Raw genomic sequence first — 57,671 nt, 5'->3', positions numbered from 1 at the left:
GAAACGACCGGCGGACGGGACGGTCAGGCCGCTGCCGGCGAGAGCGGCCGGGCGCCCCGGCTGATGCCCGTCCCATGCGGCCACGGGCTGGTTCTCCGCGTCGTACGGCGCCCTTGTCGCGGCGGCTGACGCACCGCTGAGTCGCCGACCCGAGTGAGCGGCCAGGCAGCAGGTGACCGCCTGGGGGCGGTGGCAGGTCGCCGGAGGCCGGTCGGGCAGGCCTGCCCCGGCCCGGTGAAACGTGCCGGCCGCCACCGGCACCGACGCCCGTACAGGCTCCGGTGGTCGGGCGGGCGGCGTGGTGCGGGCGCCCCTCACCACTCCCCCCGCCACGCGTGACTACTTCTGGGCGCGGGCCGCCGAGATCGCCTCGTCGATGAGCAACGTGTTCTCCTGGTTCGCGCTGTCTCCCAGCGCGAACCGGCTCCGGATGTGTGCGAACGCCAGCCCCTGGGCGGGACTCGCGAACGCCATGGCGCCGGCCGCGCCCCCATGGCCGAAGGCGTCCGGGCCCAGCACCGGGAAGCGTACGTCGAGGGCCTGGAAGCCCAGGGCGAAGCGGCTTTCGCCGCCGCCCACCAGGTCGACGCCCTCCGAGTGGACCCGGGTGAACGTCTCGACCGTGTCCGGGTCGAGCAGCGCGGGACTGCCGTCGAGGACGCCGATCACCGCCGCATAGGCGGCCGCCACTCCTCGGGCGGAGGCCACTCCACCCGCCGACCCCTGGCCGAGGGCACGTGTGCGACGGAAGTTCGGGAAGACGGAGAGGTCAGGCAGGTGGGCCGTACTGAAGGCTATGTCCACCAGCTTCCGCGGCTCCTCCTCGGGCTCCTCGGCGCCCGGTCCGGGCACCGCGGGCGTCACGGGCAGGTAGCGGGGCTCCAGCTCCTCGGGAAGCCCGAGGTAGAAGTCGACGTCGCGCGGGGCGCGGACACGCAGCTCCCACCAGTCCTGCAGACTCCGCCCGGTGGCCCTGCGGACCACCTCTCCCGTGAGGGCGGCGATGACGAGCCCGTGGTAGCCGAACCCTGTCCCGGGGGTCCAGTAAGGGGCCTGTGCGGCGAGGCGACCGGCCATGAGCGCGTCGTCGGCGAGTTCCTCGGTGGTGAAGACCTCGTCGACGCCGATCACGCCCGCCTGGTGGGCGAGCAGTTGCCGCAGCGTGATCCGCTCCTTGCCGGCCTGGCCGAACTCGGGCCAGTACGAGGACACCGTGCGGTCCAGTTCGAGCACACCGTCCTGGACGAGCAGGGCCACGACGATGTGCGCCGCGCCCTTGCTCACCGAGAACACGCCGGTCAGCGTGTCCCCGTCCACTCCGGGGCCGGCCCAGAGGTCCACGACGCGCATCCCGTCGGCGTGGACCGCCAACTGCTGCCCCGTCGGCTGGGGCTGCTCCCGCACCACGTGCGCGAAGGCCTCGCGCACCCCTTCGTATCCGGCGTGCACCTCTCCCCGCACCGTGCCCTCGCCGGTCTCGTGGTCGCTCGTCAACATGACTCTCTCCCTGCTCTGGATGACAGCGGAGGCGTGCTGACGCCCCCGCTCGCGCATCATCCGTCCCGCCGGGCGAGGACGCCAGCAAGATCCAGAACCCCTGCGCGGCTCCGGGCCGTCCCGTCCTCACCGTCTTCGGCGTCCACGGGGACGACGTCCGAGCGGCGCGGTGCCGTCGTCGCACCGTGGCACTCCGCGATCGCGCGCGGGAGGATCTCGCGCGCGGACTCGCCCGGCCGGCCGGCCGGGCACCCTGGAGGCTGACGTGGTCGGGCCGGTCCAGGAGCAGGATGGTCACTCGCGTCCGTCGGCCACGATCCCCTGGGCGTACGGGTTCTCCGGGGCGACTTCCTGGAGCACCTGGCCGGCCTCCTCCGACCTGCCCGTCCCGCACAGCAGCCGGAGGAGGACGTAGAGCGCGTCGACGTCGCCTCCTGCGGCACGGTGGCGCAGCGCCGCTTCCCTGCCCTGGTCGCGCAGGCCCCTGTTGAGCCTGCGTCGGGCGTGAACATCCGTGAGCGCGCGTTCGGTGAGTTCGGCGAAGCGTTGCGCACGCACGAGCAGGTCCATGTGCCAGAGATGGCTGTCGTGTTCCTCGGAATCGCCGTAACACCTTGCGTGGCCCGCGGTCAGGAGGACGGCCGTGTCCCAGTCCTCACGTTCCTCGGCAGCCCGTGCCTGCTCGAACCACTTCACGGGAGGAGTATCGCCGGTGGACCGCCTCGCGGGAAGCGGCCGGGAAACACACCTCGGCGCCGCGCCCAGCACCCCTCTCAGGCCCCTCGACGGGCCGTTCCGCGCCCTCCGGGCTCCCCCTGGCCCACCCCTGTCGCACCCCCGCAACCGCGTCCTGGCTCCCGGCGGGCACCTGGCCCTCAACTGCTTCGCCTCCGGCGCCATGGGCTCCGAACTGCCCGACGCGGAGCTCTACGGCACGGCCGAGCTGCACGGCGGACTCGCCTACACGCCGGAGTCCCTGCGCCAGATCTTCGCCGGGCTGGAGGAGGTGGAGCTGCACCGGATGCAGGACGAGCCGGACGAATCCCCCTGGTTCGGCAAGGACTTCCTCTGGAGCGTGCTGCTCAGGAAGCCGGAGGGTGCGGGTCCGCTCAGTCGATGACCGCGACGGCCTCCACCTCCACGAGGTGCTCGGGCACGTCGAGAGCGGCGACGCCCAGGAGTGTGCCCGGCGGGACCGGGGTGGCGCCCAGCTTCGCGGACGCCCGGGACACACCCCGCAGGAACAGAGGCATCTTGTCGGGGGTCCAGTCGACGATGTGGACCGTCAGTTTCACCACGTCGCCGAAAGAGGCACCGACCCCGGCGAGAGCGGTGGCGATGTTGAGGTAGCACTGCTCGACCTGCGCGGTCAGGTCGCCCTCGCCGACGGTGATGCCGTCGGCGTCCCAGGCGACCTGACCCGCCAGGAAGACGAGCTTCGAACCGGTCGCGACCGACACCTGGTGGTAGGCATCGATCTCCGGCAGTCCTTCTGGGTTGACCAGGGTGACGGCCATACTGCTCACCTTTCTCGTCGCGCACGTCCGGGGGCTGCGCACGCTCTCTTGTGGTTACCCGGTAACCGTAGGAGAGTGTCGCGTCGGCAGGGAAGAACGCACTTTTCGGTGACGGGGGAACCTCATGGGAACCAAGCAGGTCAGGGGCACGCCCGAGGAGCAGGCGGATCTGCGGCGGGCGGACTCACTGGCTCGGGAGATCTTCTCGGACGTCGCCGACAAGTGGGCGCTGCTGATCATCGAGGCCCTGGGAGAGGGCACACTGCGCTTCAGCGAGGTGCGGAACGAGGTCGAGGGGATCAGCCACAAGATGCTCACCCAGAACCTGCGCAAGCTGGAGCGCAACGGGCTGGTCGAGCGGACCGTGTATCCCACGGTGCCGCCGAGGGTCGAGTACACCCTGACCGAGGCGGGCCGGGAGCTACGGAAGGCGGTCGACGTGATGTGCGACTGGACCCACCGGAATCTCGGCCGCATCGAGGCCGCCCGCCGCGAATTCGACGTCTGACGGATTCAGCGGCCCGGATCAGCGAGACCGGGCAATCACTGCCGCCCGTAAGGCATTCGGGACCTGCTTACATCGGCGATTGCATATCCATGCCACCAGATCAACACTGGGTTGGGGGCCTTTATGTGCCAATTGAGGATGGTGCGCAGAGAATGCCCAGAGCTCAGAGCGCGAACGATGACGATCACACTCCGGAGACCGCGTACGAGGTCGCCGTACCGGAGGACGACAGCGGCGCCGAGGGCCCGTCGGACGTCTTTCTGGATGTTCCCACACTGCATCTCGACGAGCTGGGCCTGGAAGTGGAGGACCTTCGGGCCCGTGTCTCCTTGCAGGCCGAAGTACTGGATCTGCTCAAGCTGAACGTCGGCGCCGATGTGCGACTCGGGCACGTCGGACTCGACATCAAAGGGGTCGATGTCGAGGCGCAGCTCAAGGTGCGTCTGCACAATGTGGCGACCATCCTCGCCCGTGTCCTGGAAACGGTCGACCGTAATCCCCAGATCCTCGAACAGCTGACCCGCGGAGTGGGATCCGCCGTCGAAGATATCGGCGGCGGGACGGGAAGAGCCGTAGGCGAACTCGGTGAGGGCGCCGGCGGCGCCGTCCGGGAAGTGGGCCGGGGAGCAGGCTCGGCTGTGGAGTCCGTCGGGGAGGGTGCGGAGGCCGCCGTCGAAGACGTCGGGAGCGGTGCCGGGTCCGCGGTGGAAGACGTCGGGAGCAGTGCCGGGTCCGCGGTGGAAGACGTCGGCGAAGGCGCCGGGTCCGCCGTGGACGAGGTGGGCACCGGGGCGGGGGCTGCTGCGGAGCACGTCCCGGAGGCGCTCGGTGAGACTGCGGAAGCGGTGGGCGACGGTGCCCAATCCGCGGTCCAGGAGACCGGCGACAACGCTGCGGGCGTCACCGGCCAGGCCTTGGAGAAGAGCCGTGACCTGCCCGACGACGCCCGCGAGCACGCGGACGGCGCGGCGGATGGCGCGACCGGACGTGCGGAGACCGCACGCGGCGGCCGGAGCGGGAGAAGCGAGGCGGGCGCCGGGGACGGAGAGTCCGGCCGTGGTGCGGGGGCCCCGAAGGGGAAGGCGGACCACGGCGAGGTGTCCGGCCGGCGAGGGGCCGGCAGGAACCACGCCCGCGCGCCGGAGGTGCAAGCGGGCGGCAGGCGCCCCCACAGGGGCCGGGCACCGGTCACTCCTCGGCGTCGCCCCGTACACCGGCGGGAACGCTGAGTTCAGCCCTGGCTGCCGGCACGGCGTCCGGGCGCTACGCGGAAGGTGCCCGCGGAACCTCGGAAGCCGACTCCGCATCGAGGATCCGGACGCTTCGGACGTCGTCCACGATCCGCGGGTCCGATCCGACCGCGAAGTCGTGGACGGCGAGAATGACGGGTCGCGGGCACACAGCTCGTCGAAGTCGGCGACGCACCCAGCTCTCCGAGCCATGACCTCCAGATATGGACGGGGCATGCGGACAGCCTCCCGTGGCCGGCTGTCCGCATGGACGGGCTCCAGCTCCATACGGCTCAGGCCTCGGCGCCGCCGATCGGCACCCGCTCCCGACCGGGCCGGACAAGCTCTGCCGCAGCCGGTCGGCGAGGTGCCGATTCACTCGGATGGCGCCCTCCGGACAAGAGGCGGACAGTGGGAATCGAGGGAGCTGCGCGTCATCGAGGGCCCTCGGCATCCCGATGCCTTCGACGCCCCGTCGTGCGCGAGCGGAACACCCTCGGAAGAGGAATTCCTCATGACAGTGAATGAATCCACCGGGGTCGGCACACCGGCCACCGGAACGGGCTCGACCAAGGGAAGAACGACCATCGCCGATTCGGTCGTCGCCGTCATCGCGGGTATCGCCGCACGCGACGTGTCCGGCGTCCACGCCATGGGTGGTGGGGCATCCCGCACCATCGGTTCGGTGAAGGACCGGGTGCCCGGTGCGACCGGCCATGGGCGAGGCGTCAAGGTGGAAGTGGGTGAGAAGCAGGCGGCACTCGACCTCACCGTGGTCGTGGAGTACGGGGCAGCGATCGGGGACGTGGCGCGGAACGTCCGCTCCGGCGTCTCCGAGGCCGTGAAGACCATGACTGGTCTCGAAGTGGTGGAAGTCAACATCGCTGTCGTCGACGTGTACGTGCCGGGCGAGAGCAGCGACGACGAGGACGAACAGCAGAGTCCCTCACGCGTCCGGTAGTGCCGGACACGAGCCGGGTACCGCTCTCCGGCCACCCGCGCCAGGGCCCCGTCTGCGACAGGCTGACGACGGTTCGCCCGGCGGAGCCCGCAGACGAGTCTTCAAGGTGGTGAACCCATGGATGACAAGACGAAAGTCGCCCTGGCCTCGGCCGTGGCCGGCGGTTATGTACTGGGACGGACGAAGAAGGGCCGACTGGCCCTGAGCGTCGCGATGTTCCTCGCGGGCAAGAGCTTCGGCCTGGAACCCCGGCAGCTAGCCGTCGAAGCCGCACGGCGCTTGGGGCAGGTGCCGCAGGTCGCCGAACTGCAGGAGCAGCTACGCACGGAGGGCGTCGAGGCAGCGCGTGGCGCCATGACCGCCGTGGCCAACCGGGGTGTGGGGTCCCTGGCCGACGCGATCGGCGGGCGCACGCTCGGCCTCCTCGGCAAGGAGGACGAGGCACAGTCGTCCGACGAGGACGCGGACGAGGACGCGGACGCTGAAGAGGAGGGTGCGGAAGACGAGGGTGCGGACGCGTACGAGGAGGACGAGGAAGAAGAGGGCGAGGAGGAGCCTGAGGAAGAGGAGGAACCTGAGGACGAGGAGGAGCCTGAGGAAGAGGGCGAGCCTGAGGACGAGGACGAGCCTGAGGACGAGGACGAGGAGGAAGAGGACGAGGACGAGGACGAGGAGGAAGAGCCCGAGGAGGACGAGGAACCTGCGCCCGCACGGCGTCGGCACCGAGCGCCCCGCAAGGACGCGGCTCGGAAGTCTCCGCCGGCCAAGAAGTCTCCGCCAGCCAAGAAGTCCCCGCCAGCCAAGAAGTCCCCGGCCGCCAAGAAGTCCCCGCCTTCGAAGAAGACAGCCGCGAAGAAGACCGCACCCGCCAAGAAGGCCGCCGCCAAGAAGACGGCCCCCCCGAAGAAGACAGCCCAGAGTCCGGCGAAGAAGACCGCTGCCAAGAAGACGGCCGCGAAGAAGACAGCCGCCAAGAAGACCGCGCCCGCGAAGAAGGCGGGCAGCAGATCCAGGTCGTCGGCCGGTAAGGCTGCGAAGAGTACGGCCAGCCGCTCCCAACGACGGAGGTAGCCCGTCATGACGAGGACCGAGGACGCCCCGCAACAGGGCGAGGAGACCGCTGTCGGCAAGCTCCGCGACGAGGTGTTCAACTACATGGGGGCCCAGTTGGAGCGGGCGGCGGAGACGGTCGGCCAGAAGCTGACGGACGTCACCGGCCAGCTCACAGAGGTGGCGGACAACGGGGGCAAGTTGCCGGAGGGAGCATCGCGTCTGCTCCACGGCGATTCACCGGTGCGGTCCTTCCTCTCGGAGAAGGCCAAGTCAGCGACGAGTGGGGTGTCCGACAAGGTCAAGGAGACACTCGGCGGCGGGGGCGGCGGCCGGAGCGAGGGCAAGGCCGGCGACACGAAGGTGACGAACATCGTCGAGGTGCTCGACGTGGGCGTGCCCCTGCGTGTCGCGTACGACCAGTGGACCCAGTACGAGGACTTCAGCAGCTTCGCCAAGGGCGTCAGCAGCGTGTCCAGGGACGACGAGACGACAAGCAAGTGGAAGGCGAAGGTCGGCCCCTCCACGCGAAGCTTCGAAGCCACCATTCAGGAGCAGATCCCCGACGACCGCATCGTGTGGACCTCCGAGGGCTCCAAGGGGACCACTCAGGGCGCGGTCAGCTTCCATGAGCTGGCTCCGAACCTGACCCGCATCGTCCTGGTCGTGGAGTACTACCCCTCCGGCTTCTTCGAGAAGACCGGAAACCTGTGGCGCGCCCAAGGGCGGCGCCTGCGGCTGGACTTCAAGAACTTCCAGCGGTACGTGACGCTCACGGAGGAGGAAGCCGAGGGCTGGCGGGGGGAGATACGCGACGGAGAGGTCGTCCGCACCCACGAAGAGGCGATGGAGGAAGAGGACGAGGAGAAGACCGACGACGACGGAGACGGCGAGGACAGCCAGGAGGAGGAGGGCGAGAACGAGGGGGAAGAGGCCGAGGAGGAAGAGGCCGAGGACGACGACGAGGGCGAGAAGCCGTAGATCCGGCACCGCGTCGTCCGCCGCAGCGGGGAAGGAACGAACCCCTGTCGCGGGAGGCGCCGCAGAAAGCGGAATGGGGCCCGGCCCACAGGCCGGACCCCCCTCGCTTTCCCCCTCCGTCGGGCTTCCCGATCCCCCCGGACCCCTCCCCGGAAGTCCCGACGCTGAGTACGACCGGGGATGGTGCACAAAGGTTGTACGCCTTGACGATCTCTTTACCTTTGTGCTGCCGACCGACTCTCAGCAGGCATGTTCCAGGTACCGGGCGGCGACTTCGGCGATCACCTCGGCGCCGTCGCGGGCCCAGAGTCCCTCGTTGAAGATCTCCACCTCGATCGGCCCGTCGAAGCCGGTCGCCTCGACCTGTCGGCGCATCGTCCGGAAGTCCACCGATCCGTCGCCCAGTTGGCCTCGCCCCACGAGAACGCCCGCCGGGAGCGGGGTGATCCAGTCGGCCAGCTGGAAGGAGTGGATCCGCCCGCCCGCACCCGCCCGGGCGATCTGCGCGGGCACCTGGTCGTCCCACCAGATGTGGTAGGCGTCGACGACCACACCGACCTGCTCGGCGGGGAAGCGCTCGGCGAGGTCGAGGGCCTGGGACAGGGTGGAGACGACGCAGCGGTCCGACGCGAACATCGGGTGCAGCGGCTCGATCGCGAGGCGGACGCTCCGCTCGGCCGCGTACGGGGCCAGCTCCGCCAGCGCGTCGGCGATCCGCTCGCGGGCACCGAACAGGTCCTTGTCCCCCTCGGGGAGACCGCCGGAGACCAGGACCAGGGTGTCGGTGTTCACGCCCGCCGCCTCGTCGACCGCCGCCCGGTTGTCGTCCAGGGCGCGGGCCCGCTCCGCCGGGTCGGACGCCGTGAGGAACCCGCCGCGGCAGAGGCTGGTGACGGTCAGGCCCGCGTCCTTCATCAGCCGCCCGGCCCGCTCGACGCCGTACTCCTGCACGGGCGCCCGCCAGAGGCCGACCTGCCGGATGCCGGCTTTGGCACAGCCCTCGACGAGCTCCGGCAGGGACAGTTGGCGGACCGTCTCCTGGTTGACGGACAGGCGGGACAGATCGGCGTTCATCGGCCTCCTCCGTGGACGGTCAGCAGCGCGCGCATGCGGGACTCGGCCAACTCCGGGTCCGGGAACAGGCCCAGCCGGTCGGCCAGTTCGTACGCCTTCGCAAGGTGCGGCAGCGAGCGGGCGGACTGGAGACCGCCGACCATCGTGAAGTGCTCCTGGTGGCCCGCCAGCCAGGCGAGGAACACCACGCCCGTCTTGTAGAAGCGGGTCGGGGTCCGGAACAGATGGCGTGACAGCTCGACCGTGGGGTCGAGGAGGTCGCGGAACCCCTGGACGTCACCGGTGTCCAGGACCCGCACCGCGTGGGCGGCGAGTGGGCCGAGCGGGTCGAAGATGCCGAGCAGGGCGTGGCTGAAGCCGCGGTCGTCGCCGGCGATCAGCTCCGGGTAGTTGAAGTCGTCGCCGGTGTAGCAGCGCACTCCGCCGGGGAGGCGGCGCCGTACGTCGATCTCGCGCTCGGCGTCCAGCAGCGAGATCTTGATGCCGTCGACCTTGTCCGGGTGTTCCGAGATGACCTTGAGGAAGGTGTCCGTGGCGGCGTCGAGGTCCGCACTGCCCCAGTAGCCCTCCAGCGCCGGGTCGAACATCGGGCCGAGCCAGTGCAGGACGACCGGCTCACTGGCCTGGCGCAGGAGATGGGCGTACAGCTCCAGGTAGTCCTCGGGGCCGTTCGCCGCGGCGGCCAGCGCGCGGGAGGCCATGAGGATGGCCTGCGCACCGCTCTCCTCGACCAGGGCGAGCTGCTCCTCGTACGCCGCGCGCACCTCGGGGAGCGTCGCGGGGCCGGTGAGCTGGTCGGTGCCGACGCCGCAGGCGATCGCTCCGCCCACGGACCTCGCCTCCGCGGCCGATCGGCGGATCAGTTCCGCCGCACCGGCCCAGTCGAGGCCCATGCCGCGCTGGGCCGTGTCCATGGCCTCGGCGACCCCCAGCCCGTGCGACCAGAGGTGGCGGCGGAAGGCGAGGGTGGCGTCCCAGTCGACGGCGACGGGGTCGTCGGGGCTGATGTCGGCGTACGGGTCGGCGACGACATGGGCGGCGGAGAAGACCGTGCGGGAGGCGAGCGCCGCCCCGGACGGCGCCAGGTCGAGCGGGGTGGCGCGGGGTTCGTACGGGCCCTGCGGCAGGTGGATGGTCACAGGCTCAGCTCCGGCACGTCGAAGCGGCGGCCCTCGGCGGAGGACCTGAGGCCGAGTTCGGCGAGCTGGACACCCCGGGCGCCGGCCATCAGGTCCCAGGTGTAGGGCTCGTCGAGGACGATGTGGCGCAGGAAGAGCTCCCACTGGGCCTTGAAGCCGTTGTCGAACTCGGCGTTGTCGGGGACTTCCTGCCACTGGTCGCGGAACGGCTCGGTGACGGGGAGGTCCGGGTTCCACACCGGCTTGGGGGTGGCCGAGCGGTGCTGGACGCGGCAGTTGCGGAGGCCCGCGACGGCGGAGCCGTGCGTGCCGTCGACCTGGAACTCGACGAGCTCGTCGCGGTTGACGCGGACCGCCCAGGAGGAGTTGATCTGGGCGACGGCGCCGCCGGCCAGCTGGAAGGTGCCGTACGCGGCGTCGTCGGCGGTGGCGGAGTAGGGCTTGCCCTGCTCGTCCCAGCGCTGCGGGATGTGGGTCTGCACGTGCGCGGAGACGCTCGTGACCTGGCCGAACAGCTCGTGCAGGACGTACTCCCAGTGCGGGAACATGTCGACGACGATGCCGCCGCCGTCCTCCGCGCGGTAGTTCCACGAGGGGCGCTGTGCGTCCTGCCAGTCGCCTTCGAAGACCCAGTAGCCGAACTCGCCGCGCACGGAGAGGATCTCGCCGAAGAAGCCGCCGTCGATGAGGCGCTTCAGCTTGAGCAGGCCCGGGAGGAAGATCTTGTCCTGGACGACGCCGTGCTTGATGCCGGCGTCGCGGGCCAGACGGGCCAGTTCGAGCGCGCCCTCGACGTCCGTGGCGGTGGGCTTCTCGGTGTAGATGTGCTTGCCGGCGGCGATGGCCTTCTTGATCGCGTCGACTCGGGCCGAGGTGACCTGGGCGTCGAAGTAGATGTCGATCGACTCGTCGGCGAGCACCGCGTCCAGGTCGGTCGACCACTCGGTCAGACCGTGCTGCGCGGCGAGTGCCTCCAGGGCGTGGGCGCGGCGGCCGACGAGCACGGGTTCGGGCCACAGCACCTCGCCGTCGCCGAGGTCGAGGCCGCCCTGCTCGCGGATCGCGAGGATCGAGCGCACCAGGTGCTGCCGGTATCCCATGCGTCCCGTGACGCCGTTCATGGCGATGCGCACTGTCCTGCGTGTCACGAAAGTTCCCTCCATACAGCCGTAGCAAGCGCTTTCTATGCGGTATGACGCTAGCCTGCCGACAGCGGCCCGGACAAGGGGGGCCGCTCCACAACTCCTCGGAGGAGAGCGATGACAGTCACCCTGGCGGACGTTGCGGCCCGCGCCCGGGTGTCCCCGGCCACCGTGTCCCGTGTCCTGAACGGCAACTACCCGGTGGCCTCGTCCACCCGGGAGCGGGTCCTGCGCGCGGTGGACGACCTGGACTACGTGCTGAACGGCCCGGCCAGCTCGCTCGCCGCCGCCACGTCCGACCTGGTGGGCATCCTCGTCAACGACATCGCGGACCCGTTCTTCGGCATCATGGCCGGGGCCGCGCAGAGCGAGATCGGCGGTCCGGGCGACGGATCGGGCCGCGGGGGCGGCGAGAAGCTCGCCGTCGTCTGCAACACCGGGGGCTCCCCCGAGCGCGAGCTCACCTACCTCACCCTGCTGCAGCGCCAGCGTGCCGCGGCCGTCGTCCTCACCGGCGGCGCTCTGGAGGACCCGGCCCACCAGGCCGCGATGGCGGCGAAGCTGGCCAAGCTCGCCGACGCCGGCACCCGGATCGTCTTCTGCGGGCGCCCCCCGCTGCCGGACACCGACGCGGTGACCGCCGCGCTGGCCTTCGACAACCGGGGCGGCGCCAGGCGCCTCACCGAACACCTGATCGCTCTGGGACACCGGCGGATCGGTTACGTCGCGGGGCCCCTGGAGCGCACCACGACCCGGCACCGGCTGGAGGGCCACCGCGAGGCCATGAAGGCGGCGGGGCTCTACGGCGACGAGGAGAGCGTGACCGTGCACGGCCCGTACGACCGGAGTTCCGGCTACGACGCCACGCTCGAACTCCTGCGCCGTGAACCCGCGGTGACGGCCGTCGTCGCCGCCAACGACACCGTGGCGCTGGGCGCCTGTGCGGCGGTCCGGGACCGGGGACTCCGCATCCCCGAGGACGTCTCGGTGGCCGGCTTCGACGACCTGCCCTTCTCCGTGGACGCCGTGCCGGCACTGACGACCGTACGACTGCCGCTCTTCGAGGCGGGGGCGCGGGCCGGACGTCTGGCGATGGGCAAGGAGACGCCTCCGCCTGGTGGTGTGGCGGCCATCGCCGCGGAGCTCATGGAACGGGGATCGACGGCGCCGCCGGCCCGCTGAGACGGGACGCCCGTAAGCCCCGCCGAGACGGGTCGCCCGTACGGTCCGGACCTCCGCGGGCGGAAAGATGGGGGCGACTCCCCCATGCGCCGGACCCGGCCGCCCTCCAGGATGGGCGCGGGAGAACCGCTGGGGCCTCCCTCGACCGGGGAGGTGAACGCGGTGGTGGAGAAGGAAGCGATCGGGGCCACGGGTCTGGAGGCCGCACCGGGCGTCCCGGAAGCAACACCCCGTGTCCCGGAAGCCGCACCGGGCGTCCCGGAAGCCGCACCCCATGTCCCAAGGACCGCACCGGCCGTCCCGGAAGCCGCACCCCGTGCCCAGGAGGCCGCCGACGGCGCCGGACACGCCCCGGTGCCGGACACCTCCCCTCTCCTCGGCGCCCGGGGCCACGGTGATCCGTGGTGGGTACCCGGCACCGTCGGGCCCCGGCCGGACACGGAGCCCGGCTGGGCCGCGTTCGTCCGGGAGGCCGTCGCCCGGACACCGCGTGAAGCACAGGTCGCGGACCGGGCGTACCCGGAGCTGACCGGCTTCCTGCTGGTCGTCGCGCCGTTCGCGGCCCTGGCCGCGGAGCGGCTGGCGGACTCGGTGTCCGGGGACCGCGACGCCGCACGGCCGGGGGCGGCGTCCTGCCCCGCCGGTGTGCTGGACGGCTTCCGGCACGACGTCGCCCGGCGCCTGGCCCTGCTGGCCGCCAGGACCCTCGTCTCGGAACTGCACGAGGCACGGACGTGCGGCCGGCTGAGCGGCGAGGGACCCCGTGAACGCTTCCGTGACTTCCTGCGCCTGACCGCGGGCCGGCCCGGCCTCACCTCTCTGGTCTCCCGCTACCCGGTCCTCGCCAGAGTCCTCGGACAGGCGGCCATGAACGCTGCCGACGCGTTCGCCGAGATGCTCGGCAGGCTCGCCGCCGACCGGGAACTCCTGGGCTCATCCGACGTACTCGGGGACCGGGCCGCGGGACGGTCCGCCGACCACGGGCCGCACACCCTGACCGGGGTCGAATCCGGCACGGGCGACAGCCACCGCGGGGGCAGGTCGGTGATGCTGCTGCGGTTCGCGGACGGCGCCCGGCTGGTCTACAAGCCGCGCCCGCTCGCCGCGCACCGTCACTTCGACACCCTGGTGGAGTGGTTCAACTCCCACGAAGGGACCCCCGATCTGCGGGCGCCGCGAGTCCTCGACCGGGGCGCGTACGGATGGGCGGAGTTCGTGGGAGGCACTCCCTGTCTCTCGACCGCCGAGACCACGCTCTTCTACCGTCGGCTGGGCGCGCTGCTGGCGCTGCTGCACGTCCTGGACGGCACGGACCTGCACCACGAGAACCTCATCGCCTGCGGGCCGCATCCGGTCCTGGTCGACGTGGAGACCCTGTTCCACCCGCCGCTGACACAGGCCCCGCCCGCCGATCCGGCCGCGCGGGCCCTGCACGCCTCGGTCCACCGCGTCGGCCTGCTCCCGCAGTTGCTCGTCGGGGACAGCGACGCGCTCGACATGTCGGCCGTCGGCGGCGGCCGGGCGGCCTCCTCCCCTCTGGAGACCGCCTCCTGGGCCGCTGCGGGCACCGACACCATGCACCTGGTGCGCGCCTCGGGGCGGTTCACCGAATCGTCCAACCGCCCCACGGTCGACGGGGTCCCGGCCGATCCGTTCCGGTTCACCGACGCGCTCTGCGAGGGATTCCGCGCGGCCTACACGGCCGTCAGCGAGTCGCGTGACGAACTGCTCGGTCCGAAGGGGCTGTTGCGCCTCTTCGCCGATGACGAGATCCGCTTCGTCCCCCGGCCGACCTGGACGTACGCCACGCTGCTGCACGAGTCGACCCACCCCGACCTGATGCGGGACGCCACCGAGCGCCAGCAGGTGTTCGCGCTGCTGCGCACCGGGGCCCTGGGTGCTCCCGCGCTGCCCGGTCTGGAGGACGAGGAGATCGCGGAGTTGTGGCAGGGCGACGTACCGGTCTTCACCACGCGCCCGGACAGCACGCGGGTGCACAGCGGCACCGGTCGTGAGGTGCGGGGGCTCGCCGGGCCGGCCGGGCTCGCGCGGGTGGAGGCCAAGATCCGCGCCCTGGACACCGTGGACCGCCAGGACCAGGAGCGGATCATCCGCACGGCCATGGTGAGCACCTCCACCGAGCCCCCGCACCGGGCCGCGGGCGGTGGCAGGCCGCGGGCCGAGGCGACCGCGCCGGAGCCGGAACGCCTGCTCTCCGCCGCGCGCTCGGTCGGCGACCAGCTCGTCTCACTCGCCTACCACAGCGGCAGCCGGACCAACTGGATCGGCCTGGAGCTGCTCGGCGAGCGCTACTGGCGCCTCACACCGCTGGCCGCCGACCTCGCCGGCGGCTACACCGGGCCCGCGCTGTTCCTCGCGCAGCTGGCCTCCCTGACCGGGGCCGCCCGGTACGCCGACGCGGCCCGGGCCGCGCTGGCTCCCGTACCGGGGCTCCTGGACGCGCTGCACCGGCGTGGGGACGACCTCGGACTGCTCGGTTCGGGTGCCTTCTCCGGCCTAGGCGGCATCGCGTACGTCCTGGCCGAGGTCGGAACACTGCTGGAGGACAGCCGGGTTCTGGACTGGGCGGGCCCGGCGACGCGTCTGGCCGCCGCGGCGGGTGCGGCCGAGGAGGGACTCGGGGTCCGCGGCGGCGCGGCCGGCGGCCTGGTGTCGCTGCTCGCCGTGCACGGCGCCACCGGCCGGGCCGAGGCCTGGCGGGGCGCCGAGCTCTGCGCCGAACGGCTCGTGGCGGCGGCGCGCCCCACGTCCGGCGGCTTCGCGGACGGGGCGGCGGGCGTCGGCTGGGCCCTGCTGCGGTTCGCCGGGGCGGGAGGCGGACCGCACCACAGGAACGCCGGGCTGGACGCCCTGCGCGGCGCCGTACGGGGCACGGTCACCGGCCGGTCCTGGTGCGAGGGGACGGCGGGGGTCGCCCTGGCGGTCGCCGACAGTCCCGAGGCCCTGTGCGATCCGGAGCTCCGCGACTGGCTCGCGGCGCAGGCCGGTGACACGGCCCGTGCCGCACCGCAGGGGGACGACAGCCTCTGCCACGGCGAACCGGGCGTACTGGAACTGCTCGGCCACGCCGCCCTGCCCCGGCTGCGGCCCCACTGGCTGCGGCGGGCCGGCACCCTGCTGGCCGCCGCCGACCGGGCGCAGCCGCTCTGCGGGACGCCGGGACACATACCTCACCCCGGGCTGCTCACCGGCCTGTCGGGCATCGGACACGGGCTGCTGCGGGCGGGGTTCCCCGACCGGATCGGTCCGGCACTGCTCATGCGCCACTCCATGGGGGCCGACCGGTCCCGCGTACCCACGATGTCGTCGACCAACGACCAGAAGAAGAGGCAGAGATGACCCAGATCAGCGAGTCGGCCGGATACGTGGACGTCACCGTGGCGCTCGAGGGCGCCTTCGAGCACCCCGCGGGCCGGATATCGCTCGGGAACAACGGCGGGCTCGGTCTGCGGAGCAGACTCCTCAGCGCCTCGGACGGTGACACCAACGGCCCCGACCTTCCGTGGACCACGTTCACCGTCCCGATGTAACCCACTTCCGCCGCTGCGCACGTCATGACGGGAATGTGCCTACTGCCGCACTCTGTACGGCTCCAGTAACCTGCGGCCATGCGTGCGAATTCGCCGGTCGTCGTCGGACGTGACGAGGAGATCGGTCTGCTGAGCAGCGCCCTGGACGCCGCACGACGGCGTTCGGGGCGCGCGCTGTTCCTCCTCGGTGAAGCGGGGATCGGCAAGTCCCGGCTGGTGGGTGAGTGCGCCTACCGGGCCTACGGGCTGGGCATGCCGGTGCTCCGCGGACGGGCGGGCTCCACCGGTCTGGTCGTGCCGTTCCGTCCGCTGGTGGAGGCCCTCTCCTCCCATTTCCGCGCGGCGGGCACGCCGACGGATCCCGAACTGGCGCCGTATCACCCGGCTCTGGCCAGGCTGGTCCCGGAGTGGCGGAGCGGGGTGTCGGCCGGCTACGTGGAGACCGTGGTCGAGCTGGCGGAGGCCCTGCTGCGGCTGCTGTCGGTCCTCGGCCGGGACACCGGCTGCGTGGTGCTGCTGGAGGACCTGCACGACTGCGACACGGAGACCGTCGCGGTCGTCGAGTACGTCGTGGACAACCTGGCGGACCTCCCGGTCCTGCTGCTGGGCACCCTGCGCCCGGAACCGGGCACCGCGCTGGACCTCGTGCGTTCCGCCGAGCAGCGCCACACCGCGACGGTCGTGGAGTTACGGGGGCTCGACGACACGCACGTCCGGGCCCTGACCGGCGCCTGTCTGGAGACACCGCCCGAGCTGATCCCCGAATCGGTCCAGCGGCGTCTGGTCGAACGCGCGGCGGGCAACCCCTACCTGGTCGAGGTGCTGCTCGACGACCTGCTCGACACCGGCAGGCTCCGGCGGACCGACGGCAGCTGGGAGGCGGCGGACCAACCGGACGGTACCCTCCCCTCACGCATCCTGCGGAGCTGGTCGCACCGGCTCGACCGGATGGAGGAGCCGGTGCGGGAGCTGCTGCTGACGGCGGCCACCCTGGGTGGCCAGTTCTCCGTGACGGTCCTGCAGACCGTCACCGGACTGGAGGACCGGGCCCTCTTCACCCACCTACGGTCGGCGGTCGAGACGGGTGTGATCGCACCCGACGGGGCGGCCCCCGACCGGTACACCTTCCGGCACGCCCTCACCGCCGAGGCGCTGGTCTCCTCCCTGCCCCCGGCCGAGCGGGCCGCGCTCGCCCGGCGCGCCGCCGCGGCCGTCGAGGGGTCGGGGGAGCCGCTCGACGAGGACCGCCGGCAGCTCGTGGCCTCGCTGGAACTCGCGGCGGGCAACCGGGCCCGGGCGGCCATCCAGTTCGCCGAGGCAGGGCGGCGGATGCTCGCTTCGGGTTCGCACGGCTCGGCCGTGGTGCTGCTGGAACGTTCCCGCTCCCTGGCGGCGGACGCCGACCTCGCGGCCGTCACCGAATCCCTGGCGGTGGCCCGGGCCGAGGGCGGTGACCTGGACGGGGCCCTGGCCCTCGCCGACGGCCTGCCGCCGCTCCCCGCGCGCTCGGAGGCGGCAGCCCTGCGCGGGGACGCCCACATCAAGATCGCCTGGGTGGCGGTCATGGCGGAGCGTGCCGAGGACACGGCCCGCCAGATCGAGTCGGCGCGAGCACTGTTCGGCCCGTCTCCGTCCCCGGCCCGCCGCGCCTCGCTCGCCGTCGTCCACGGTCACCTCGCACTGCTCCCCGGCGAGGACCGGCGGGAGCCGGAGGCGGCCGAACGGGCCGCGCGCGAGGCCGCCGTGACCGCCGAGGCCGAGGGGCTGCCGGTCGTCGCCTGCCAGGCCTGGCAACTGCTGGCCCTGCTCCACCGGGAGCGGGGCTTCGACGCGGCCGACGCGTGTCTGGAGCGGATGCTCGCCCTGTCCACCGAGCACGCGCTGCCGCTTTGGCGCGTGGAGGCTCTGGTGCGTCTCGGGGTGAACGGCTTCATGCGGACCGGTGACGCGGCCCGTCTGCACTCGGCCCGGACGGCCGCGGCGGAGCTGGGTTCCCTCCTGCTGGCGCAGACGGTCGACGGGCTGCTCGCGATGAACGCGGTGATGTGCGCCCGGTGGGACGAGGCGGAGGAGATCACCACCCGGTCGGTGGAGGCCAGCGCCAGGATCGGCAACCACGGCGCGCACCGCTACCTGCTGCTGGCCGGGGCGGCGGCCGCCGCGCACCGGGGCCGCCGGAAGGAGACCGACAGGGCCCTCGCCGCGTTCCGGAGGGCGGGCGGCGAGCAGTCCGCGCTGGTGCCCCTGCGGCTGGGATTCTGCGGGGCCATCGGGGCGCTGCTGGAGGAGGACCGCCCCGGGGCCGTGGCGGCACTGGACGCGGCCCTGGCCTGGGAACGCGATCACCCCAGCTACTACTACCTGAGCGGCCGCTACGGACTGCGCCCGCTGCTGCGGGTGCTGGCGGGCGACGCGGGGCGCGGGGAGTACGAGGAGGTGGCCGGGGCGCCGGGCGCCGCCCTCGCCTGGAACCGCCAGTTCCTCGAGCTGACGGAAGCGGTGCTGCTCGGCAGGGAGGGTGACACCGCGGGTGCCGAACGGCGGATGGCGTCGTTCCGTACCCGGTCCGAGTCCTTCCCGGTGGCCCGCCACCTCGGTCTGCGGCTGGTCTCGGACGCGGCGCTCGCCGACGGGTGGGGCGAGCCGGTCGTGTGGCTGCGCACCGCCGAGGAGTTCTTCTGGGCGGCAGGGGTGCAGCCGCCGGCCGCGGCCTGCCGGGCGGCGCTGCGGCAGGCCGGGGTGAGTGTGACCCAGCACCGCGGTGGACGGGACCGGATACCCCCGCCGCTGCGGACGAACGGGGTGACCCCCCGCGAGTACGAGGTGTTCGTGCTGCTGGCGGAACGCCCGGGGAACCAGCAGATCGCCCGGCGGCTGTCCATCTCTCCCCGCACGGTGGAGAAGCACCTGGCGAGTCTGCTGAGCAAGACGGGCCGGGCGAACCGCTCGGCCCTGTGCGAGTTCGCCGCGGAGTGCGTGGTCGACCTGCCCTGAGACCACGAGGGCCCGCACGGTGCGGGGCGAGCACGGGCGCAGGTCACGGCCCCGTACGGGCACGGGCCCAGGACACGGGGGTGCCCGCCGTCCGGGGATGGGGGAACGGCCGCGCAACATGGGGGTGTCGGGCGGCGGGGGTCGGGTGCGCACCCCGGAAGATGCGGGACGCCTACCGATGTGCCCCCTTCCGCTTCCCGGCACCATCGGCGGAGTACGGCAGTCCGTCGTCCCTCCCCCGGCCAGGAGGCCCCGCTGATGCCCCTTCCCCCCGCCCGTCCCGGCTCCGCCGGCGCGGTGTACTTCTCGCTGCTCGGGCCGCTCTCGGCGGTGATCGACGGCAGGCCCCTGCCGCTCGGGCCCCGGAAGCAGCGGCTGGTCCTCGCCACCCTGCTGTCCCGTCCCAACACCCCCGTGCCGGTCGATGTGCTGACGGACGTGGTGTGGCCCGAGGGGCCGCCGCGGACCGCGCGCAAGAATCTGCAGGTCTACGTCAGCGCCGCCCGTGCGCTGTTCGGGGGCGCGGACGGCGACGACCGGGACCGGGTGGTGCACGACTGCGGCGGCTACCGGCTGCGGGTGGAGGAGGGCGAGCTCGACACCCTGCGCTTCCGGACGCTGGCCCGGGCGGGCCGGGCGGCCGGGGAGCGGGGGGACCTGCGCACCGCCGCCCGGCTGCTCCGGGAGGCGCTGGACCTGTGGGGGGAGCGTCCGCCGCTGCACGACCTGCGTGACTCCGCCGGTGTGGCGGAGGAGGCCGAGCGGCTGGAGGCCCGCTGCCTCACGGTCTACGAGGACTGGGCCGAGGCCGAGATAGAGACGGGCCGGGCGGGCTCGGCGCTGGACGGCCTGCGGGACCTCGTCGAGCGTCACCCCTACCGGGAGAGGCTCCGGGCGGCGTGGATGAACTCCCTCCACCAGACCGGACGCCAGGCTGAGGCGCTCGCGGTGTACGACGACTACCGGCAGCTGCTCGCCCGGGAGCTGGGCCTGGAACCCAGTCCGGCGATGACGGGCCTGTACCGGGCGATGCTCGGCGAGGGCAGGGCGTCCCGGCCCTCCGCTCCCCGGAGCGCGGCGGCCGGCGTGTCGCTTCCCGCGGACAGCAGGCACTTCACCGGCCGGGAGGACGAACTGGCCCGGCTGCTCGACGTGTCGGGCGGCCCGGACGGTGCCGTGCTGGTCGTCTCCGGCCCGGCCGGGGTGGGGAAGTCGGCTCTGGCCGTCCGGGCGGCCCACCTGCTCGCGGACCGGTTCCCCGACGGCCGGGTCCACGTCCGGGCGCGGCGGGAGGACGGTGCCGCGCGCGGCCGGAACGACATGCTGGACGAGCTGGGGCGGCTGTGCGGGGCCGGCGGTCCGGCCCGGCCGGACCCCGCGCAGGCCGAGAACGCCTGGCAGGACTGGCTGTCGCGGCACCGGGCACTGATCGTGCTGGACGACGTGGCGGACGAGGCGTCGGTGCGGGGGCTGCTGCCCCGGTCCGGGCGGTGTTCGGTGCTGCTCACCGCCCGCGGTCAGCTCGCCGGTCTCGAAGCCGCGCACCGGACGGCTCTGACCGCGCCCGGGGAGGACGAGGCGCTGGAGCTGCTGGGGACGCTGATCGGCGAGGACCGGCTGCGGACGGACCGGGCCGCCGCGCTGCGCGTCGTACGGGCCTGCGGAGGGCTGCCGTTGGCGGTGGCGGTGAGCGGGATGCGGCTCGCGGTGCTGCGGCACCTTCCGCTGGCGGAGTACGCGGACCGGCTGGAGGACTCGGCGGGGGTCCTGGACGAACTGGTGGCCGGGGACGTGTCCGTACGCTCCCGGCTCGCCGCTGGCTGGCGGGACCTGGGTGCCTCCGACCGGGGGGCGCTGGTCCGCCTCGCGGGGCCGGCGTGGGACGGCGGCTTCACGCTGGAGCGGGCGATGACGGCGCTGGACCGCGACGAGCGGGGGACCATACGCGCGGTCGAGTCACTCATCGACAGCGGTGCGGTGACCTCCCCGGCGGGTGAGGTCACCGCACACGCCGCGCTGTACGAAGTGCCGCGGCTCCTCTGTCTGTTCGCCCGTGAGGAGGCGGGCCGGGAGGGGGCCGGCGCACGGGAGCCGGCTCCCCTGCCCGGGAGCGGTGCTTCCCGCCTCCTCAGCCGAGGGTGAGCAGGTCCAGCAGGCCGGGGCGGCTCGCCCCGGCCTGCTGCACGGGCACGTCCCCCTCGCCGGAGTCCTGGCCTGCGGACAGGAAGCGCAGGGCGAGCAGCAGCCCGGCCGCGCCTGTGCCCAGGTCTGCGGAGAAGCGCCGCAGTGTCGCCCCCGGGACGAGCAGCCGGTCCTCGTCGGCGACGAGGTGCCAGGCGAGGTTGCGTACGGAGGCCAGGACCCCGGGCCCGGTCCGGGTCACGGGGTCGAGCTGGCCCGCCGCGGCTGCGAGGCCCGCACGGCCGGTGAACAGCCCGGGTTCGCGGACGAACTCCATCGCGCAGCCCTTGGCCACACCCGGGATCAGAGCGCTCAGTGCCTCGTCCTCGTACCGGGCGGTGTAGGCCTGCGCGACCAGTGCGACCCCCGAACTGCCCTGGCCGAGATAGAGCAGATGGCGCCGGCCGTCCTTCACCTGGAGCGAGCCGTCGTCCATGGTGACCAGGTGTCCGGCCTCCCGTTCCAGGGCGGTTCGGGCGGCCCGGCGCAGCCAGTCCTCGCCGGTCAGGGTGTGCAGTTCGAGGAGGAGGAGAGCGGCTCCGCTCAGCCCGCGCAGCAGCCCGGCCGACTCCGGCGGCTTCAGGCCGTCCACGTGTTCGCCCCGCACCAGCCGGTCCAGGTCCCGCGCGGTGCGCAGGGCGCCGTCGACGAGCCGGGGGTCGGGGGCTGCTGTGCCGCTCAGGCGGGCCATGCGGAGTGCGGCGAGTGCGGTGCCCGCGCGTCCGGTGAGCAGATCCGCCGACGCCGTCGACGGCCCGGCGGACGTCGCGCGCTCCCACACCTCCCGTCCCTGCTCGGTGCGGCCCAGGAGGCAGAGGACCAGCGCCGCGCCGGGCAGCCCGTCGTAGAGTCCGCCGGCCCCGGCGGGGTCCCTGCGCAGCGCCGCCGCCGCGAGCCAGTCGGCCCACTCCCCGGGGACGGGGGCGCCCGTCCGGTGGAGGGCGTACAGGACGCCCGCCGCGCCGTTCACCAGGTCGGTCCCTCCGGTCGCGAAGAGATCGGGGCCGCCCGGGAAGAGACGGTCCGCCCGGCCGGGAGTGGCTCCGGCGTGGATGCCGGCGAGGAGCCCCGTGCGTATCCCCGTCCAGTCGACCTCCGGCCCGTCGAACAGGGCGGCCACCTCGGCCTCCCGCCGCCGTGAGGCGTCCAGGCCGCCGAGCAGTCCGGGCCTGCGTGGCCCCGCCCCGGGCGCAAGCGCGTAGCGCCGGCGGGCCCAGCGCTCCAGGGTGAGGGCCTTCGCCCGCTCGAGTCCGGCCATCTCCATGACCGGCATCAGCATGGAGAGCCAGGTCGCCCAGAGCGCGTAGGCGTCGGCTTCCGCCCCGGGGGTGCCCTGGGGAGCCTGGAGGCCCTGGCCACCGGCCAGCGGGATGTCCTGGTCGTCGAGGGCGGTGGCGTACTCGAAGTCGACGAGGGCGATCCGGCCGTCGGGCCGGACGATGATGTTGGAGGGGTGCAGGTCGCCGAAGCGCAGGCCGCGCGCGTGGATCGCCTCCAGCGCCCGGGAGAGTTCAGCGGTCACCGCCTCCGTCCACGCGACGTAGGGGGCGAGTTCCTCGGCCGTGTCGGCCCCGCGCACGAGGGCGAAGCGGGCGACGATCTCCTCCAGCAGGGTGTTCCCCTCGATGTGCTCCTCGATCAGGAAGTGGTGCTCCCACACGGTCCGCACCCCGTACACCTCGGGTACGCAGTCCAGCCCGGCCAGCGTGGTCAGCGCCCGGTGCTCGCGGTGCAGGCGGGTGACGGCGTCGTCGCCCGCGCCGTCCAGGCCGCAGTGCGGCCGTGCCTCGCGCAGGACCACGCGCCGTCCCGTCCCCCGGTCCTCGGCGAGGTAGATCCCGCCCGCGTTGGAGAACTGGAGGGCCTCGGTGACCGTGTACGGGAAGGAGTCGTCGCGGGCGGCGGCGCGCGCCGCGAGGTGCGGCCGCAGGTACTCGGGGACCTCGGCCCACGAGGGCATCCGGAACACCACACCGCGCTCGTCGGGGACGAGCTTCCCGGACGGGTCCCGCAGGGCGAGGACCCGGCGGCCCTCTGCGTCCTCGCACCAGAGGGGGACGTAGGCGCCGTAGCGCGTGTAGACCGGTGCGTCGCCGATCCGCAGGTCGCTGAGGACGTAGGGGCCGCTGCGTCCGGCCAGTGTCCGGGACAGTTCGTCGGCCAGGGCGAGGAACACGGTCTCGTCGGGCGGGTAGGCCGCGATGAACTTGCCCGCGCCGCTGCGGTTGACGTGCTTGCCCGCCATCAGCAGCAACGCCTTCTCGCTGCGCAGGAACTTGAAGGGCACACCGTGGCGGACGCAGATCCGGGCGGTGTCCCGCAGGGTGGCCTCGGCCTCGCCGGGGACGGTGGACACATGGATCTTCCAGCCCTGTTCGGCGGGTTCGACGTGCTCGGGCAGCAGCGAGGTCCACAGGCCCACGGCCTGGCGGCGCCAGCCCGCCGGAGGCGGATCGGTGTCGAGCCGGTAGCGCGACTCCTCGTCGGGCAGCCGGGCCGGGGTGTCGAAGTACGTACGGTCGGCGAGGCAGTACAGCTGGGTTTCCTGGATGCCTGGCACGCTCGGCTCTCTCTTCTCGAAGCCCGCGGGAGCGGCGGACGGTGGGTGTGGGCGGCGGGCCCCGGTTCGCGGATCAGTCCCCGGTGACGGCGGGGTTCGCACCGGCCGGTGCGTGGTCCGGGGTCACCGGGGGCCCGGTGCCGGGCTCCGGCGGGCCGGCGGGCTCCTCCGCCCGGTGCGGGGAAGGCTCCGTCCGCGCCGAGCGGGCGAAGGTGACCACGAGGGCGGAGACGGCCAGCACGCAGCCGGTCAGGGCGAACGCCCAGCGGGCGCCGAAGGCGGTCAGCAGGGCCCCTCCGGCCAGCGGCCCGAACGGCTGGACCACGGAGGACAGGAAGCCGGCCGCGCTCTGCACCCGGCCCACCCGGTCCTCCGGGGTCACGACCAGGAGCTTCGAGAGGAATCCGATGCTGGCGATCGTCGACAGGCACATGGTGAGCGCGCACATGAGCCCGGCCACCAGCGGCCGGCTGATCCAGGCCATCACCCCGGCGGCCGCCACGCAGGTCCAGCAGGTGGCGACGATCAGGACCCGGGAGTGCCGGGCGGGGCTGATCCGCGGCGCGAGCAGCGCCCCGGACAGCGCCCCGGCGGAGACGCAGGTGATGACGAAGCCGCCGCCGACGCCGGACGTTCCCCCGTCGGAGAACGCGGTCAGGGCGGTGAAGGTGAGTGCCCCGAACGCGAAGTTCATCCCCAGGCCGAACACGAGGAGGACCGTACGGAGGTAGGGCAGGCCCCACAGGAAGGTCAGCCCGGCCAGGAGCTCGCGCCGGCTGAACACGGCGCCCGCCTTCGCCCTGGCCCGTGAGCGGGTGCGTACGAGGGCCACGCAGACGGTCGACAGGAGCAGGCCCAGCGCCTCGGCCGCGAACGGCAGGGCCGGGTGGACGCCGAACAGCGCTCCCCCGACGAGGGGTCCGACGAGCCGGGCGGTCTGGGTGCGCGCCTGGAGCCGCGCGGTGGCGGTGCCCATCTGGTCGGCCGGGACGACCGCGCGCATGAGGCCGAAGACGGACGGCCCGTAGACGCTGCCGATCACCGCGCCCGCAGCGGCGCAGAGCAGGACGAGTGCCATGGGGACGTGTCCGGCCCAGACGGCCGCGGTGAGGGCGGTGACGACGATCAGGCTGCCGACGTCGCAGATCCGCATCAGCCGGCGGCGTTCGACACGGTCGGCCATCACCCCGCCGGGCAGCATCGTGATCAGCACGGCTCCGACGGACACCGTCCCGACGGCTCCGGCCTGCACCGCCGATCCGGTCTCCTTGAGCACCAGCAGCGGAAGGGCGAGGGCGCTCATCTGCCCGCCCAGGACCGCGAAGAGGCCGCTCAGCCAGAGCAGCCTGAAATCCCTGTTGCCGCGCAGCGGCGTGGTCATCGTGAACTCCCGGGGACGGTCTGGGTCGTGACGAGGGCGCGGGCCCGTCCGGGCCGCGGAAGCGACGGCGGGGCGGCTCCGTCACGACGGAACCGCCCCACATCACCGGCCGGCCGGGCGCCACGGCGGGAGGTCCTGCCCCGTCCTCCGTGGCGCCGCCCCGGTGTTCCCGGTCAGTCCGCCAGGACGACGCTGATCACGCTGACGCAGCTGCCGCCCGGGGCCTCGATCTCCTTGTGGGCCGTCTCCTGGAGGTCCAGCACGGAGTGCGCCTCGACCTCGGGGGTCTCGTTGTTGTCGTCGGCGACGGGCTGGGTGTTCTCGGACATGGTGGTCTCCGTCCACTCGTGAGTGCACTGCCCCGGGGCCGGCGGGATGTCCCGCGGTCCGGTGCGGCGGGCTGTTGCCTGCCGTTGCCGAGAAAGTTAGGAGGGCCGGCCTGGGAGACGCTTCGGCAGCGGTATGGCAGCGGTATCAGGCCAGTTGGGAGTGTGTGCGCGCCCCCGGAGACGGACGGCCGGCAGGGTCCGGCGGGGCCGGTGAGCTGGGCCCATACCGTTCCTGAACCGGGCGTGGCCCCTCACCGAACCGGTGCGCCGGAACCTGGGTACGCGCCTGACGCGCCCCGGCCCTCTGAAGGAGGCGGTCCCGCATGGAACTCGGCGAACTCGTCGGACGGCGGCCCTTCCCCGCCGCCGGCCTGCTGCTCGGTCTCACCCGGCGCTGCCCGCTGAGCTGCGCCCACTGCTCGACCGGTTCGTCCCTGACGACACGGGAGGAGCCCGACGCGGGCCGTCTGGTGCGCTTCGTCGGCTCGTTCACCCGGGAGGACCGCCCCGACGTGGTGATGCTGACCGGTGGGGAACCGCTGCTGCTGCCCGCGCTCGTGGAGGAGCTGAGCGCCCGGGCCCGGGCCGCCGGGTCGCGTACGGCGCTGCTCAGCGGCATGTTCTTCGCCCGCTCCCGGGAGATCCCGGCGCCGGTCCTGCGCGCGATCAGGGGCGTCGACCACTTCTCCGCCAGCCTCGACGCCCACCACGAGCGTGAGATACCACGGGCCGACGTCTTCCGCGCCGTGCACCGGATCCGGGAGACGGGTGTGGCGGTGAGCTTCCACCTCACCGGTACGGGAGCCGAAGACCCCTACCTCGCGGACATCACCCGCGCCGTCGACACGGAGTTCGGCGGCCAGGTCCCCTCGCTGGTCAACGAGGTGCGGGCGTTCGGCCGGGCGGCCTCCTGGGCCGCTCCCGCCCGTACCGGCCCGGACACCGGCACACCGTCACCGTGCGCCATGGCCGCCTGGCCGGTCGTCGCCTTCGACGGCGCGGTGCTCGCCTGCTGCAACCAGGACACCGTGGACCTGCGGCCGGCCCCCGCGCACCTGTACCTCGGGCACATCGGCACCGACGACTGGGCGACCGTACGCGGCCGGGCCCTGGAGTCACCGGTGCTGCGCATGATCCGCACGGTGGGCCCCGCTCACCTGGCCGCACGCGCCGGGGCCCCCGCGGACGGCACCTCGTACTGTCACGGCTGCCGGGCCCTGGGGTCCGACGACAGGGTCGCGGACGAGGCACGTTCGGTGGCGTCGGGTGCCGTCGGGGCACTGCTGGACCTGACCGCGGCGCACCGCGGGGCGGCGGAGGGGCCGGTGGGCGTCGTACGGCACCACGGCTGTGCCGCCTACGCGCCCCTGGTCCTGGCCCGGGTCCCCGCCGGGGACGGTCCCCGGTGAACGCCCCCGGGCCGGCCTCATCGGAGCGGCTGCGGGTCACCCTGGGACTGCTGGACGCGGAACTGCTGGGCGCGATGGAGTACATGTGGCGCGCCGAGGAGCTGCTGCCGCGCTACCGGCGCTATCTGTGCACCATGCACGCCGTGGTGCGCGCCTCCGTCCCGCTGATGGAGCGCGCCCTGGAGCGGGCCGCGCTGCTGGAGGTACGGGGCGATCCGCTGGCCGGCCCGCTGGCGGCGTACCTGCGTGAGCACATCCAGGAGGAGGAGGGCCACGACGGCTGGCTGCTGGAGGACATCCTGGCGGCGGGCTCGCTGCCCGGGGACGCGCTCGGCCCGATGCCCACGCCGGTCGTCGCGGCGCTCGCGGGCTCCCAGTACTACTGGGTCGAGCACCACCACCCGGTGGCCCTGCTCGGCTACATCGCGGTGCTGGAGGGCTACGCGCCCGCCGCGGACCTGACCTCCCGCATCGCGGCCACGACCGGTCTGCCGGACGCCGCCCTGCGGACGGTGCGGGAACACGCGGCCCTGGACACGGGGCACCTGGACGAGCTGTACGCGCTGCTGGACCGGATGCCGCTGACCCGTGGCCAGGAGTCCGACGTGACGGTCAGCGCCCTGCACTCCCTCGACGCGCTCACCCGGCTGTTCGTCCGGCTCGGGCGCTCCGCGACGGCACCGCCGCCGCGGGGAGCCGGACCTTCCTCACCGACGGGAGTCACCCCATGACCCGACCACCCGACAGCACCGGCGTCCCCCCGACGCCCGAAGACGGTGAACAGGCCGGGATCCCGGCCGCGTTGTACCGCGCCGGCCTGCCGGTGGACATGCTCACCGACGAACAGCGCCTGGTACTCAGCGAGCTCACGGAGGAGGAACTCGCCGTGCTGCTGGACATCAAGAGCCGGCTGGACGCGGTGGAGCCCGAGGTCCGGGCGCACGGCGAGATCGCCGGCGGCGCCCTGTTCTGAGCCGTGTCCGCGCGGTCCGGCCCGGCCCCGGGCCGGTGCGGGCTCCGCGGCCCCGGGCGGGCGGGGACGGTGCGCGCCGGTACGGACGCGCCGTCCCCGCCCACCCGGCAGCGCAGCCCCGCCCCCGCCGAGAAGGGATAGTCATGACCTGCCCCACGTGCCGCCAGGATCTGCCGGAGGAAGCCAGGTTCTGCTCGTCCTGCGGGACGCCGTGCGCCGTGGCAGCAGCTCCGCCGGAGGACGAACGCAAGCCGGTGACCGTGCTCTTCTGCGATCTCGTCGGCTCCACCGCCCTGTCGGGTGAGCTGGATCCGGAGACACTGCGCACGGTGACGCTGCGGTACTTCGAGGCGATGAGCGCCCAGATCGTGGCCCGGGGCGGCACTCCGGAGAAGTTCATCGGCGATGCCGTGATGGCCGTGTTCGGTGTGCCGGTGGTGCGGGAGGACGACGCCCGGCGCGCGCTGGCCGCGGCGCTCGGCATGCGGGACGCGCTGGCGGAGCTCAACGAGGAGCTGCGCGCCACGCTCGGCATCACGCTGACGACCCGGGTGGGCGTCAACACCGGCCAGGTGGTGGCCGGTGGCGACGCGACGGCGCGTCAGGCCCTGGTGTCGGGAGAGACCGTCAACATCGCCGCGCGCCTGGAGCAGCACGCCGGCGCCGGTGAGATCCTCCTCGGCCCGGACACCCTGCTCGCCGCCGGGCCCACGGTCTCCGCCGAGCCCACCGGACCGCTGCGCCTGAAGGGCAAGCAGGACAGCGTGGAGGCCTACCGGCTGCTGGCCCTGGGCGCGGACGATCCGGCACTGCTGCGCCGCTTCGACGTGCCCTTCGTCGGGCGCCACAGTGAGCAGGGCGCGCTGGACGCGGCCCTGTCGGACACGGTGAGCGAGGGGCGGGCCCGCCTGCTGCGCCTCACCGGCGAGCCCGGTGTCGGCAAGACCCGGCTGGTACGGGAATGGCTGGCGCGGCGCTCCGCCTCGGGACTCCTCTCCTACGGTGCCGGCCGGTGCCGCGGACACGGGGACCAGGGCACGCTCACCCCCCTCGCCGACGCGCTGCGCGGCCTTCCCGGACTCGCCGCACCGGCACCGCCCTCGGAGGGCGGCGCGCCCCGCCCCGGCGACGCGGCGGACGACGCGTTGTCCCTGCTGTCCGCGGGAGTGCTGCGCGACGGCACGCCGAACGCCCCGTTCGAGGACATGTGCGCCGCGCTGGCCACGGTGCTGGGCCGGACGGCCCGGCGCCGTCCGTTCGTGCTGGTGCTCGACGACACGCACGAGGCGGCACCCCTGCTGATGCGCACCCTGGCGAGGCTGACCGACGGCTCGGGGCCCGCCGGCGTGCTGATGGTCTGTGTCGGCCGTCCGGACGGGACCGCCGAGACCGCGGACGGCCTCCAGCTCACGGGGCTGCCCCGCGAGGAGAGTCTCCGGCTGGCCGGCCTGCTGGCGGGGCTGGAGGGCGGGGCCGGACCGGTGGACGAGCGGCTCCTGTCACGGGCCGAGGGCAATCCGCTCCATCTGGAACAACTGCTGGTCGGCGGCGGGGTGGACAGGGTCTCCTCGGACGGGCCGGACGCCGGACTGCCGCCCACGCTCCAGGCCCTGCTCGGCGCCCGGATCGGGGCGCTGGCCCGGACGGAGCGGGCCGTGGTCGATCTCGCCGCCGTCATCGGCCGCGAGTTCACGGCGGTGGAGCTGCTCCTGCTGGAGGCGTCCGCGCGGTTGGCGGAGCGGCGGGCCCCCGCGGTGGTGGAGGTGTCCCCCACCGAACGGGCGCGCCATCTGGGGCGCATCGAGGAGGTGCTGGTGGCGCTGACCGGCCGGCGCCTGGTCGAGCCGGCTCCGGGGACGGGTCCGTCGGGCTACCGCTTCAGCAGCGGGCTGGTGCACGAGGTGACGTACGCGTCCCTGTCCAAACGCGCCAAGGCGGACCGCCACGCCTGGGCGGCCGAACTGCCCAGGGTCCTGCGGGCCGGGGACGGCGCCGTCGGCGGCCATCTCGAACGCGCCTGCCGCTACCGGGCCGAGCTCGGGCTGCTCGACGACCGGACCGGACAGCTGCGCGGCCGTGCGGCCGCCGCGCTGGGCCGGGCCGGTGCCCAGGCCGCGTCCCGGTCCGACCTCACCTGGGCGGACGACCTGCTGGAACGCGCGGTCGCGCTGGACCCGGAGGACGCGGGCTCGGTCCGCAGGCTCGGTGAGGTCCGGGTGGCCCTCGGGCGCACCGGGAGCGGGGCCGGACTGCTGCGCCGGGTACGCGGGATGGACTCGGCGCCGGTGGAGTCCGCGCACGCCAGGCTCGCGCTCGCCGTGCTGGATCCCACGGGTCCGGGCCCCGGGCTCACCGCGACGGCGCGGGAGGTGCTGCCGGTCTTCGAGGCGGCCGGGGACGCGCTCGGCCGGGCCAGGTCCCATCTGAGGCTCGCCCAGCACCTCCAGCAGGCCGGCCGGCACGAGGAGGCGGAACGCGACCAGGCGTACGCCCTGGAGCAGGCGGTCCTGGCGGGTGCCGAACCGGAGCGGGCCGGCGCCCTGGGAGCCATCGGCATCTCCCTGTGGCGCGGTCCGGTGCCGGCCCCCGAGGCGGTGGCCCGCTGCCGTGCGCTGCTGGCCGCGCACGGCGAGGGGCGCCCGACGGTCAGGCTCACCCTCAACTGCCCCCTGGCGGTGCTGTACGCGCTCCAGGACCGGCCCCGCGAGGCGCGTGCCTGCCTCACCGAGGCCCGGGATCTCGCCGGGAAGCTGCGCTTCGCCGAGGCCGAGGTGTTCCTGCCGGTGTTCGGGGCCGCGGTGGAGGCGCTGCTCGGCCACGGGCCCGCCGCTCTGGAACTGCTGGTGAGGGCGGACGAGGCGGCACGGCGCGCCGACGCGGGCGGACTGCGGACGGCGGTGGCGCTGGACGCGGCCCGGATCGAGCTCGACGGGGGCCGGACCCGGCGGGCGGCGGCCTGGGTCGCGGGCGTCGGGGAGGCCGCGGAGCTGAGCCCCGCGGACGCCGTCGACCTGAACGGCCTGCGGGGCCGGCTGGCCGCCGCCGACGGGCGCCCGGCGGAGGCGGCCGGCCACGTGGACCGTGCCGTGCGTGCGTCGCTGCTCACGGACTCCCCGCTGGTCCGGGCGACGGCGGAGCTGGACCGGGCCCGCACCCTGTTCGCGCTGGGGCGGCGGGCTCCCGCCCTGGCCTCGGCGCGTGCGGCGCGGGAGCACTTCGTGAGCAAGGGGCATCTGCCGGGGGCCCGCCTGGCCGCCGGCTGTGTGCCGGACGAGGCCATGGTCACCACGACGGAGAGGAGCTGACCGATGGGAACCGTCGAAACGGGCACGGTGCCGGGGCAGGGGCTCACCTGGAGCCTGCGGGGACGCGGCCCCGAAGACCTGCCGGTGCCCGCGGACGAGGGGCCGCCGGGCGGTCTGCCCGCGGAGCAGGCGACGGGGCGCGGGGTGCGGGTGTGCGTGGTGGACTCGGGCGTGGAGCTCGACCACCCGCTGGTGGGCCCGGTGGAGAGTTCCTGGGTGGCGGTCAAGGACCCGGAGAGCGGGACGATCACGGTCGAGCCGTCGGACTCCGGTGACACCTGCGGGCACGGGACGGCCTGCGCGGGGATCATCCGCCGCACCGCCCCCGACTGCGAGATCCACAGCGTACGCGTGCTCGGCGAGCGCTTCTCCGGCACCGGTGACGTCCTGATGGCCGGTCTCCGGTGGGCCGTCGAGCAGCGCTTCGACGTGGTGAACCTGAGTCTGTCGACCACCCGGTCCCGCTTCGCCGCCGAGCTGCACGGGCTGGCCGACCGGGCCTACTTCGGCCGCACGGTGATCGTCGCGTCGGCGCACAACACCCCGGTGGAGAGCTTTCCCTGGCGGTTCGCCTCGGTGATCTCCGTGGGCAGCCACCAGGAGGACGACGAGCTCCACCTGTACAACCCGGACCCGCCGGTGGAGTTCTTCGGGCCGGGGCAGAACGTGTCCGTGCCGTGGCTGGGCGGCACGACGATCCGCACCACCGGGAACAGCTTCGCCACCCCGTACGTCGCGGGGCTCTGTGCCCGTGTCCTCTCGGGCCACCCCCGGATGACGGCCTTTCAGCTCAAGAACGCCCTCTATCTGTCCGCGGCCAACGTGCACGCGGACCCGCGTCCCTCCACTGCGGCAGGAGATACCCGTGACGACTCCGAGAACTGACGCCATGCTCCCCCCGGCGTCCTTCCCCGCACCCGGCCCGGGCGAAGCCGCCCGGCACGAGCTGCTCCAGTCGGTCGTCGACGTGGCGCGCGCCATCTTCGGAGCCGCGGCCAGCTCCGTCTGCCTGCTGGACGAGGAGGCGGACGAGCTGGTCTTCCAGGCGGTCTCCGGGGAGGGCGAGGAGTTCCTGGTGGGACGCCGGTTCCCCGCGGGTCGCGGCATCGCCGGCTGGGTGGCGACCTCGGGCGAGCCGATGATCGTCGACGACCTGAGCCGGAACGCGTCGTTCGACCGCTCGCTGGCGGAGTCCACGGAGTACGTCCCGGACGCCTTGATGGCCGCCCCGCTGATCAGTGACGCGCGCGTACTCGGGGTGCTGGAGGTGCTGGACCCCTCCCCCCAGGCCCGGTCGGACGTCCGCGAGCTGGACCTGCTGGCGATGTTCGCCCGGCAGGCGGCGGCCGCCCTGCGGGTGCTCGCCCCGCAGCGGGCGGACTCCGGCGGGCGCGCGCTGGAGGGTGAGAGGCGGGAGGACGCGCTGCAGCTGCTCGGCAGCCTGGAGCGGCTCCTGCGGGGCACCGGCTGAGGGCCCGTACGCTGGGCGTCGCGCGGGAGTGACGGCCGGGTCCGGAGGGCAGGAGCCGGGAGAGTGCCGGGAGGTTCCCGCGCCGGACCCCTGTGGAAGGACACACACCGTGAAGCTCGCTTTCTCGACCCTCGGAGTTCCGGGCATGCCCGTGGCGGACGTGGTGCGGCTCGCCGCCGGGAACGGGTACCACGGGGTGGAGCTGCGAGCCCATCCCGAGGAGCCGGTCCACCCCGGCCTCACCGCGCTCGAACGGGCCTCCGTCGTTGAGGAGTTCAAGCGCGGCGGGGTCGAGATCCTGACCGTCGCCGGGTATGTCAGGGTCGCCGCGGAGGGCGAGGACGAGCCGGTGCTCGCGGCGCTCGCCGAGCTGGTCGAGCTGGCCCGCGACCTGGGGGCCCCGTACGTCCGGGTGTTCCCCGGCGGCGGGGACCAGGACGCCGGGGAGGCGGACGCGACCGCCGCCCGGCGGCTGGGCGCGGCCGCCTCGCACGCCGCCGACCTGGGCGTACGGATCCTCCTCGAGACCCACGACTCGCACCGCGCCGGAGCCGATGTGGCCCGGGTCGTGGGGACGGTCGGGCACGGGCAGATCGGGGCGATCTGGGACGTGATGCACACCTGGCTGGCGGGCGAGGAGCCCGCGGTCACCCACGCGGTGCTGGCCCCGCACCTGGGCTACGTCCAGGTGAAGGACATCGCGTCGGCCGAGGACACCACTCCGCTGGCACTCGGTGCCGGGACCCTGCCGCTGAAGGAGTGCCTGGACACGCCGGTCTCCGACGGGTGGGTCTGCTGGGAGTACGAGAAGCGCTGGTACGAGGAGGCGGCCGGCCTGCCGGAGCTGCTGGCCGCGGGCCGTGAGTACCTGCTGCGGCTCGGCGCGCCGAAGCAGTAGGTCAGACCCGCGCCGCCCGGGTCTCCGGCAGCGGTGCGGACGGCGCGGGGCGGGGCCCGGCCAGGGAGGTCAGGGCCACCCCGCCGACCAGCAGCGCCGCCGCGCACCACCGGAGCGGGCTGACCTCCTCGCCGAGGAGGAGCGCGGCGGAGGACATCCCGAAGACGGGCACGAGCAGGGTGAACGGGGCGACCGACGAGGCCGGGTGGTGGCGGAGCAGGAAGCCCCAGGCACCGAAGCCGAAGACGGTCGAGATCCAGGCGACGTAGACGACGGTGCCGGCGCCGGTCCGGTCGAGCGAGGCCAGGGCCTCGGCGTCCCGGTCCCAGCCCTCGATGAGCAGGGAGAGGCCGAGCAGCGGCAGCACGGGGACGGTCGAGACCCACACCATGAAGTTGAGGGAGTCGGGTGGAGCGGCCTTGCGGGTGATCACGTTGGACACGCCCCAGCAGGCGGCCGCCAGGACCACCAGCGCGAAGGCGAGCACGGGCCCGCCCGCCCCCTCGTCCACGGCCGCCACCCCGATGCCCGCGAGCGCGACACCCATCCCCAGGACGCGCCTCCTGCCGGGCCGTTCGGAGAGGGCCAGGGCCGCGAACAGAGCGGTGAAGACGGCCTGGACCTGGAGGACGAGGGAGGAGAGCCCGGCGGGCATCCCCCGGTCCATCCCGATGAAGAGCAGTCCGAACTTGGCCACGCCCAGCGCGAGGCCGACGCCAACGATGTACTTCCAGGCCACCGTGGGCCGGCCGACGAGGAACACGGCCGGCAGCGCGGCGACGAGGAAGCGCAGGGCGGAGAAGAGCAGGGGCGGGAAGTGGGCGAGGCCCAGTTCGATGACGACGAAGTTCACGCCCCAGACGGCGGCGACCAGCGCGGCCAGGGCGATGTGGAGGGGACGCATGGACCGAGCATCCGGCGCCGGGACCATGTAGCACCAGCGCGGATTTCTTCATGGTTGGATTAAGAGCTGCTCACGCTTCCTCTACGCCCGGGGGTTCCGGTGCTCGACCTGTCCCGGCTGCGCGCACTGCACGCCGTGTCCGTCCACGGTTCGGTCGCGGGCGCCGCGGCCGCGCTCGGCTACACCGCTTCGGCGGTCTCGCAGCAGATCACCAAGCTGGAGCGGGAGACCCGCACGACGCTGCTCGAACGGCGTGGGCGCGGGGTGGCGCTCACCGAGGAGGCGATCCATCTGGCTTCCACGGCACAGCGGTTGCTGGCGATCGTGGAACAGGCCGAGACGGTGCTCGAACAGCGCAGGGGACAGCCGACGGGACGGCTGTCCATCGCCGCGTTCGCCTCCGCGGCCCGCGGGCTGCTGCCGGGGGTGCTGGCGCGGCTGGGGCGGGAGCACCCGGCGCTGGACGCGCGGCTCACCGAGGTCGATCCGCACCTCTCGGTCGACCTGGTGGCGAAGGGCGTGGTCGATCTCGCGGTGGCCCACGACTGGGACATCACCCCGCTGCCCGCGCCGGAGGGTGTCGCCCAGGCGTTGATCGGTGACGACCGGTGCGACCTGCTGGTCCCCCAGGGGCATGCGCTCGCCGGCCGGGACGCGGTGCGGCGGGAGGAGCTGGCCGAGGAGCGCTGGGTGTGCCAGCCGCCCGGCACGGTGTGCCACGACTGGCTCGTACGGACGCTGCGGGCGGCGGGGTGCGAGCCGGACATCCGGCACCAGGCCGAGGAGAACCACACCCAGCTGGCCCTGGTCGCGGCCGGACTCGGCGTGGCGATGATCCCGCGGCTGGGCCGTGGGCCGCTGCCGCCCGGGGTGGTCGCGGTCCGGCTGGACCCCGTACCGGTACGGCGGCTCTACGCGCTGTGGCGCACGGAGGCGGCGCGGCGGCCCGCGATCATCGCGGCGGTGTCGGCACTGCAGGGTGCGGCCGAGGCGCTCCGGAAGGCCGGATGACGCGGGGCCGCCTCGGCGTGCCGGGCCGGGAGCCCGCACCTCCGCCCCCATGTCCGGGCATGTCCGCCCGTCGCCCCGCGTCCGCCGCCCCGTTCCCGGGCAGCCCTCTTGACTGGTAGTTACTTTCCATATATCCGTACCTTCTTGGAAGTTTCTTTCAGCACCGGAAGGGGCTCACGTGCACCACCGCACCTCCAGACGCACCCTCCTCACCGCCACCGCGGCGACGGCCGTGGCCGCGGCCACCGGCGTCGCCGCCCTCCCCGGCACCGCGCAGGCAGCCACCGCCCGCACGTCCACGGACAGCCGCCTCAAGCGGCTCATCGCCCGGATGAGCCTGGAGGAGAAGGTCGGCCAGCTCTTCGTGATGCGGGTGTACGGCCACTCCGCCACCGAGCCCGACCAGGCGGACATCGACGCCAACCTCGCCGAGATCGGGGTCCGCGACGCGGCCGAGCTGATCTCCACGTACCACGTCGGCGGCATCATCTACTTCGCCTGGGCGCACAACACCCGCGACCCGCACCAGATCGCCGACCTGTCCAACGGCATCCAGCGTGCCGGGCTCGCCGGACCCACCCCCCTGCCGCTCCTCGTCTCCACGGACCAGGAGCACGGCATCGTGTGCCGGGTCGGAGAGCCCGCGACACTGCTGCCGGGCGCGATGGCACTGGGCGCGGGGGGTTCACGCACCGACGCGCGCACGGCGGGCCGGATCGCCGGGGCCGAGCTGGCGGCCATGGGCATCAACCAGAACTACGCGCCGGACGCGGACGTCAACGTGAACCCGGCCAACCCGGTCATCGGCGTGCGCTCCTTCGGCTCCGACCCGGACTCGGTCGCGGACATGGTCACCGCACAGGTGAAGGGGTACCAGAGCGCCGGAGTCGCCTCGACCGCCAAGCACTTCCCCGGCCACGGGGACACCAGCACCGACAGCCACACCGGGCTGCCCGTCATCAGCCACACCCGCGAGCAATGGGTGGAGCTGGACGCCCCGCCCTTCCGGGCGGCCGTCGCCGCGGGCATCGACTCGATCATGACGGCGCACATCGTGGTCCCCGCCCTGGACCCGTCGGAGGACCCTGCCACCCTGTCGCACCCGATCCTCACCGGCATCCTGCGGGAGGAGCTCGGCTACGACGGCGTCGTGGTCACCGACGCCCTCGGGATGGAGGGCGTCCGCACGAAGTACGGCGACGCGCGCGTCCCCGTCCTCGCGCTGCTGGCCGGCGTCGACCAGCTGCTCAACCCGCCGGACCTCAAGGTCGCCTGGACCGCCGTCCTCGACGCGGTGAAGGGCGGCGAGATCAGCGAGGCCCGCATCGAGGAATCGATCCTGCGCATCCTGCGGCTGAAGACGAAGCTGGGGCTGTTCCGCGATCCCTACGTCACCCACCGGGGCGTCGACCGCACCGTCGGCATCCGGTCGCACCTTGCCGCCGCCGACCGGATCGCGGAGCGGACGACGACGCTGCTGGCCAACTCCGGCTCGCTGCTGCCGCTCTCCCGCCGGTCGCACAGGAACCTCCTGGTGGTGGGGGCCGATCCCGCCTCCCCCTCCGGCACGACCGGCCCACCGACGACCACGCTCGCCGGGGCCTTCGAGGAGCTGGGCTACGCGGCGACCGTGCTGCCCACCGGGACGGCCCCCACCGCCGCGAAGATCGCGGAGGCGGTGGCCGCTGCGGAGGGCAAGGACGCGGTGGTCGTGGGCACGTACAACGTCACGGCGACCAGTTCCCAGCGCACCCTGGTCAGCGCCCTCGCGGCGACGGGCGTGCCGGTGATCACGCTCGCGATCCGGAATCCGTACGACATCGCCCAGCTGGCCGGGACGGGCTTCACCGCGAGCCTCGCCGCGTACTCCTGGACCGACGTCGAACTCCGGGCAGCCGCCCGGGTGATCGCGGGCCGGACCGGGCCGGAGGGAAGGCTCCCGGTCCCGGTGCAGCGGGCGGACGCTCCCGCTCAGGCGCTGTACCCCGTCGGCTACGGACTGTCGTACCGCTCCTAGGACAAGCGGGTGGGCTGTGCCCGCCGGGTGTGGACAACACCCGGCGGGCACAGCCCGCATGCCGGAGGGGCGTGTTACGGCCGCAGCGTGCCCCGGTTCCGCTGGAGTTCGTCGTCCCTCTTGTCGAGACGGGCGTCGAACTTCGCGAGGGGCTTCGCCTTCGCCGGGTCGGCCTCGACGGCCGCGGGCGCCACCCCGGCCCAGCGGAGGATGGCCGCGGTGGCCTCGGCCTTCTCGTCGGCGACGAGGCCGGCGACCTTGGAGCCGTGGTTGCCGCCGGGCACGGTGTAGACGTGGCTGTCACGGGCGCCGTGGCCGAGGCGGAAGGGTTCGGCACCCCAGGGGTCGTTCTCGCCGTACACGTACAGCATGTGCCGGGCGTTGTTCCGCACCCAGCGGTCGACGTCCCGCATCGCCGAGGAGTCGAAGCTCATCGGGATGGAGCGGGGGACGAAGTTCCGGGGCGGCTGGTAGCCGTAGCGGCTGAGCTTGCCGAGCCAGGGCTGCCTGATGTCGGGCGAACCGAGCTGGGTGCCGGCCTGGTAGTAGTACGGGGTGTAGGTCTCCAGGCCCTGGTCGGCGTAGGCGGAGAAGCCCGAGATGCCGTCGACGGAGTCCCAGATCTCCTGGTCGGTGGCGTTCGGCGCGTCGGCCGGGATGCTCGCGCAGTCGGCGAGGAGGCTGTACTGCCAGAACGCCCAGACGTAGTCCATGACGACGGCCTCGTACGCCTTGTCGAGCGTGCCGACCGTACGGAAGGTGAGGCCGTTCTCCGCGGCGTACGCCTCGTACTTCTTCTCCAGTGGCTCGCGGCGGACGAGAGCCTCGCGCTGGACACCGTTCAGCCGGTCCCGGCACTCCTTGGTGCCGACGCGTGCGAAGAACCGGTCGTACGCCGAATCCTCCTTGTTCACCACGTCGTTGGGGGCGACATAGGCGACGACGCCGTCCATGTCCTTCGGGTAGAACCGCTCGAAGTAGGTGGCGGTCATGCCGCCCTTGGAGCCGCCGGTGGTGAGCCAGTTCTCGGAGTAGATCTTCTTCAGCGCCGTGAAGACGCGGTGCTGGTCGCTGGCGGCCTGCCAGATGTCGAGCTTCGACCAGTCGGCCGGGGCCGGGCGCGACGGGGTGAAGAAGCGGTACTCCAGGGAGACCTGGTTGCCGTCGATGATCTGCGTCGGCTCGCTGCGGCTGGGGTTGGTCGAGACGTTGTAGCCGCTGGTGAAGAAGACGGTGGGCCGGGACGTGTCCTTGTGCAGCAGCGTGACGCGCTGCTGGAAGGTCCCCTCGGAGGGGCGTCGGTGGTCGACCGGCTGGGTGTAGTTCAGGACGAAGAAGCGGTAGCCCGGGTAAGGCTTCTCCTCGATCAGACTCATCCCCGGGATGGCCAGGATGCGGTCCTTGATGTCCTCGCTGCTGCTCTCGCTGCTGCTGGTCGAGCTGCTCTGCCTCGCGGCCGGTTCCGCGGCGGTGGCCGCACCGGCCGAGGCCCCGGTCGCACTCACTGTGCCTATGAGCACCGCGAGCGACAGAACGCCTCTGAGCGCCTTGCGCATGCACCCTCCCCTTGATTCACGACAGTCGCCGTGAACCTAGCGGGGGCAACACCTGCCACGCCAGACCCACTCGCATCTCAGCACAGGATCCATCCGGTCGAGCCGGAAGAGCCACCGACCGCGCCCGAGGCACGGACACAGCGGTTGAGCGCGTGCACGGTGACCGGGCCGGCCAGGGTGGTGAACTTCCCGCTGTCGACGACCGCGTGTCCGCCCCGCGGCTGCAGCGACACCCGCATCGTCCGGCGCGGCCCCGGCTTCTTGGCGACGGTGACCGCGCACGCGTAGGCGCGGCTCTTGTAGACGCGCAGTGAACCGGCCGCGAACGTCACCGTCTTGACCAGCCGTCCGGAGCAGGCCGACGCGGCCTGGGCCGGGGCCGACCCGGCGGGGCCCATCACGAGGCCGAGGGCCCCGAGCAGCGGCAGGACGAGGAGCGCCACCGCCGTACGCCTGCCTGCCGACCGCCCCGGCCGCCTCGCCGGCCCCGATGACCTCAGTGGTCCCGCCACACCATCCACCCCGCCCGCTTCATCGAACACGTTGTCCCCAGTGAACACACTTACGCACGGGGGTACGACGCAGGGAGGGGCCCTACAGGTTGCGGAACGGGGTCAGACACCCGCCGGGGTGTCCTCTCCTATGCCCTCCCCTATGAAGGTGCGCCACAGCCGGGCGTACGCGCCGTCCCTGGCCAGCAGCTCGTCGTGCGTGCCGTCCTCGGCGACCCGGCCCCGGTCCATCACCACGACCCGGTCGGCGCGTGCGGCCGTCGTCAGCCGGTGGGCGACCACCAGCGTGGTGCGCTTCCCCGCGATCCGGTCGGTGGCCTGGTTGACCTGGGCCTCGCTGGCGAGGTCGAGTGAGGCGGTCGCCTCGTCGAGCAGCAGGATGTCGGGGTCGACGAGCTCGGCGCGGGCCAGCGCGATCAGCTGGCGCTGACCGGCGGAGAGGTTGCGGCCCCGCTCGGCGACCGCGTGCAGGTAGCCGTCCTCCAGGGTGGCGATCATGTCGTGCGCGCCGACCGCCCTGGCCGCCGCCTCCACCTGCGCGTCGCTTGCCTCCGGCAGCCCGTAGGCGATGGCGTCGCGGACCGTCCCCTCGAAGAGGTACGCCTCCTGCGGCACGACTCCGAGCCGGTGGCGGTACGCCGTCCTGTCGAGCCGGCGCAGATCCGTGCCGTCCGCGGTGACCCGCCCGCCCGTCGGGTCGTAGAAGCGGGCGACGAGCTTGACCAGTGTGGACTTGCCCGCCCCCGTCTCGCCGACGAAGGCGACCGTCTGGCCTGCCGGGATCCGCAGGTCGATGCCGGTGAGGGCCTCCTCCTCACCGGTGTAGGCGAACGACACGTCCTCGAACGCGATCTCGCCGCGCAGCGACGTCACGTCCTGCGGCTCGTCGTGGTCGGCCGTGGAGGTCGGCTCCCGCAGGAGTTCCTGGATCCGGCCGAGGGAGACGGTGGCCTGCTGGTAGCCGTCGAAGACCTGGGACAGCTGCTGCACGGGGGCGAAGAACAGGTCGATGTAGAGCAGGTAGGCGACCAGCGCGCCGGTGGTCAGGGTGCCGTCGTCGACGCGGCCGGCGCCGACGATCAGCACGGCGGCCGCCGCGACCGACGCGAGCAGCTGCACGAAGGGGAAGTAGACGGAGATCAGCCACTGCCCGCGCACCCTGGCCTGGCGGTAGTGGTCGCTGCGCGCCGCGAAGCGCTCGGCCCCGTCGCGCTCGCGCCGGAACGCCTGCACGATCCGCAGCCCGGAGACGGACTCCTGGAGGTCGGCGTTGACGACGCTGATGCGTGTCCGCGCGAGCTCGTACGCCTTGACGCTCTTGCGGCGGAAGAAGAACGTGCCGACGATCAGCGGCGGCAGGGTGGCGAAGACGACCAGGGCCAGCTGGACGTCGAGGACGAGCAGCACGACCGTGATGCCGAAGAAGGTCACGAGGGAGACGAAGGCGGTGACCAGGCCGGTCTGGAGGAACGTGGACAGCGCGTCGACGTCCGTCGTCATCCGGGTCATGATCCGGCCGGTCAGCTCGCGCTCGTAGTAGTCGAGGCCGAGCCGCTGGAGCTGCGCGAAGATCTTGAGGCGCAGGGAGTACAGGACTCGTTCGCCGGTGCGGCCCGTCATCCGGGTCTCCCCGATCTGGGCCGCCCACTGCACGAGGACGGCGAGCAGGCCGAGGGCTGCCGCCGCCCAGACGGCGCCGAGCGCCATCTTGGTGACCCCGTCGTCGATCCCGTGCCGGATCAGTACGGGCAGGAGCAGTCCCATGCCGGCGTCGACGGCCACCAGCCCCAGGCTCACCAGCAGGGGGAGCCCGAAGCCGTGCAGCAGCCTGCGCAGGCCGTACGACTTCTCCGGGCGCACCGCGCTCGCCTCGTCGATGGCGGGGGCGTCGGTGGCGGGGGGCAACGCGTCGACCTGGGCGAGGAGCTCGGGGGTCGCGGGCATGCCGGCGGCGGCCGCGTCGCGCTGCTCCTCCTTGCGGATCCACAGCCCGGGGGTGACACCGGCCTCGGCGTCGAAATCGGCGTCCAGCTCCTCCTGGAGCGCCCGGTCGTCCTCGATGGCCGGGACCGTCCGCGGCTGATGTCCGGGAGAGGTGCCGCCCATCTCGTCCGGGTCGGTGAGCAGCCGCCGGTAGAGCGCCGAGCGGCGCTCCAGCTCGGCGTGCGTGCCGATGTCGGCGAGCCGTCCCTGGTCGAGGACGGCGATGCGGTCGGCGAGACCGAGGGTGGACCGGCGGTGGGCTATCAGCAGGGTGGTGCGGCCCTCCATGACCTGGGCGAGGACCTCGTGGATCTCGTGTTCGACGCGGGCGTCGACGGCGGAGGTGGCGTCGTCGAGCAGCAGCAGCCGGGGGTCGGTGAGGAGGGCGCGGGCGAGCGCGACGCGCTGGCGCTGCCCGCCGGAGAGGGTGAGCCCGTGCTCGCCGACCTTGGTGTCGTACCCCTCGGGCAGCGCGGAGATGAAACCGTGCGCCTGGGCGGCGCGCGCGGCCCGCTCGATCTGTTCCTGGGTGGCGCCCGGGTAGCCGTAGGCGATGTTGGCGCCGACGGACTCGGAGAAGAGGAAGCTGTCCTCCGGTACGAGGCCGATGGCGGCCCGCAGCGAGTCCTGGGTCAGTTCCCGGACGTCGTGGCCGCCGACCAGGACGGCGCCGTGGGACACGTCGTAGAAGCGGGGCAGCAGGAGCGAGACGGTGGACTTGCCGCTGCCGGAGGCTCCGACGACGGCCACGGTCTCGCCCGGCTCGATGGTGAGGGAGAACCCGTCGAGGACGGGGCGCTCCTCGGCGTAGCCGAAGCGGACGTCGTCGAACTCGACGCTCGCGGGGGCGTCGGCCGGAAGCCTCTTGGTGCCGTCCTGCATGGACGGCTCGGTGTCGATCAGCTCCAGGACGCGCTCGACACCGGCCCTGGCCTGCTGGCCGACGGTGAGGACCATGGCGAGCATCCTGACCGGGCCGACGAGCTGGGCGAGGTAGGTGGAGAAGGCGACGAACGTGCCGAGCGTGATCTCGCCCCGGGTGGCGAGCCAGCCGCCGAGGGCCAGCATCGCGACCTGGCCGAGCGCGGGGACGGCCTGGAGCGCCGGGGTGTAGCGGGAGTTCAGCCGGATGGTGCGCAGCCGGCCGGCGAAGAGCCTGCGGCTGACCTCGCGGAGCTTGCCGGTCTCCTGCTCCTCCTGGCCGAACCCCTTGACGACCCGGACCCCGGAGACGGCGCCGTCGACCACGCCGGCCACGGCCGCGGCCTGGCTCTGCGCGTACCAGGTGGCGGGGAAGAGCCGGGCCTTGGAGCGGCGGGCGATGAACCAGAGGGCGGGGGCGACGGCGAGGGCGACGAGGGTCAGGGGCAGCGAGAGCCACGCCATGATCACCAGGGAGATGAGGAAGAGCAGGATGTTCCCGATGGTCATCGGGAGCATGAAGAGGAGCCCCTGGATCAGCTGCAGGTCGCTGGTGGCACGCCCGACGACCTGACCGGTGGAGAGCTCGTCCTGCCGCTTGCCGTCGAGCCGGGTGAGCGTGCCGTACATCTCGGTCCGCAGGTCGTGCTGGACGTCGAGGGCGAGCCGTCCGCCGTAGTAGCGGCGGATGAAGGTGGCGGCGTAGACGATCACGGCCGCGCCGATGAGCAGGCCCGTCCACACGCCGAGGGAGCGGGTGTGGCTGCCGACGACGTCGTCGATGATCACCTTGGTGATGAGCGGGACGAGCGCCATCACGCCCATGCCCGCGAGGGAGGACCCCAGGGCCAGCACGACGTTCCGGCGGTAGCGCCAGGCGTATCCGCTCAGCCGCCTGCCCCACCCCTGTTGCTCCGTGCCCTGCTGTTCCGCGCCCGCCACCCGTGCCTCCTGATGTCCCCGTCGCCCCGCCTTGCCTACCGCATGTCCCCAACGCCGCCGGATGCGGATTTCATCCTTCCGCAATGATTCCCGGCCGATGGGCGGAGAAGGGAGGCGGGTGGTCCTACGACCTCCGGGGTACGGATGTACACGCACATACCGGGACCGAGGGAACGGGGCAGGCGATGGCGAACGACCTGAAGGCGGAGGCCCACCTCTGCGGCCGGCTGTACGCGGCACTGGCGGAGCTGCAGCGACTGGGCGAGGGCGAGCACCACTCGCTCGGCAGGCCCGAGGTCCTGAGGAAGCTCGCCCTGGAGCCGTCGAAGCACCTGACCGAGCACCTCCACCTGGCCGGGAAGTACCTGCTGGGGGCCAGGAACAGGGGGCAGGGCGCTCCCGCCGCCGTGGTGTTCCGGTCGCTCCCGGACCTGCTGCCCTCAGGAAGGGGCCTGCCGGGCTCGCTGCGCGACACCGTGTTGCGGGACCGCTTCCACGAGGGCCGCACGGCGCAGGAGGCCACGATCGGCAAGGCCGGGTGAGCGGGGGCGGCCGGACCGGGGGCCGGCCGCCTCGTCCCCCTTACAGGTGCGTCGGCTCGAACATCCTGAGCAGCGCGGGGAGCACCACCACCGACGGGCCGGGGGCCGCGAGGGCCTTGCCGAGGTCGGCCGCCAGGGTCTCCGGGGTCGTACGGACCGCGGGGACTCCGAAGGACTCGGCGAGGGCGACGAAGTCCGGGCGGGAGAGCTCGGTCGCCGTGGCCTCGCCGAAGGCGCCCGTCATGTACTCCCGCAGGATGCCGTAACCCCCGTCGTCGACGATCAGCCAGGTGACGGGCAGGTCGTACTGCCGCACGGTGGCGAGCTCGGCGATCGAGTACATCGCGCCGCCGTCACCGGAGACCGCGAGCACCGGCCTGGTCCGGTCGGCGGCGGCCGCGCCGATCGCCGCCGGGAAGCCGTAGCCGAGACCGCCCGCGCCCTGTGCCGAGTGCATCGTGTTCGGATGACGGGCGTCGAAGGCCGACCACGCCCAGTAGGCGAGGATCGTCATGTCCCAGAAGCTGGGCGCGGTGTCGGGCAGCGCCTCGCGGACGGAGGCGATCACCCGCTGCTCCAGCGTGAGGTCCTGGGCCGAGATCCGCTCGCGGACCCGCTCCAGCAGTTCCCGGACCCGCTCCGCCGCCGTGGCGTCCTCGCGGGGCTCCACCGCCTCCAGGAGGTCGGCGAGCGCCTCGCGGGCGTCGGAGTGGATGCCGAGCGCGGGGTGGTTGGACTCCAGCTTCCCGGCGTCGGCCTCGATCTGGATGACACGGCCGCGCGGGGCGAACGTGTGGTAGTTCGAGGAGAGCTCCCCCAGCCCCGAGCCGACGACCAGCAGGACGTCGGCGGACTCCAGGAAGTCCGTGGTCCAGCGGTCCTCCAGCCATGACTGGAGCGACAGCGGGTGCTCCCAGGGGAAGGCTCCCTTGCCGCCGAAGGTGGTGACGACGGGGGCGTCGATCTTCTCCGCGAGTGCGAGCAGCTTGCCGGCCGCGTCGGAGCGCACGACCCCGCCGCCCGCGATGATCACCGGGCGTTCGGCCTTCGACAGCAGGTGGGCGGCGGCGACGGTCAGCTCCGGGCGCGGGTACAGCTCGCGGGGAGTGGCGTCCAGCGCGCTGACCACGGGCAGGACGGTCTCGGCGAGCAGCACGTCCTGCGGGATCTCGACCCAGACCGGCCCGTGCGGGGCGGTCAGCGCGGACTCCCAGGCGGCGGCGATCGCGGACGGCACCTGCGAGGCCGTGCGCACGGTGTGCACGGATTTCACGATGTCGCGGAAGGACGCCTTCTGGTCGCGGAGCTCGTGCAGGTAGCCGTGGCGTCCGCCGCCGAGGCCGGCGGTGGGGATCTGGCTGGAGATCGCCAGGACGGGCGCCGACGCGGCGGCGGCCTCCTGGAGCGCCGCCAGGGAGGTCAGGGCACCCGGACCGGTGGAGAGCAGCAGGGGCGCCACCTCGCCGGTGATCCTCCCGTAGGCGTCGGCGGCGAAGCCCGCGTTGTTCTCGACGCGCAGCCCGACGTACGAGAGCGAGGAGCGGCGCAGCGCGTCGAACATGCCGAGCGCGTGCTGGCCGGGCAGCCCGAAGACGGTGGTGGCGCCGAGTCCCTGGAGGGTCTCGACGACCAGGTCGCCGCCGTTGCGGCCGGCCGGGGGTGCGAGTGCCGCCTCCGCCTGCGCCGGGGTGAGCTGCGGCCGGTCGTCGTGGTCGTGACTCACTTGGTACGGCCCTCCGCGATCTGGCGGGACATGATCGTCGTCAGCTCGTACGCCGTGTGCGAGGCGGCGACGGACGTGATCTCCGCGTGATCGTACGCCGGGGCGACCTCGACGAGGTCGGCCGAGACGAGGTTGCAGGAGGAGAGCCCGCGCAGGATCTCCAGAAGCTCGCGCGAGGTGAGACCGCCGGCCTCGGGGGTCCCCGTGCCGGGGGCGTGCGCCGGGTCGAGCACGTCGATGTCGATGGAGATGTAGAGCGGCCGGTCACCGATGCGCTGCCGCAGCTGGTCGGCGATCTCGTCGACGCCGCGCCGCATGACGTCGGCCGAGGTGACGATGCCGAAGCCCATCTTGGCGTCGTCGGTGAGGTCCTGCTTGCCGTACAGCGGGCCGCGGGTGCCGACGTGGGACAGCGCCTCCGTGTCGAGGATGCCCTCCTCGACGGCCCGGCGGAACGGGGTGCCGTGGGTGTACTCGGCGCCGAAGTAGGTGTCCCAGGTGTCCAGGTGGGCGTCGAAGTGGAGCAGGGCGACGGGGCCGTGCTTCTTGGCGACGGAGCGCAGCAGCGGCAGCGCGATGGTGTGGTCGCCGCCGAGCGTCATCAGCCGGGCGCCGGTGGAGAGCAGGTCGTCGGCGGCGGCCTCGACGGTCTCGACGGCCTCGTTGATGTTGAACGGGTTGGCGGCGATGTCACCCGCGTCGGCGACCTGCGCGAGGGCGAAGGGGGAGGCGTCCTGCGCCGGGTTGTAGGGGCGCAGGAGGCGCGAGGCCTCCCGGATCGCGTTACCGCCGAAGCGGGCGCCGGGCCGGTAGGAGACGCCGCTGTCGAAGGGCACGCCGACGACGGCGACGTCGGCGGTGCCGACCTCGTCGAGCCGCGGCAGCCGGGCGAACGTCGCGGGTCCGGCGTACCGCGGGACGCGGGAGGAGTCGACGGGGCCGCGCGGCGCTTCGTTGCTGCTCATGGGTGCGGGTGCCTTTCGTTGAACCATGCACGCCTTGTGGGCGTTCATACGCTGTTGAGTCTCTCAGGGAGCCGGTACCGGCTGGTCAGACGGCCACCGGGTCCGGTTCGGCGGGGTCCTCGGCCCCCCGCCCGGCCAGCCGCTCGCGCCAGGCGGTGAGCACGGCGGGGTCGGTCGGCTTCGTCGCCAGGGAGACGACGACGTACACCGCGAGTGAGGCGATCAGCCCGTAGTAGACCGGCTCGTTGGCGAGGATGCCGTATCCCGCCATGAGCCCGATCACCGCGACGCCGCCGACGGCCACGGCGGCCAGGGCTCCCGCCGCCGTGCCCCGGCGCCAGAGCAGGCCGCCGAGGATCGGCACCAGCAGCCCGCCGACCAGGAGGTTGTAGGCGACGGTCAGTGCCTCGACGACGTTGTTGAGCGCGATGGCGATCACGATGACCGCGACGCCCATGATGAGGATGAAGGCCCGGTTGCCCTTCACCTCGTCCCGCTCCTCGCCGCCTTCCTTGGAGACCACGCCCCGCAGCCGCGACCAGATGTCGTTGTTGGCCACGGTCGCGCAGGCGATCAGGGCGCCGGAGGAGGTGGACATCACCGCGGCGAGCGCGGCGGCCAGCACCAGTCCTCGCACGCCGACCGGGAGTTCGTCCTTCACGATCGTCGCGAAGGCCGCGTCCGCGCTGGGCAGCGTCGGGTACATCACCTTGGCCGCCGTGCCGATGACGGCGCCGGCGACGGCGTACACCAGGCAGTAGGTTCCGGCGACGGTGCCGCCCCAGCGGGCCGTGGTGTCGTTGCGGGCGGTGAACACGCGCTGCCAGATGTCCTGGCCGATCAGCATGCCGAACGTGTAGATCAGGACGTACGTGAAGATCGTCTCGCCGCCGATGCCCAGCGGGTCGAAGTACTCCGTGGGCAGCTTCGCCTTCATCTCGCTGAAGCCGCCGGCCTTGACGACGGCGATCGGCAGGAGCAGCAGCAGGACGCCGATGGTCTTGACGACGAACTGCACCATGTCGGTGATCGTGATCGACCACATGCCGCCGAGCGTCGAGTAGGCGACGACGATGGTGCCGCCCAGGATGATCGCCACGGTCCGGTTCACGTCGAACAGGACGTCGAAGATGGTGGCGTACGCGATGGTCGACGTGACCGCCAGCATCAGCGTGTACGCCCACATGACGACGCCGGAGATGACACCGGCCCGCCCGCCGTAGCGCAGGTCGAGCATCTCGGAGACGGTGTAGACCTTCAGCCGGGCGATGCGGGCGGAGAAGAAGACGGACAGGGCGAGCAGCCCGAGGCCGATCGTGAAGACCATCCAGGCGCCGGAGAGCCCGTACTGGTAGCCGAGGCCCACGCCGCCGATCGTCGAGGCGCCGCCGAGGACGATGGCGGCCATGGTGCCGGAGTACATCCAGGGGCCGAGGCGGCGCCCGGCGACCAGGAACTCGCTCTTGGACTTGGCGCGGCGCATGCCCCACCAGCCCATGGCGAGCATGCCGAGCAGGTAGACGACGATCACGGCGTAGTCGACAGCCATGGGCTTCCCTCCGTTCCACACGTTCAACAGGTCGGTGAAGACGCTAGGTGGCCGGAAGCCGACGCTGAAGTGTACGTTTCCTCCATCCTCGACCCGACGAATGGATGGACCGTCCATGCCGGACTCCCCCGCCGGGCCTCCCGCCCCGCCCATCGCCCTCGCCGCACTGCTGGGCCTGGAGGAGCTGGGGCTGCGCCGGATCGCCGGTCCCGACCACGCGGACCTGCTGTGGGTGCACACCTCGGAGATGGCCGACCCCTATCCGTATCTGCTCGGCGGAGAGCTGCTGCTGACCGCCGGCGTCCAGCTCAGGGACCCGGACACCTATGTGGCCCGGATCGTCCAGGCGGGTGCGTCGGCGCTCGGCTTCGGGGTGGCTCCGGTGCACGACACGGTGCCGGCCGCCCTGGTCGAGGCGTGCGACCGGCACGGGCTGCCGCTGCTGGAGGTGGCGCCCGAGACTCCCTTCGCCGCGGTCGCCCGCGCGGTGTGGCGGCTCATGGCCGAGGCCCGCCACCGCGAACTGCGCCGGGTGACGCGGGCCCAGCAGGCCCTGGCGACGGCGGCGGCCCGCCCGGACCCGGTGCCCGCGGTGCTGCGCCAGCTCGCCGTGCAGCTGGAGGGCCGGGTCGCGCTCCTCACCGCGGACGGCGGGGTGCTGCACGCGGCCGGCGGGCGTACGGCACCGGATGTACAGACGGCACTGGCCCGGCTGGCCCGGGTGGTGTCGCCCACCGCGCCCCCCGGAGGCACGGGCCCCGCGCTCTCCGGCGGCACGGGCCCCGCCCCCGGCCGCAAGCCGAGTCCGTCGTCGGCGACCGACACCCGGGGCGGCACCCACCTCTTCGCCTACGCGCTCGCCGGCGGGCAGGGGCTGGCCCTCGCACTGGCGACGCCCCGCCGCGACGCCGGCGACCACACCGTCGCGGGGATCGCCGTCGTCCTGCTCTCCCTGCTCACCGCACCGCACCAGGGCGCCGACGCCGCGGGCCGGTCCGCGGCGCTCGTCCGCCTGCTGCTCGGCGCGTCCCCGCAGGACGTGGCCCCGCTGCTGGACGACGGCGACTCCTGGACGGTGGTCCACGCCCGCCGCGCCGACGGCGCGCCGGCGGACCCTCTGAACGCCGGGGCCCTCGGCGCGGCTCTGGGCTCCGCCCTGTCCGACACGGACCGCAGGACCGTGCGGGTGCTGCTTCCCGGCCACCGTGAGGTGCCCCCGCAGCCCGGCTGGACCCTCGGTGTCTCGGAGCCGGCCCCCGTCGCCTCCCTGCCCGGCGCCGACGCGCAGGCGTCCCGCGCCCTGGGCCACGCGGAGGCGACCCGCAGGCCGCTGAGTACACACCGCCCCGGCGTCGGAGGCCTGGCCGGCCTCGTCCCCGCCGACCGGGCCGAGGCACACGCCCGCACCCTGCTGGCCCCGCTCACGCACCCCCTGGCGGAGACCCTGCGGTGCTGGCTGAGCCTCCACGGCAGCTGGGACCGCACGGCTGTGGCGCTCCAGGTCCACCGCAACACGGTCCGCCAGCGCATCGCCCGGTGCGCCGCGCTGCTGGACGTGGACCTGGACGACATGGACGTACGCACGGAGCTGTGGTTCGCCCTGCGCGTCCGCGCATAGGCGCCGCGCCCGCGTGCACGGGCGCGGACGCCGCGCTCGCGTGCGCGGGCGCCGTGCTCCCGGCGCGTGCGGGTACCGGTCCGCGCGGCGTGCGTCCCGCCCGTATGCGCGGCGACGGACGGAATGTATCCGCTGTGTATGCCCGCCTCCTTGAATCCCCGTGTCACCCGACGACAAGGGGAGAACCATGCAGAGGAATGTCCGCCGCACCCTGACCACCCTGAGCGCGGTCGCGGCCGTCATGGTCACCGGACCGGTCGCTGTCGCGGCGCCGGTCGTGGACGCCACGGAGGCCGCCGTGGCCGCCCGGCCCGCCTTCAAGATGCCGTTCGAGTGCAATCAGACGTGGCTCGGCAGCAACTGGTCGGGGCACAGTCCCGCGCACTCGATCGACTGGAACCACTACGACGCGAACGGCAACCCGGACGACACCGGCCGCCGGGTGTTCGCCAGCGCGGGGGGCACGGTCCTCGAGTCGTACTACTCGACGGGCGCCGGCTACGGGAACACCGTCGTCATCGGCCACGGAGGCGGCTGGCAGACGCGGTACGCCCATCTGCGGACCCGTTCCGTGCAGGCCGGCGACCCGGTGAACGTGGGCCAGAAGATCGGCGAGGTCGGCAACACGTCCGCCCTCTACGACCTCTCGCCCCACCTCCACTACGAGCAGAAGCTGAACGGAGCGGTCGTCGTCGCGGTCGTCCAGGGCGTGACGTGGAACGACTACCTCAAGCGCAACCAGGTCAGCACCAACAGATGCTGACGCGCCGCCGGGTGCCGGCGGGCTGACCGACCGGCATCCGATGACCCCCTGTGCCAGGTGCGGGTGCGACGGCGGTCGCACCCGCACCTGTCTCCGCCGCCGCTCAGCGCATAGAGCGGAGTTTGGCGTCCACCCGTCCCGCCTCGACGGGTACGTCCAGCCGGTGCCAGGTCGCCAGGGAGCGGCGGAAGTAGTGCCGGGCGGTCTGCTTGCGGCCGGTCGCGTCGTGCAGCTCGCCCAGCAGGCACGCCACCCGGGCCTCCGCGCGGCGGTCCCCGAGCCGCTGCTGCACGGCGAGTGCCCCGATCAGCAGCGCCGACGCCTCACCGGCGTCGCCTTGGCGCAGGCACAGTTCGGCGATGCTCTGCTGCACGTAGGCCGCGCAGTGCAGGTCGGCCAGTTCGTCGAAGATGCCGAGGGCACGCTCGAGTTCGCCCCGCGCCGCCCGCGGTTCGCCACGCAGCTCGTGCAGCACGGCGACCCTGCGGCGCACCTGTGCCTCGCGGTGCCGGTCCCCGACGGCGCGGGACAGCTCCAGGGCGCCGCGCAGCCAGCCGGCCGCGGTCTCCGGGTCCTCGCGCTCCAGCCAGACGGAGGCGATCGCGTTGCGTGCCACCGCCTCTCCGTGCCGGTCACCGGCCGCCGCGAAGTCCCGGAGCGCGTCGGTGAACGTCCCGAGTGCGGTGCCGAGATCCCCCACGATCCGGTGGACCGAGCCGGAGCCCACCGCAGCGACCGCCTCCCCCGTCGGGTGGCCCAGCTCGGCGAAGAGGGCACGGGCCCGGTCGAACGACGCGAGGGCGTCCGCGTACCGGTCCTGGTAGAGGTGCAGCTGGCCGAGGTTGCGCAGCAGGGCCGCCGCCCGGGCGTCGTCGTGACGCGGCATGGCGTCGAGGACGAGCCGGTGGGTGCGCAGCCAGTCCCCGTAGTAGCCGCGCATGTCGAAGAAGCCCGCCAGTTCGATCGCGAGGTCGGCCGCACGGCCGGTCCGCCCGAGCCGGACGGCGGCGTCGACGGCGGCGACGAGGTTGCGGTGCTCGCTCTCGAACCAGTCCACCGGCCGGGCGCGCACCATGGGGGCGACAGCGCGCGCCGGTCCGTCCGGCAGGCAGGGCTCGCCGGGTTCGCCCAGGACCCCGAGGAAGCGGGTGGGCATGGCGGCGTTGGCGGAGCGGGCGAGGGAAATCAGGGCGTCGATGACCCGGAGGCGGCGCCGGAGCCGGGTCTCCTGGTTCTCCGTCAGGGCCAGCTCCCGGGCGTAGGAACGCAGCAGGTCGTGCATCCGGTAGCGGTTCAGACCGAGCTCGTCCCTGCCCACGACTTCGACGAGGTGCTCGTCGAGCAGGGCCTCCAGTCCCCCGGCCGCCTCGTCGTCGCCGCCCGTCGCGACGCCGACGAGCCAGCCCGGGACGGCGTCGTCGGGCAGGTCGCCGAACGCACGGAAGGCGTGGGCGGCGGGCTCGGACAGATGGCGGTAGCTGAGCTCGGCACTGGCGCGCACCTCCAGCTCACCGGAGCGCACCGCACCCAGGCGCCCGCGCTCGTCGCGCAGCGAGTCGGCCAGGGTGCCGACGCTCCATCCGGGCCGGTTCACCAGGCGTGCGGCCGCGATCCGCACCGCCAGCGGAAGCGATCCGCACTCGGCCAGGACGCGGTCGGCGTCGGCGCCCTCCCGCCGCAGCCGGTCGGCGCCGACGATGGCGCCGAACAGGGCGCGGGCGTCGTCGTGCCGCATCAGCCCGAGCGGGCAGGCGTGCGCCGGCAGCCCGGGCATCCGCCGCCGCGAGCTGACCAGCACCGCCGAGCCGCCGGTGCCCGGGAGCAGGGGGCTCACCTGCGCGCTGTCCCGGGCGTCGTCGAGTACGACGAGGAATCGCCGCTGGGCCAGACGAGAACGGAACATCGCGGCGCGCTCACCCGTCTCGCCGGGTATCGCGCTGTCGATGACCCCGAGGCCGCGCAGCATCTCCGCCAGGACGTCAGCCGGCTCACGGGGGCACTCGCTCGTCCCGGCGAGGTCGACGAAGAGCTGACCGTCGGGAAAGGAGTCACGCACCCGGTGGGCGACATGGACGGCCAGCGTGGACTTCCCGGCCCCCGGCGGTCCGGACACCGCCGCGACCACCGGCTGCCGTCCCGCGGTGGACAGCAACTCCTCCAGGTCGGCGACCTCGACGGCCCGGCCGGTGAAGTCGGGGATGTCCATCGGCAGCTGGCAGACGGGAGCGGGCGTCGCCGTGCGGCGCCGGCCGGCGTAGCCGTTGACCTCCGCGCCGATGGCCCGCAGTGACGCGCCCGGTTCGATGCCGAGCTCGGCGGCGATCACCCGCTCCGCCTCGGCGTACGCGGACCGCGCCTCGGCGCCGCGGCCCGCGTCGTGCAGCGCGTGCACGAGCATCCGCCACAGGTCCTCCCGCAGCGGGCTCTCGGCCAGTCGCGACCGCAGTCCGGAGACCAGGTGGGCGTAGTCCCCGAGCCGGAGCCGCAGCTCCAGGCACTCGTCGGCGGCGACCGACCGAAGCCCGTCCGCGCGCGTGATGGCCGGGTCCCACACCACGCTGGAGGGCACGTCCTGGAGCACCCCGCCCCGCCACAGCCCCAGGGCAGATTCGTAGCCCCGCAGCGCGGCGGCGTCCTCGCCGCGGTCGCGGTCGGCGCGGGCCGCCGCGAGCCGCTGCTCGAAGAGCGGCAGGTCCACCTCGCCGGGTGCGACGTCCAGCGAGTAGCCGGAGGGCTCGGTACGGAGTCCGTCGACCGCAGCGGGCGGCAGCAGCCTCCGTAACGTCCGGACGTAGGTGCGCACGTTGGCGACGGCGGACCGCGGGGCCCCGCCCGGCCAGAGGACCTCCGTCAGCAGGTCCAGCGAGACGAAGCCGTTCGGCTGGAGCAGCAGGGTCGCCAGTACGGCCCGGGGCTTGGCCCCGCCCAGCCGCACCGGGACACCGTGCGCCTTCACCTGGAGCGGCCCCAGGACTCCGAATGTCGGCTCCCCCACCCCGCGCCTCCGTGAATCTCGGCAACTGCGGTGCAGCGTAACGATGTTCGAAGGCCGTCGATGTGAATTCCGGGTGACGGCCCCCCACCCGGTCCGGCCTCGCGACCGGCCGGGCACTCCACCGCGGCGCCCCGGCCGATCACCTCGGTCACCGACCGGTGCATCCCTTGCCCGTCCGAGTGCGCCACCAGGCCGCCGCTCACGCTCCGACGGCCTCCCGGCGGGCGGCCACCCGCCTCCGGCCCACCCTGAGGTGGAGCTCCCGTTCACCCGTGCCATATGTTTCAGGCGACCGACTGACGCTACGAGCGACCGAGGCGACGGACGACCCATGGCAAGGGATTACGACAGCCAGCTACTGGAGTCGGTGGGAGTACGCCGACGCAGAATGCGCGACGCCCTGCTGTTCGGCGCGCAACGAGCGCGGCGGACCGCCGACGAGCGGCTCGGGAAGGTATTCGCGGGAATCGCCATCGCCGCCGTGATGTGCGCGGGGTGCGTCGGATGGTCCTTCCTGCAGCACACGCTGGAGAAGCAGAAAGCCGAGCAGGAGAAGCAGCAGCGCCAGGCCCAGCAGTACGACCGCGCGGGCCGGTTCACGGAATCCGGAATTCCAGCGGAATCCCACAGCGCATACATGGCGACTTCCACACCCTGGTAATGAAAGAGACCGATGGTGCGGATATGCCCTGTTGGCCCTGAAAGTGCCCGGAGCCGTGATGATAGGTTCCCTTGAGTGGCGAGCACATCAATGACCTCCCGGACGGAACTGAGCCGGGTGACCCTGGTCGGAGAACGGCGCCGAGCCGATATCGTCCTCCCCTCCGACACCCCGATCGGGCAATTGCTGCCGGACATTCTGCAGTTGCTCGACGACAGGGTCGCCTCACGCCCGCTGACACGGCAGTTGCTGACGTCCGACGGCTCCGCGCTGTCGCACGACAGCACACTGGCGTCGGCCCGGATAGCCGACGGCGCGGTGCTGCGGCTGGTCAGAACACACTCCGCGCCACCCGCCCCCGTGGTGCACGACGTCACCGACCAGGTGGCGGACGACCTCGGCCTGCGGGCCTGGCGGTGGCGCCCCGCCGCGCGCAGGACCAGTGCGGGCGTGGCGACCGTGGCGTTCGCGGTGATCGCGGCACTGCTCGCCCGCCGCGAGTTCCCGCTCGACGCCCTGGCCGGCGTACTCGCCGTGGTCACGCTCGCCCTCCTGACGGCCGGTGCACTCGTCTCGAGGACCGGACAGGGCAACCGCGGTCTGGCGACCGCGCTCCTGGTCCTCTCCGGCGGCCTCGGCGTCCTGACCGCGTGGACCGCAGCCGACGCCCACGACTGGCCGGGCACCGTACGCCTCGCGGCCGTGGCAGGAGCACTGGTCCTGACGCAGGTGCTGCTCGGCTTCTTCTCCCCGCTCGGTCGTGGCGGACTCGTCGGCGCCGCGGCCACGGCCGCCCTCACCGTCGTATGGGAGGGTGCCGCCGCCCTCCAGGACGATCCGGCCCGGCTCGGCACCGTCATGGCTGTCTTCTCGGTGGTACTCCTCGGGATGCTGCCGCGGTTGGCCCTGATGGCGTCCGGGCTCACCGCGCTCGACGACCGCCGCTCGGGCGGCGTCTCGGTCAGCCGTCACGAGGTGGGCAGCGCGCTCGCGGCCACGCACCGCGGCCTGGCCCTCGCCACCGTGGTCACCGCGGTCTCGGCGTCCGCGGCGGGATGGCTGATCACACTGGCGGAGAAGCCGACGGCATGGGCCGTGGTGCTGGCCTCGCTCGTCGCGGTGGTGCTGCTGTCGCGGGCGCGTGCCTTCCCGCTGATCGCCGAGGTGGTGGCGCTGTTCGCCGCCGCGGCCGTCCTCGTCGTGCGGCTCGTCATGCTCTGGATGGAGCATGACGGGGGTGCCGGACCGATCGCCGTGCTGTGTGTGGCGGCGGTGCTGCCACTGCTGGTTCTGGCGGTGCAGCCGCCGGAGCATGTGCGGGTCCGGCTGCGCCGCATGGCCGACCTGGTCGAATCCATCGGCATGGTGGGGCTCTTCCCGCTCGCCGTCGGCGTTTTCGGCGTGTTCGGTCAGCTCCTCGACAAGTTCTGAGTACACGCGCGGGGCCCCGGGTGGGGCAGCACCATGGAGGGGAAAGGCAGACATGCCGAACGCGGACGACTGGCAGGGTGACGTACTGCGCGATCTGAGAGGCACCGCTCAGCAGGGCGGGCAGGGCCCCGCGCCGGACCAGAGCGTCCCCGCCCCCGGCGGCGTCCCGGCGCGGGATGCCGGAGAGCTCCCGCCTCCCGGGAACCAGGAGCACCGGCCCGCCGCACCGGCCTCCCGGGGTGCCGGGCGCCCCCGCGGCGCGCCCGACTCACGGCCCGTGGTGGACGACGGCCTGGCCGGGGCGGCACGCAGGACGCAACACGGTGAGTCGTTGGTCTCCCGTGCCACGCGTGGTGTGCGCCGGATCGTTTCTTCGTCGGCAGCACGCGAGGTCGCGCAGATCACGCGCACCGCCGAGCTGCTCCAGCAGCCCGTGACGACCGGCAGGCAGATCGCCGTCACCTCCATCCGGGGCGGTGCGGGCAAGTCGACCGTCACGGCGCTCCTCGGGGCCACGTACGCGCACTACCGGCAGGACCCGATCCTTCTCGTCGAGGCCGACCCGGCGCTCGGCTCCCTCCCCCTGCGGCTCGGCGCCGAGACGCTCCGCTGGACCACCGGTGACGTCGCGGACATCGTCGAACCGCAGATGTCCCTGCTCGACGTCACCGGCTATCTCGTCCAGCTCCCCGACAACGCCTGGCTGCTGCCCGGCAGCCAGGGACGGATCGGTGCCATGCTGGACGCCAGGGCGTACGAGCGGGTCATGGTCTCCCTGCGCCGCTACTTCGGTGTGACGGTCGTGGACTGCGAGACCCTGCCCGCCGAGGTCGCCCGGGTCGCCCTCTCCGCCTCGCAGGCCCGTGTGCTGGCCGCGCCCGCCACGCTGGAGGGCATGACGAGCACGTACAACGTGCTCGAGTGGATGAAGGGGCTGCCCCGGCACGTGATCGAGGGGACGGTCGTCGTCGTCACCGAACAGGTGCCGCGTGCGGGCATCGACCTCGACAAGGCCGCCCAGAAGCTGAGGTCCACCGGCGCCGCGGTCCGGATCCTCCCGTACGACCGGCATCTGGCGTCCGGCGGGACGATCCGCACCGGACTGCTGGCCCACTCGACACGGCTGGCAGCGACCCGGCTCGCGGCGGATGTCTTCCAGCTCTCCCAGAAGCGTCGCTGATCCATGCCGCGCCCGACCATGAGTGACGGACGACCATGAGCACCCGACTGATACACCGCCCCGCCAGGACGACCCGGCCTCCGGCCGCCACCCCGCCACGCACCATCGAGGCCCCTCCCAACCTTCCCGAGGGGAAGGCGGGGAACATCGCGATGTCGCTGCTGCCCGTCGCCGGGGTCATGTCCTCGGTCGTGATGATGACGGTCGTCCGCAACAGCCAGTTCGCCGGTCTCGGCGCGATCATCCTCGTCGTCACGATCGTCGGCTCCGTCGCACTGCTCTTCTCGCAGCGCGGCAAGGCACAGCGCACCCGCCGGACCCAGCGCGAGGCCTACCTCGCCTATGTGGAGGACCTGCGGGAGGAACTCTCGGCGGAGGAACGCGCACGCCGTGAACTCGCCGACGTGCTCAACCCGCCGCCGCACGCGCTGTACGACATCGTGCGGGACCCCGCCCGCCTGTGGGAGCGCCGCCGCGTCGACGCCGACTTCCTCCGGGTGCGGCTCGGCACCGGCGAGATGCCCGTACGTGATCTGCGGATCGCCGACCAGGGCTCCTCGGTCCTCACCCCGCCCGACCTGTTCATGCTCAACGAGGCGTCGGCGCTGACGACCCGCTTCCGCACCGGCACCGAACTCCCGCTCACCGTCCCGCTCGACCGGGTCGGCAACATCAGCGTCATCGGCCCCCGCGAGGACTGCCTCCGGGTCGTCCGCGCCCTCCTCGTACAGGCCGCGGTGACGCACGCCCCCGACGACGCGGCGATGGCGCTCGCCGTGCCCGGCGACCGGGTCGCCGACTGGGAGTGGGCCAAGTGGCTGCCGCACCTGCTGGACACCGAACAGCTCGACGGCCCGGTCGCCGCCCGCCGCATCGCCCCCTCCGCGCCCCAGCTCGCCCGGCAGCTCGGCCCCGAGCTGCGCCGCCGCGCCTCCTACGCCGCCGAGGTACGCCGTGGCCTGGCCGGCAAGGACGCCCTGTCGATGACCTCCCGGCTGCTCGTCGTCACCGACGGGCACGGCGAGGACGCCGTCGACCTGCCGCGACCCGATGACGCCGTCGGTCT

General features: G+C 73.2%; 44 protein-coding genes (1 of these 44 running past the window's edge). 27 read left to right on the top strand and 17 right to left on the bottom strand.

Annotated elements, in window-relative coordinates; genetic code table 11:
- Positions 1–339 precede the first annotated feature (339 nt).
- Together ACIRJR_RS10585 and ACIRJR_RS10580 are read right to left on the bottom strand one after the other, a co-directional pair.
- A complete protein-coding gene (locus tag ACIRJR_RS10585; protein WP_403776989.1) occupies positions 340–1,497 on the bottom strand; it encodes a serine hydrolase domain-containing protein in 1,158 nt (385 codons plus the stop codon).
- A 294-nt stretch (positions 1,498–1,791) separates the two neighbouring features.
- Positions 1,792–2,193, bottom strand: coding sequence for a hypothetical protein (locus ACIRJR_RS10580; RefSeq protein ID WP_403776986.1), 402 nt, complete (start codon positions 2,191–2,193; stop codon positions 1,792–1,794).
- 16 nt (positions 2,194–2,209) lie between these two features.
- Between ACIRJR_RS10580 and ACIRJR_RS10575 the strand changes: the two genes are divergently transcribed.
- Positions 2,210–2,617: a hypothetical protein gene (locus ACIRJR_RS10575; RefSeq protein WP_403776983.1), complete on the top strand. Its 408-nt coding sequence runs from the start codon at positions 2,210–2,212 to the stop codon at positions 2,615–2,617.
- Here ACIRJR_RS10575 and ACIRJR_RS10570 read toward each other — a convergent pair.
- Positions 2,607–3,014, bottom strand: coding sequence for a RidA family protein (locus ACIRJR_RS10570; RefSeq protein WP_403776980.1), 408 nt, complete (start codon positions 3,012–3,014; stop codon positions 2,607–2,609). The two genes, ACIRJR_RS10575 and ACIRJR_RS10570, sit on opposite strands and share 11 nt — an antisense overlap.
- A gap of 124 nt (positions 3,015–3,138) precedes the next feature.
- Between ACIRJR_RS10570 and ACIRJR_RS10565 the strand changes: the two genes are divergently transcribed.
- From ACIRJR_RS10565 to ACIRJR_RS10545, 5 genes are all read left to right on the top strand, one after another.
- Complete coding sequence (locus ACIRJR_RS10565; RefSeq protein WP_403776978.1) at positions 3,139–3,522, top strand: winged helix-turn-helix transcriptional regulator; 384 nt, start codon at positions 3,139–3,141, stop codon at positions 3,520–3,522.
- 152 nt (positions 3,523–3,674) lie between these two features.
- Positions 3,675–4,751 (top strand): hypothetical protein, encoded by a 1,077-nt coding sequence (locus tag ACIRJR_RS10560; protein ID WP_403776975.1) that lies wholly within the window; start codon positions 3,675–3,677, stop codon positions 4,749–4,751.
- A 514-nt stretch (positions 4,752–5,265) separates the two neighbouring features.
- Entirely contained in the window at positions 5,266–5,712 is a 447-nt protein-coding gene (locus ACIRJR_RS10555; RefSeq protein ID WP_403776972.1) for an Asp23/Gls24 family envelope stress response protein, read from the top strand.
- A gap of 117 nt (positions 5,713–5,829) precedes the next feature.
- Positions 5,830–6,783: a histone protein gene (locus ACIRJR_RS10550; protein ID WP_403776969.1), complete on the top strand. Its 954-nt coding sequence runs from the start codon at positions 5,830–5,832 to the stop codon at positions 6,781–6,783.
- 6 nt (positions 6,784–6,789) lie between these two features.
- The gene (locus ACIRJR_RS10545; RefSeq protein WP_403776965.1) at positions 6,790–7,743 is read left to right on the top strand and encodes an SRPBCC family protein; all 954 of its coding nucleotides are present in this window, start codon (positions 6,790–6,792) and stop codon (positions 7,741–7,743) included.
- 240 nt (positions 7,744–7,983) lie between these two features.
- Here the strand turns inward: ACIRJR_RS10545 and ACIRJR_RS10540 are convergent, their stop codons facing one another.
- From ACIRJR_RS10540 to ACIRJR_RS10530, 3 genes are read right to left on the bottom strand one after another with little or no spacing between them, the layout of a single operon-like run.
- On the bottom strand, positions 7,984–8,817 hold the full coding sequence (locus ACIRJR_RS10540; RefSeq protein ID WP_403776962.1) for a sugar phosphate isomerase/epimerase family protein: 834 nt from the start codon (positions 8,815–8,817) through the stop codon (positions 7,984–7,986).
- Positions 8,814–9,956 carry a dihydrodipicolinate synthase family protein gene (locus ACIRJR_RS10535; RefSeq protein WP_403776959.1) on the bottom strand — a complete coding sequence of 381 codons (1,143 nt, stop codon included), beginning with the start codon at positions 9,954–9,956 and terminating at the stop codon, positions 8,814–8,816. Before ACIRJR_RS10535 ends, ACIRJR_RS10540 begins: the two co-directional genes overlap by 4 nt.
- Positions 9,953–11,104 carry a Gfo/Idh/MocA family protein gene (locus ACIRJR_RS10530; RefSeq protein ID WP_403776956.1) on the bottom strand — a complete coding sequence of 384 codons (1,152 nt, stop codon included), beginning with the start codon at positions 11,102–11,104 and terminating at the stop codon, positions 9,953–9,955. Before ACIRJR_RS10530 ends, ACIRJR_RS10535 begins: the two co-directional genes overlap by 4 nt.
- 111 nt (positions 11,105–11,215) lie before the next feature.
- On the opposite strand from ACIRJR_RS10530, the gene ACIRJR_RS10525 reads away from it, so the two are divergent.
- The 5 genes from ACIRJR_RS10525 to ACIRJR_RS10505 all read left to right on the top strand — a co-directional run bounded on the left by ACIRJR_RS10525 (position 11,216) and on the right by ACIRJR_RS10505 (position 20,967).
- Positions 11,216–12,280 (top strand): LacI family DNA-binding transcriptional regulator, encoded by a 1,065-nt coding sequence (locus ACIRJR_RS10525; RefSeq protein WP_403776954.1) that lies wholly within the window; start codon positions 11,216–11,218, stop codon positions 12,278–12,280.
- Positions 12,281–12,445: 165 nt separating this feature from the next.
- The gene (lanM, locus tag ACIRJR_RS10520) at positions 12,446–15,640 is read left to right on the top strand and encodes a type 2 lanthipeptide synthetase LanM (protein WP_403778675.1); all 3,195 of its coding nucleotides are present in this window, start codon (positions 12,446–12,448) and stop codon (positions 15,638–15,640) included.
- Positions 15,637–15,831: a hypothetical protein gene (locus tag ACIRJR_RS10515; protein ID WP_403776951.1), complete on the top strand. Its 195-nt coding sequence runs from the start codon at positions 15,637–15,639 to the stop codon at positions 15,829–15,831. Before lanM ends, ACIRJR_RS10515 begins: the two co-directional genes overlap by 4 nt.
- A gap of 78 nt (positions 15,832–15,909) precedes the next feature.
- A complete protein-coding gene (locus ACIRJR_RS10510) occupies positions 15,910–18,825 on the top strand; it encodes an AAA family ATPase (protein WP_403776948.1) in 2,916 nt (971 codons plus the stop codon).
- 258 nt (positions 18,826–19,083) lie between these two features.
- The gene (locus tag ACIRJR_RS10505) at positions 19,084–20,967 is read left to right on the top strand and encodes a BTAD domain-containing putative transcriptional regulator (RefSeq protein WP_403776945.1); all 1,884 of its coding nucleotides are present in this window, start codon (positions 19,084–19,086) and stop codon (positions 20,965–20,967) included.
- Here ACIRJR_RS10505 and lanKC read toward each other — a convergent pair.
- The 3 genes from lanKC to ACIRJR_RS10490 all read right to left on the bottom strand — a co-directional run bounded on the left by lanKC (position 20,954) and on the right by ACIRJR_RS10490 (position 25,276).
- Positions 20,954–23,566 (bottom strand): class III lanthionine synthetase LanKC, encoded by a 2,613-nt coding sequence (gene lanKC / locus ACIRJR_RS10500; protein WP_403776943.1) that lies wholly within the window; start codon positions 23,564–23,566, stop codon positions 20,954–20,956. The two genes, ACIRJR_RS10505 and lanKC, sit on opposite strands and share 14 nt — an antisense overlap.
- A 73-nt stretch (positions 23,567–23,639) precedes the next feature.
- On the bottom strand, positions 23,640–24,947 hold the full coding sequence (locus ACIRJR_RS10495; protein ID WP_403776940.1) for an MFS transporter: 1,308 nt from the start codon (positions 24,945–24,947) through the stop codon (positions 23,640–23,642).
- 173 nt (positions 24,948–25,120) lie between these two features.
- Positions 25,121–25,276 (bottom strand): hypothetical protein, encoded by a 156-nt coding sequence (locus ACIRJR_RS10490; RefSeq protein WP_403776937.1) that lies wholly within the window; start codon positions 25,274–25,276, stop codon positions 25,121–25,123.
- Positions 25,277–25,599: 323 nt separating this feature from the next.
- On the opposite strand from ACIRJR_RS10490, the gene ACIRJR_RS10485 reads away from it, so the two are divergent.
- The 7 genes from ACIRJR_RS10485 (at position 25,600) to ACIRJR_RS10455 (ending at position 33,332) form a co-directional block, all read left to right on the top strand.
- Entirely contained in the window at positions 25,600–26,685 is a 1,086-nt protein-coding gene (locus tag ACIRJR_RS10485) for a radical SAM protein (protein ID WP_403776934.1), read from the top strand.
- On the top strand, positions 26,682–27,416 hold the full coding sequence (locus tag ACIRJR_RS10480) for an iron-containing redox enzyme family protein (protein WP_403776932.1): 735 nt from the start codon (positions 26,682–26,684) through the stop codon (positions 27,414–27,416). Before ACIRJR_RS10485 ends, ACIRJR_RS10480 begins: the two co-directional genes overlap by 4 nt.
- Entirely contained in the window at positions 27,413–27,658 is a 246-nt protein-coding gene (locus tag ACIRJR_RS10475) for an aroma-sacti cluster domain-containing protein (protein WP_403776929.1), read from the top strand. The genes ACIRJR_RS10480 and ACIRJR_RS10475 overlap by 4 nt, the downstream gene beginning before the upstream one ends.
- Positions 27,659–27,801: 143 nt before the next feature.
- Positions 27,802–30,963 carry an adenylate/guanylate cyclase domain-containing protein gene (locus ACIRJR_RS10470; protein ID WP_403776927.1) on the top strand — a complete coding sequence of 1,054 codons (3,162 nt, stop codon included), beginning with the start codon at positions 27,802–27,804 and terminating at the stop codon, positions 30,961–30,963.
- Positions 30,964–30,966: 3 nt separating this feature from the next.
- Positions 30,967–31,848 carry a S8 family peptidase gene (locus ACIRJR_RS10465; RefSeq protein ID WP_403776924.1) on the top strand — a complete coding sequence of 294 codons (882 nt, stop codon included), beginning with the start codon at positions 30,967–30,969 and terminating at the stop codon, positions 31,846–31,848.
- 4 nt (positions 31,849–31,852) lie between these two features.
- Positions 31,853–32,434, top strand: coding sequence for a GAF domain-containing protein (locus tag ACIRJR_RS10460; RefSeq protein WP_403778672.1), 582 nt, complete (start codon positions 31,853–31,855; stop codon positions 32,432–32,434).
- A gap of 109 nt (positions 32,435–32,543) precedes the next feature.
- On the top strand, positions 32,544–33,332 hold the full coding sequence (locus ACIRJR_RS10455) for a sugar phosphate isomerase/epimerase family protein (RefSeq protein WP_403776921.1): 789 nt from the start codon (positions 32,544–32,546) through the stop codon (positions 33,330–33,332).
- Between the two features lies 1 nt (position 33,333).
- Here the strand turns inward: ACIRJR_RS10455 and ACIRJR_RS10450 are convergent, their stop codons facing one another.
- Entirely contained in the window at positions 33,334–34,236 is a 903-nt protein-coding gene (locus tag ACIRJR_RS10450; RefSeq protein ID WP_403776918.1) for an EamA family transporter, read from the bottom strand.
- Between the two features lie 99 nt (positions 34,237–34,335).
- Between ACIRJR_RS10450 and ACIRJR_RS10445 the strand changes: the two genes are divergently transcribed.
- Together ACIRJR_RS10445 and ACIRJR_RS10440 are read left to right on the top strand one after the other, a co-directional pair.
- Positions 34,336–35,247 carry a LysR family transcriptional regulator gene (locus ACIRJR_RS10445; protein WP_403776915.1) on the top strand — a complete coding sequence of 304 codons (912 nt, stop codon included), beginning with the start codon at positions 34,336–34,338 and terminating at the stop codon, positions 35,245–35,247.
- Positions 35,248–35,425: 178 nt separating this feature from the next.
- A complete protein-coding gene (locus ACIRJR_RS10440) occupies positions 35,426–37,264 on the top strand; it encodes a glycoside hydrolase family 3 protein (protein ID WP_403776912.1) in 1,839 nt (612 codons plus the stop codon).
- A gap of 74 nt (positions 37,265–37,338) precedes the next feature.
- Here ACIRJR_RS10440 and ACIRJR_RS10435 read toward each other — a convergent pair whose 3' ends face one another.
- The 3 genes from ACIRJR_RS10435 to ACIRJR_RS10425 form a co-directional block, all read right to left on the bottom strand.
- Positions 37,339–38,820: a S28 family serine protease gene (locus ACIRJR_RS10435; RefSeq protein WP_403776909.1), complete on the bottom strand. Its 1,482-nt coding sequence runs from the start codon at positions 38,818–38,820 to the stop codon at positions 37,339–37,341.
- Positions 38,821–38,897: 77 nt separating this feature from the next.
- Positions 38,898–39,362, bottom strand: coding sequence for a hypothetical protein (locus ACIRJR_RS10430; protein WP_403776906.1), 465 nt, complete (start codon positions 39,360–39,362; stop codon positions 38,898–38,900).
- Between the two features lie 72 nt (positions 39,363–39,434).
- Positions 39,435–43,178: an ABC transporter ATP-binding protein gene (locus ACIRJR_RS10425; protein ID WP_403776903.1), complete on the bottom strand. Its 3,744-nt coding sequence runs from the start codon at positions 43,176–43,178 to the stop codon at positions 39,435–39,437.
- Positions 43,179–43,363: 185 nt separating this feature from the next.
- Between ACIRJR_RS10425 and ACIRJR_RS10420 the strand changes: the two genes are divergently transcribed.
- Complete coding sequence (locus ACIRJR_RS10420; RefSeq protein ID WP_403776900.1) at positions 43,364–43,720, top strand: hypothetical protein; 357 nt, start codon at positions 43,364–43,366, stop codon at positions 43,718–43,720.
- 40 nt (positions 43,721–43,760) lie between these two features.
- Here ACIRJR_RS10420 and ACIRJR_RS10415 read toward each other — a convergent pair whose 3' ends face one another.
- The 3 genes from ACIRJR_RS10415 to ACIRJR_RS10405 form a co-directional block, all read right to left on the bottom strand.
- Positions 43,761–45,443 carry a thiamine pyrophosphate-binding protein gene (locus ACIRJR_RS10415; RefSeq protein ID WP_403776897.1) on the bottom strand — a complete coding sequence of 561 codons (1,683 nt, stop codon included), beginning with the start codon at positions 45,441–45,443 and terminating at the stop codon, positions 43,761–43,763.
- Entirely contained in the window at positions 45,440–46,408 is a 969-nt protein-coding gene (speB, locus tag ACIRJR_RS10410; RefSeq protein WP_403776894.1) for an agmatinase, read from the bottom strand. Before speB ends, ACIRJR_RS10415 begins: the two co-directional genes overlap by 4 nt.
- A gap of 85 nt (positions 46,409–46,493) precedes the next feature.
- Positions 46,494–47,957 (bottom strand): sodium:solute symporter, encoded by a 1,464-nt coding sequence (locus ACIRJR_RS10405; protein WP_403776891.1) that lies wholly within the window; start codon positions 47,955–47,957, stop codon positions 46,494–46,496.
- A gap of 115 nt (positions 47,958–48,072) precedes the next feature.
- Here ACIRJR_RS10405 and ACIRJR_RS10400 point away from each other — a divergent pair, with 115 nt between their 5' ends.
- Positions 48,073–49,575, top strand: coding sequence for a PucR family transcriptional regulator ligand-binding domain-containing protein (locus ACIRJR_RS10400; protein ID WP_403776888.1), 1,503 nt, complete (start codon positions 48,073–48,075; stop codon positions 49,573–49,575).
- A gap of 187 nt (positions 49,576–49,762) precedes the next feature.
- Positions 49,763–50,338, top strand: a complete 576-nt coding sequence (locus ACIRJR_RS10395; RefSeq protein ID WP_403776885.1) for a M23 family metallopeptidase — start codon at positions 49,763–49,765, stop codon at positions 50,336–50,338.
- 103 nt (positions 50,339–50,441) lie between these two features.
- On the opposite strand, the gene ACIRJR_RS10390 is transcribed toward ACIRJR_RS10395, so the two are convergent.
- A complete protein-coding gene (locus tag ACIRJR_RS10390) occupies positions 50,442–53,333 on the bottom strand; it encodes a BTAD domain-containing putative transcriptional regulator (protein WP_403776882.1) in 2,892 nt (963 codons plus the stop codon).
- A gap of 331 nt (positions 53,334–53,664) precedes the next feature.
- Between ACIRJR_RS10390 and ACIRJR_RS10385 the strand changes: the two genes are divergently transcribed.
- The 4 genes from ACIRJR_RS10385 to eccCa all read left to right on the top strand — a co-directional run.
- The gene (locus tag ACIRJR_RS10385) at positions 53,665–53,994 is read left to right on the top strand and encodes a hypothetical protein (protein WP_403776879.1); all 330 of its coding nucleotides are present in this window, start codon (positions 53,665–53,667) and stop codon (positions 53,992–53,994) included.
- A 90-nt stretch (positions 53,995–54,084) separates the two neighbouring features.
- The gene (gene eccD / locus ACIRJR_RS10380) at positions 54,085–55,425 is read left to right on the top strand and encodes a type VII secretion integral membrane protein EccD (RefSeq protein ID WP_403778669.1); all 1,341 of its coding nucleotides are present in this window, start codon (positions 54,085–54,087) and stop codon (positions 55,423–55,425) included.
- Between the two features lie 52 nt (positions 55,426–55,477).
- Complete coding sequence (locus ACIRJR_RS10375; protein WP_403776876.1) at positions 55,478–56,605, top strand: MinD/ParA family protein; 1,128 nt, start codon at positions 55,478–55,480, stop codon at positions 56,603–56,605.
- A gap of 35 nt (positions 56,606–56,640) precedes the next feature.
- Positions 56,641–57,671 carry the beginning of a type VII secretion protein EccCa gene (gene eccCa, locus ACIRJR_RS10370; protein WP_403776873.1) on the top strand. It continues 2,944 nt past the right edge of the window, so the window shows 1,031 of its 3,975 coding nt (coding positions 1–1,031); it begins with the start codon at positions 56,641–56,643; its stop codon lies off the right edge, out of view.

The organism is Streptomyces sp. NPDC102402, assembly GCF_044765765.1.
GTDB lineage: Bacteria > Actinomycetota > Actinomycetes > Streptomycetales > Streptomycetaceae > Streptomyces.
The sequence above is the reverse complement of the archived record's forward strand: the minus strand, read 5'-3'. Positions and strand labels throughout refer to the sequence as shown.

Bases quoted from the DNA above. Each gene is read 5' to 3' on its own strand.
- ACIRJR_RS10555 (WP_403776972.1), top strand. From the start codon at position 5,266: ATGACAGTGAATGAATCCACCGGGGTCGGCACACCGGCCACCGGAACG.
- ACIRJR_RS10375 (WP_403776876.1), top strand. From the start codon at position 55,478: ATGCCGAACGCGGACGACTGGCAGGGTGACGTACTGCGCGATCTGAGA.
- ACIRJR_RS10450 (WP_403776918.1), bottom strand. From the start codon at position 34,236: ATGCGTCCCCTCCACATCGCCCTGGCCGCGCTGGTCGCCGCCGTCTGG.
- ACIRJR_RS10505 (WP_403776945.1), top strand. From the start codon at position 19,084: ATGCCCCTTCCCCCCGCCCGTCCCGGCTCCGCCGGCGCGGTGTACTTC.
- ACIRJR_RS10405 (WP_403776891.1), bottom strand. From the start codon at position 47,957: ATGGCTGTCGACTACGCCGTGATCGTCGTCTACCTGCTCGGCATGCTC.
- ACIRJR_RS10565 (WP_403776978.1), top strand. From the start codon at position 3,139: ATGGGAACCAAGCAGGTCAGGGGCACGCCCGAGGAGCAGGCGGATCTG.
- ACIRJR_RS10470 (WP_403776927.1), top strand. From the start codon at position 27,802: ATGACCTGCCCCACGTGCCGCCAGGATCTGCCGGAGGAAGCCAGGTTC.
- ACIRJR_RS10435 (WP_403776909.1), bottom strand. From the start codon at position 38,820: ATGCGCAAGGCGCTCAGAGGCGTTCTGTCGCTCGCGGTGCTCATAGGC.
- ACIRJR_RS10460 (WP_403778672.1), top strand. From the start codon at position 31,853: ATGCTCCCCCCGGCGTCCTTCCCCGCACCCGGCCCGGGCGAAGCCGCC.
- ACIRJR_RS10400 (WP_403776888.1), top strand. From the start codon at position 48,073: ATGCCGGACTCCCCCGCCGGGCCTCCCGCCCCGCCCATCGCCCTCGCC.
- ACIRJR_RS10485 (WP_403776934.1), top strand. From the start codon at position 25,600: ATGGAACTCGGCGAACTCGTCGGACGGCGGCCCTTCCCCGCCGCCGGC.
- ACIRJR_RS10550 (WP_403776969.1), top strand. From the start codon at position 5,830: ATGGATGACAAGACGAAAGTCGCCCTGGCCTCGGCCGTGGCCGGCGGT.
- ACIRJR_RS10585 (WP_403776989.1), bottom strand. From the start codon at position 1,497: ATGTTGACGAGCGACCACGAGACCGGCGAGGGCACGGTGCGGGGAGAG.
- ACIRJR_RS10570 (WP_403776980.1), bottom strand. From the start codon at position 3,014: ATGGCCGTCACCCTGGTCAACCCAGAAGGACTGCCGGAGATCGATGCC.
- ACIRJR_RS10490 (WP_403776937.1), bottom strand. From the start codon at position 25,276: ATGTCCGAGAACACCCAGCCCGTCGCCGACGACAACAACGAGACCCCC.
- ACIRJR_RS10385 (WP_403776879.1), top strand. From the start codon at position 53,665: ATGGCAAGGGATTACGACAGCCAGCTACTGGAGTCGGTGGGAGTACGC.
- ACIRJR_RS10495 (WP_403776940.1), bottom strand. From the start codon at position 24,947: ATGACCACGCCGCTGCGCGGCAACAGGGATTTCAGGCTGCTCTGGCTG.
- ACIRJR_RS10560 (WP_403776975.1), top strand. From the start codon at position 3,675: ATGCCCAGAGCTCAGAGCGCGAACGATGACGATCACACTCCGGAGACC.
- ACIRJR_RS10540 (WP_403776962.1), bottom strand. From the start codon at position 8,817: ATGAACGCCGATCTGTCCCGCCTGTCCGTCAACCAGGAGACGGTCCGC.
- eccD (WP_403778669.1), top strand. From the start codon at position 54,085: ATGACCTCCCGGACGGAACTGAGCCGGGTGACCCTGGTCGGAGAACGG.
- ACIRJR_RS10525 (WP_403776954.1), top strand. From the start codon at position 11,216: ATGACAGTCACCCTGGCGGACGTTGCGGCCCGCGCCCGGGTGTCCCCG.
- ACIRJR_RS10465 (WP_403776924.1), top strand. From the start codon at position 30,967: ATGGGAACCGTCGAAACGGGCACGGTGCCGGGGCAGGGGCTCACCTGG.
- ACIRJR_RS10420 (WP_403776900.1), top strand. From the start codon at position 43,364: ATGGCGAACGACCTGAAGGCGGAGGCCCACCTCTGCGGCCGGCTGTAC.
- ACIRJR_RS10395 (WP_403776885.1), top strand. From the start codon at position 49,763: ATGCAGAGGAATGTCCGCCGCACCCTGACCACCCTGAGCGCGGTCGCG.
- ACIRJR_RS10515 (WP_403776951.1), top strand. From the start codon at position 15,637: ATGACCCAGATCAGCGAGTCGGCCGGATACGTGGACGTCACCGTGGCG.
- ACIRJR_RS10545 (WP_403776965.1), top strand. From the start codon at position 6,790: ATGACGAGGACCGAGGACGCCCCGCAACAGGGCGAGGAGACCGCTGTC.
- speB (WP_403776894.1), bottom strand. From the start codon at position 46,408: ATGAGCAGCAACGAAGCGCCGCGCGGCCCCGTCGACTCCTCCCGCGTC.
- ACIRJR_RS10475 (WP_403776929.1), top strand. From the start codon at position 27,413: ATGACCCGACCACCCGACAGCACCGGCGTCCCCCCGACGCCCGAAGAC.
- ACIRJR_RS10510 (WP_403776948.1), top strand. From the start codon at position 15,910: ATGCGTGCGAATTCGCCGGTCGTCGTCGGACGTGACGAGGAGATCGGT.